45 protein-coding genes (1 of these 45 only partly in view) are annotated in these 57671 nt (G+C 50.1%); 18 read left to right on the top strand and 27 right to left on the bottom strand.

Annotated elements, in window-relative coordinates; all coding sequences use genetic code 11:
* On the bottom strand, window positions 1-1280 hold the 5' portion of the coding sequence (locus DFR47_RS18270; protein ID WP_374788420.1) for an ABC transporter substrate-binding protein. The gene continues 250 nt to the left of window position 1, outside the view; 1280 of the gene's 1530 nt are visible here — the first part of the coding sequence; its start codon is at window positions 1278-1280; its stop codon lies beyond the left edge, outside the window.
* 217 nt (window positions 1281-1497) lie between these two features.
* Between DFR47_RS18270 and DFR47_RS18265 the strand changes: the two genes are divergently transcribed.
* Both DFR47_RS18265 and DFR47_RS18260 read left to right on the top strand, forming a co-directional pair.
* The gene (locus tag DFR47_RS18265) at window positions 1498-2580 is read left to right on the top strand and encodes a D-TA family PLP-dependent enzyme (protein WP_113945937.1); all 1083 of its coding nucleotides are present in this window, start codon (window positions 1498-1500) and stop codon (window positions 2578-2580) included.
* An 8-nt stretch (window positions 2581-2588) separates the two neighbouring features.
* Entirely contained in the window at window positions 2589-3482 is an 894-nt protein-coding gene (locus DFR47_RS18260) for a sugar kinase (protein WP_113945936.1), read from the top strand.
* 53 nt (window positions 3483-3535) lie between these two features.
* On the opposite strand, the gene DFR47_RS18255 is transcribed toward DFR47_RS18260, so the two are convergent.
* Window positions 3536-4315: an acetoin reductase gene (locus tag DFR47_RS18255; RefSeq protein ID WP_113945935.1), complete on the bottom strand. Its 780-nt coding sequence runs from the start codon at window positions 4313-4315 to the stop codon at window positions 3536-3538.
* Between the two features lie 191 nt (window positions 4316-4506).
* Window positions 4507-4875, bottom strand: a complete 369-nt coding sequence (locus DFR47_RS18250) for a DUF488 domain-containing protein (RefSeq protein WP_113945934.1) — start codon at window positions 4873-4875, stop codon at window positions 4507-4509.
* A gap of 188 nt (window positions 4876-5063) precedes the next feature.
* Between DFR47_RS18250 and DFR47_RS18245 the strand changes: the two genes are divergently transcribed.
* From DFR47_RS18245 to DFR47_RS18235, 3 genes are all read left to right on the top strand, one after another.
* Window positions 5064-6101, top strand: coding sequence for an ABC transporter ATP-binding protein (locus DFR47_RS18245; protein ID WP_342633981.1), 1038 nt, complete (start codon window positions 5064-5066; stop codon window positions 6099-6101).
* A gap of 209 nt (window positions 6102-6310) precedes the next feature.
* Window positions 6311-7333, top strand: a complete 1023-nt coding sequence (locus tag DFR47_RS18240) for a Fe(3+) ABC transporter substrate-binding protein (protein WP_113945933.1) — start codon at window positions 6311-6313, stop codon at window positions 7331-7333.
* A gap of 265 nt (window positions 7334-7598) precedes the next feature.
* Window positions 7599-9251, top strand: coding sequence for an ABC transporter permease (locus tag DFR47_RS18235; protein WP_245416641.1), 1653 nt, complete (start codon window positions 7599-7601; stop codon window positions 9249-9251).
* On the opposite strand, the gene DFR47_RS18230 is transcribed toward DFR47_RS18235, so the two are convergent.
* Window positions 9248-10135 carry a LysR substrate-binding domain-containing protein gene (locus tag DFR47_RS18230; protein ID WP_113945931.1) on the bottom strand — a complete coding sequence of 296 codons (888 nt, stop codon included), beginning with the start codon at window positions 10133-10135 and terminating at the stop codon, window positions 9248-9250. The genes DFR47_RS18235 and DFR47_RS18230 overlap by 4 nt on opposite strands.
* Window positions 10136-10259: 124 nt before the next feature.
* Between DFR47_RS18230 and DFR47_RS18225 the strand changes: the two genes are divergently transcribed.
* Genes DFR47_RS18225 through DFR47_RS18215 form a run of 3 tightly spaced genes read left to right on the top strand, consistent with a single transcriptional unit; the run spans window position 10260 to window position 12536 of the window.
* Window positions 10260-10883, top strand: coding sequence for a glutathione S-transferase family protein (locus DFR47_RS18225; RefSeq protein ID WP_113945930.1), 624 nt, complete (start codon window positions 10260-10262; stop codon window positions 10881-10883).
* A 55-nt stretch (window positions 10884-10938) separates the two neighbouring features.
* Window positions 10939-11979, top strand: coding sequence for an LLM class oxidoreductase (locus DFR47_RS18220; protein ID WP_113945929.1), 1041 nt, complete (start codon window positions 10939-10941; stop codon window positions 11977-11979).
* A gap of 44 nt (window positions 11980-12023) precedes the next feature.
* On the top strand, window positions 12024-12536 hold the full coding sequence (locus tag DFR47_RS18215) for a methylated-DNA--[protein]-cysteine S-methyltransferase (protein WP_162930311.1): 513 nt from the start codon (window positions 12024-12026) through the stop codon (window positions 12534-12536).
* A 9-nt stretch (window positions 12537-12545) separates the two neighbouring features.
* Here DFR47_RS18215 and DFR47_RS18210 read toward each other — a convergent pair whose 3' ends face one another.
* The 5 genes from DFR47_RS18210 to DFR47_RS18190 all read right to left on the bottom strand — a co-directional run bounded on the left by DFR47_RS18210 (window position 12546) and on the right by DFR47_RS18190 (window position 22603).
* Window positions 12546-13082, bottom strand: coding sequence for an invasion associated locus B family protein (locus tag DFR47_RS18210; RefSeq protein ID WP_170137548.1), 537 nt, complete (start codon window positions 13080-13082; stop codon window positions 12546-12548).
* Window positions 13083-13112: 30 nt separating this feature from the next.
* On the bottom strand, window positions 13113-18467 hold the full coding sequence (locus tag DFR47_RS18205) for an autotransporter outer membrane beta-barrel domain-containing protein (protein WP_113945927.1): 5355 nt from the start codon (window positions 18465-18467) through the stop codon (window positions 13113-13115).
* 198 nt (window positions 18468-18665) lie between these two features.
* Entirely contained in the window at window positions 18666-19310 is a 645-nt protein-coding gene (locus DFR47_RS18200) for a response regulator transcription factor (RefSeq protein WP_113945926.1), read from the bottom strand.
* A gap of 7 nt (window positions 19311-19317) precedes the next feature.
* Window positions 19318-20691 carry a sensor histidine kinase gene (locus DFR47_RS18195; protein ID WP_113945925.1) on the bottom strand — a complete coding sequence of 458 codons (1374 nt, stop codon included), beginning with the start codon at window positions 20689-20691 and terminating at the stop codon, window positions 19318-19320.
* A gap of 313 nt (window positions 20692-21004) precedes the next feature.
* Window positions 21005-22603, bottom strand: a complete 1599-nt coding sequence (locus DFR47_RS18190) for an ABC transporter substrate-binding protein (protein ID WP_113945924.1) — start codon at window positions 22601-22603, stop codon at window positions 21005-21007.
* A gap of 245 nt (window positions 22604-22848) precedes the next feature.
* Between DFR47_RS18190 and DFR47_RS18185 the strand changes: the two genes are divergently transcribed.
* From DFR47_RS18185 to DFR47_RS18175, 3 genes are all read left to right on the top strand, one after another.
* On the top strand, window positions 22849-24516 hold the full coding sequence (locus DFR47_RS18185; protein WP_113945923.1) for a phosphoethanolamine transferase: 1668 nt from the start codon (window positions 22849-22851) through the stop codon (window positions 24514-24516).
* A gap of 77 nt (window positions 24517-24593) precedes the next feature.
* A complete protein-coding gene (locus DFR47_RS18180; RefSeq protein ID WP_113945922.1) occupies window positions 24594-25256 on the top strand; it encodes a response regulator in 663 nt (220 codons plus the stop codon).
* Window positions 25253-26590 (top strand): sensor histidine kinase, encoded by a 1338-nt coding sequence (locus tag DFR47_RS18175; protein ID WP_113945921.1) that lies wholly within the window; start codon window positions 25253-25255, stop codon window positions 26588-26590. Before DFR47_RS18180 ends, DFR47_RS18175 begins: the two co-directional genes overlap by 4 nt.
* Before the next feature lie 8 nt (window positions 26591-26598).
* Here DFR47_RS18175 and DFR47_RS18170 read toward each other — a convergent pair whose 3' ends face one another.
* A complete protein-coding gene (locus DFR47_RS18170) occupies window positions 26599-27477 on the bottom strand; it encodes a methylenetetrahydrofolate reductase (RefSeq protein WP_113945920.1) in 879 nt (292 codons plus the stop codon).
* 300 nt (window positions 27478-27777) lie between these two features.
* On the opposite strand from DFR47_RS18170, the gene DFR47_RS18165 reads away from it, so the two are divergent.
* A complete protein-coding gene (locus DFR47_RS18165) occupies window positions 27778-30000 on the top strand; it encodes an OmpA family protein (RefSeq protein ID WP_113945919.1) in 2223 nt (740 codons plus the stop codon).
* A 155-nt stretch (window positions 30001-30155) separates the two neighbouring features.
* On the opposite strand, the gene DFR47_RS18160 is transcribed toward DFR47_RS18165, so the two are convergent.
* Entirely contained in the window at window positions 30156-30614 is a 459-nt protein-coding gene (locus DFR47_RS18160; protein ID WP_113945918.1) for an Lrp/AsnC family transcriptional regulator, read from the bottom strand.
* Between the two features lie 138 nt (window positions 30615-30752).
* Here DFR47_RS18160 and DFR47_RS18155 point away from each other — a divergent pair, with 138 nt between their 5' ends.
* From DFR47_RS18155 to DFR47_RS18145, 3 genes are all read left to right on the top strand, one after another.
* Window positions 30753-31493: an AzlC family ABC transporter permease gene (locus tag DFR47_RS18155; protein WP_113945959.1), complete on the top strand. Its 741-nt coding sequence runs from the start codon at window positions 30753-30755 to the stop codon at window positions 31491-31493.
* Complete coding sequence (locus tag DFR47_RS18150) at window positions 31490-31789, top strand: AzlD family protein (protein ID WP_113945917.1); 300 nt, start codon at window positions 31490-31492, stop codon at window positions 31787-31789. Before DFR47_RS18155 ends, DFR47_RS18150 begins: the two co-directional genes overlap by 4 nt.
* Window positions 31790-32045: 256 nt before the next feature.
* Entirely contained in the window at window positions 32046-32348 is a 303-nt protein-coding gene (locus DFR47_RS18145; protein WP_113945916.1) for a hypothetical protein, read from the top strand.
* A gap of 69 nt (window positions 32349-32417) precedes the next feature.
* Here DFR47_RS18145 and DFR47_RS18140 read toward each other — a convergent pair whose 3' ends face one another.
* From DFR47_RS18140 to DFR47_RS18095, 10 genes are all read right to left on the bottom strand, one after another.
* Window positions 32418-32969: a hypothetical protein gene (locus DFR47_RS18140; RefSeq protein WP_113945915.1), complete on the bottom strand. Its 552-nt coding sequence runs from the start codon at window positions 32967-32969 to the stop codon at window positions 32418-32420.
* 57 nt (window positions 32970-33026) lie between these two features.
* Window positions 33027-33830 (bottom strand): ABC transporter ATP-binding protein, encoded by an 804-nt coding sequence (locus tag DFR47_RS18135; RefSeq protein WP_210207340.1) that lies wholly within the window; start codon window positions 33828-33830, stop codon window positions 33027-33029.
* 1 nt (window position 33831) lies between these two features.
* Window positions 33832-34845, bottom strand: coding sequence for a FecCD family ABC transporter permease (locus DFR47_RS18130; protein ID WP_113945913.1), 1014 nt, complete (start codon window positions 34843-34845; stop codon window positions 33832-33834).
* Window positions 34845-35801, bottom strand: a complete 957-nt coding sequence (locus tag DFR47_RS18125; protein ID WP_210207339.1) for a FecCD family ABC transporter permease — start codon at window positions 35799-35801, stop codon at window positions 34845-34847. The genes DFR47_RS18130 and DFR47_RS18125 overlap by 1 nt, the downstream gene beginning before the upstream one ends.
* Before the next feature lie 32 nt (window positions 35802-35833).
* Window positions 35834-36811: an ABC transporter substrate-binding protein gene (locus DFR47_RS18120; RefSeq protein ID WP_113945911.1), complete on the bottom strand. Its 978-nt coding sequence runs from the start codon at window positions 36809-36811 to the stop codon at window positions 35834-35836.
* On the bottom strand, window positions 36805-39015 hold the full coding sequence (locus DFR47_RS18115) for a TonB-dependent receptor plug domain-containing protein (protein ID WP_113945910.1): 2211 nt from the start codon (window positions 39013-39015) through the stop codon (window positions 36805-36807). Before DFR47_RS18115 ends, DFR47_RS18120 begins: the two co-directional genes overlap by 7 nt.
* A 157-nt stretch (window positions 39016-39172) precedes the next feature.
* Window positions 39173-40132, bottom strand: a complete 960-nt coding sequence (locus DFR47_RS18110) for a Rossmann-fold NAD(P)-binding domain-containing protein (RefSeq protein ID WP_113945909.1) — start codon at window positions 40130-40132, stop codon at window positions 39173-39175.
* Window positions 40133-40239: 107 nt separating this feature from the next.
* Window positions 40240-41232 (bottom strand): succinylglutamate desuccinylase/aspartoacylase family protein, encoded by a 993-nt coding sequence (locus DFR47_RS18105; protein WP_113945908.1) that lies wholly within the window; start codon window positions 41230-41232, stop codon window positions 40240-40242.
* An 18-nt stretch (window positions 41233-41250) separates the two neighbouring features.
* Entirely contained in the window at window positions 41251-42222 is a 972-nt protein-coding gene (locus DFR47_RS18100; protein WP_113945958.1) for a pyridoxal-phosphate dependent enzyme, read from the bottom strand.
* 39 nt (window positions 42223-42261) lie between these two features.
* Window positions 42262-43113, bottom strand: coding sequence for a transporter substrate-binding domain-containing protein (locus DFR47_RS18095; protein WP_113945957.1), 852 nt, complete (start codon window positions 43111-43113; stop codon window positions 42262-42264).
* A 195-nt stretch (window positions 43114-43308) separates the two neighbouring features.
* Between DFR47_RS18095 and DFR47_RS18090 the strand changes: the two genes are divergently transcribed.
* From DFR47_RS18090 to DFR47_RS18080, 3 genes are all read left to right on the top strand, one after another.
* Window positions 43309-44172 carry a LysR family transcriptional regulator gene (locus tag DFR47_RS18090; RefSeq protein WP_113945907.1) on the top strand — a complete coding sequence of 288 codons (864 nt, stop codon included), beginning with the start codon at window positions 43309-43311 and terminating at the stop codon, window positions 44170-44172.
* 30 nt (window positions 44173-44202) lie between these two features.
* Window positions 44203-44874 (top strand): pyridoxine/pyridoxamine 5'-phosphate oxidase, encoded by a 672-nt coding sequence (locus DFR47_RS18085; protein WP_245416640.1) that lies wholly within the window; start codon window positions 44203-44205, stop codon window positions 44872-44874.
* Between the two features lie 209 nt (window positions 44875-45083).
* Complete coding sequence (locus tag DFR47_RS18080) at window positions 45084-48215, top strand: Mur ligase family protein (RefSeq protein ID WP_245416639.1); 3132 nt, start codon at window positions 45084-45086, stop codon at window positions 48213-48215.
* Between the two features lie 27 nt (window positions 48216-48242).
* Here DFR47_RS18080 and DFR47_RS18075 read toward each other — a convergent pair whose 3' ends face one another.
* From DFR47_RS18075 to DFR47_RS22015, 6 genes are all read right to left on the bottom strand, one after another.
* The gene (locus tag DFR47_RS18075; RefSeq protein ID WP_170137546.1) at window positions 48243-49289 is read right to left on the bottom strand and encodes an alpha/beta hydrolase family protein; all 1047 of its coding nucleotides are present in this window, start codon (window positions 49287-49289) and stop codon (window positions 48243-48245) included.
* A gap of 32 nt (window positions 49290-49321) precedes the next feature.
* On the bottom strand, window positions 49322-50521 hold the full coding sequence (locus DFR47_RS18070) for a beta-barrel domain-containing protein (RefSeq protein ID WP_245416638.1): 1200 nt from the start codon (window positions 50519-50521) through the stop codon (window positions 49322-49324).
* Window positions 50522-50592: 71 nt separating this feature from the next.
* Window positions 50593-52848 carry a type I secretion system permease/ATPase gene (locus DFR47_RS18065; RefSeq protein WP_113945904.1) on the bottom strand — a complete coding sequence of 752 codons (2256 nt, stop codon included), beginning with the start codon at window positions 52846-52848 and terminating at the stop codon, window positions 50593-50595.
* Entirely contained in the window at window positions 52845-54191 is a 1347-nt protein-coding gene (locus DFR47_RS18060) for a TolC family outer membrane protein (RefSeq protein ID WP_245416637.1), read from the bottom strand. The genes DFR47_RS18065 and DFR47_RS18060 overlap by 4 nt, the downstream gene beginning before the upstream one ends.
* 131 nt (window positions 54192-54322) lie before the next feature.
* A complete protein-coding gene (locus DFR47_RS21850; protein WP_170137540.1) occupies window positions 54323-56224 on the bottom strand; it encodes a BapA/Bap/LapF family large adhesin in 1902 nt (633 codons plus the stop codon).
* Between the two features lie 44 nt (window positions 56225-56268).
* A partial coding sequence (locus DFR47_RS22015) for a hypothetical protein (RefSeq protein WP_210207338.1) occupies window positions 56269-57671 on the bottom strand: 1403 nt, incomplete at its 5' end.

The following is a 57671-nucleotide window of genomic DNA, read 5'->3' as shown; positions in this document are numbered from 1 at the left end:
TCAATCAGAGCCGGTTCAGGCAGGAACGGGCTATGCGTGATGTAAATATCCCAGAGTGCCGGATCAGCGCGGCGCTGGGTGAGCGTTGCCCAGTCCACCACCTGCATATCAACATTGAAACCGGCCAGTTTCAGATATTCAGCGGCAACCTGCGCCATTTTATAATGGAATTCATATTGGCGGCTGGTGAGAATACGCAGCGGCTCGCCATTATAATTGGCGGTTTTCAGCAGCGCCTTTGCCGCTTCTGCATCGCCAACATTATAGCTGCCTTCTGAACCGGCATCGGTATTCCAGATAAACTGTGCCGGATAGAGCGATGGTTCAACACTGAAGAAATCCTTGCTGCCATAGGCGGCAGTCAGCATGTCCTCATTATTCAACGCTACCTGCACAGCTTTACGCAGATTACGGTTTGCAGCAATACCTGTGGAGGTATTCATAATGAAAACCGGCCAGCCGAACGGCTTGAGCATAACCGCATCCGAAGACGCCGAACCGGACACACGGTCAAAAGCTTCAACCGGCAGCGCATCCACATAACCATACTGGCCGGAAACGGCAGCTTCTACGCGGGTATTGGCATCCGGCACCGGCACAAAACGGATTTCATCGAGATTTTGCTGGCGGCCACCCGCATAACCGCTCGGCTCGCCTTCCTGCGATTTATAGCCATCATAACGAACCAGCTGAATATACTGATCAGGCTTGCGCTCTTTAAACTGATAAGGGCCGGTGCCGACAAATTCGGTCATCGGCTCAGCCTGTTTTTCAGCGGGCAAAACAATCGCCGCGGAATTATTGAAGGCCAGCAGCGATGTCAGCGGTGCATAAGGCTGCTTCAGCGTGATTTTGATGCTGTAATCGTCAACCGGCTCAATGGCTTCAATCAAAGTTGCAGCCTGTTTGCCGCGCGAGGCTAAATTTGTCCAGCGCTTGAGCGATGCCACAACATCTTCCGATGTCATGCCTGTACCATCGTGGAATTTAACACCCTCACGCAGCTTAATCAGATAGGTTTTACCATCGGCAGAGATTTCCGGAAGGCTGGCAGCCAGAAGCGGCGCCGGTTTCCAGTCTTTATCGAAAGTATAAAGTGTCTCAAACATATGCTGACTGACAATACCGACGAGATCCGCCGTTGAGACCATCGGGTCCAGTGTCGGCGGCTCACCAATCGTCGCCACATCCAGCACCCCGCCTTTTTGTTGCGCGAAAGCGGACGGCATCAATGCGATTGTCGCAGCACTTAAAAACAGCGCCAGTTTCATTGCCTGCATTTCATGAACCCCCAATTGTTATGTCCGCACCTGCGATGCGGCTCCTCCTCGGCGTGATTTTTCATTTTGTCCAAAATAATGGACATTAGTCTATTTTACCGGATTGACGTATCTCAATATAGTCTGCATAACTTGTCAAGAGGGTGACCAGTCTGACCGGCACGTTTTTTGACGCCTGTAAGACAAATAAACACGGTCGTGGAGAATGTGAGGAAAAATGGAACCAAAATTAGCAGACCAATTGAACACACCGGCAATTGTCGTTGATCTGGATATTGCGGAAAGAAATATCCGTAATTTTCAGTCCTATGCGGACAAAAATGGTTTTAGAGTACGCCCTCATATCAAGACGCATAAATTACCGGCACTGGCGCATGCCCAGCTTGCAGCCGGTGCAGGCGGCATCACCTGCCAAAAAATCTCTGAGGCCGAAGCCATGCTTGACGGCTTGCAGAAAGAATATGACTGCTCTCCTGACCTGCTGATCACCTATAATATTCTAGGCAATGAAAAACTTGACCGGTTGAGAGCATTAGCGCACCGCACAAAACTGAGTGTGGTTGCAGATAATCTGACTGTTATTAATGGTCTGTCCGAAACTTTCGCCCATGAGGCACAGCCGTTAACGGTGCTGGTAGAATGCAATACCGGCGCAGACCGCTGCGGCGTTGCATCGCCTGAAGCAGCAGCACAACTTGCTCAAGCCATTCATAATGCTGAAGGACTGCAATTCGGTGGCCTGATGACCTATCCGCCTGCCAATGCCCATGCCGCGGTTGAAAACTTCATGGAACAGGCAAAGCAAAAAATCGAAGCATCCGGCATTGCTGTGCCGCTCGTCACCTCCGGCGGCACACCATCAATGATGAGCGCGGCTGATGCACCTGTTGTCACAGAATATCGCCCCGGCACTTATATTTACAACGACCGCTCGCTCGTTGAACGTGGCGCTTGCACCTATGATGATTGTGCATTTTTCGTATTGGCAACCGTTGTGTCCGTGCCGCCTGACAACCGCGCGATCATTGATGCAGGCAGTAAAACTCTGACTTCCGATTTGCTTGGTCTTTCTGGCTATGGCCATGTCCTCGGCCGCGATGATATCCGCATTGATCAATTGTCTGAAGAGCACGGCCGTCTGGTCAGCGACCAGCCGATCAACCTCAAGGTCGGTGACAAAGTACGGATCATCCCGAACCATGTCTGCGTCGTTACCAATATGTTTGACAGCGTCTATATCCAGCGCAATGGCAAGGTCACGGAAAGCTGGCCAATTGCTGCCCGTGGCAAGCTGGTCTGAGGTCGGTGATGAGCGGACAGTTTCTCGCCATTGGTGAGGCGATGGTTGAGCTGGCACCTGATGGCAATGGTGCCTTACGACAGGGTTTTGCCGGTGACACCTTAAATGCCGCTTATTATGCCCGTTCTGCGCTGCCCGCCGCATGGCAGGTCAGCTATTTCACTCTGCTAGGGCAAGATGCAATGTCTGATGCCATGCTGGCATTCATGGCACAAAAACAAATCGGAACAGACTATATAGGCCGCCATGCTTCCCGCATGCCCGGCCTTTATATGGTGCATCTCAAAGATGGTGAGCGTAGTTTTTCCTATTGGCGTTCAGAGTCCGCAGCTCGATTACTGGCAGAGGATAAAACAACGCTCAAAAAGGCAATAGAAGCTTCTGATATTATTGTTTTCTCCGGCATCACACTGGCAATCCTCGAAGATGATGGTGCCGATAATCTGCTCTCCGTGCTGCAAGAAATGCGCGGCGCGGATAAACTGATTGCGTTTGATCCCAATATCCGTCCCCGCCTCTGGCCGGATCAGGATCATATGCGCTCGCAACTGATCCGTGGTGCCAAAGCCAGCAATCTGGTGTTGCCAAGTTTTGATGATGAAAGCAGCCACTTCGGTGATCTGACCATCGCAGATACAATTGACCGCTATCGCAGCTACGGCCTCAACCGGATTATCGTCAAAAACGGTGCAGATGACATTGAGGGATATTTTGATGGCCAGCCATTGACCATCAAAGCCACAACAGCACCGCAGATTATCGATACGACCGGTGCAGGTGACAGTTTTAACGGTTCATTCTTAGGCCATTTCGCCCGCACAAAGGATGCCGTTGCATCGGCACAATATGCCTCGCAGGTCGCAGCAAAAACCATTCAGCATTATGGTGCGCTGGTAGACTAAGACAAAAAAGCCCGCCGGAATTTCCGGCGGGCTTTCTTATAAAACCGCAGCAATCAGCGATAGACAATACCACCATCCGTCAGAACAGCCTGACCGGTAATGTAATCCGAATCCGGTCCGGCAAAGAACGATACCAGCGCCGCCACATCATCCGGTGTCTGCGCACGGCCAAGGGCAATGCCCTCAACAAATTTCTTATAGGTTTCACCCTTCGCCGCGCCAGTCAGCTCCGAGAACCGCTCGTCAATTTCCACCCACATATCCGTACCGACAATACCCGGACAATAAGCGTTTACGGTAATGCCTGCGCTCGCATATTCCTTCGCAGCTGCCTGAGTCAGCGCACGTACCGCGAATTTGGTTGCAGAATAAACACCGAGCATCGCAAAACCATCATGACCGGCAATTGACGAGGCATTGATGATCTTGCCCTTTTGTCCGCGCTGTTTAAATTGCGCAGCCGCCGCCTGAATACCCCAAAGCACGCCGTCCACATTGATCCGGAAAATCCGGTCAACTTCTTCCGGCATAACTTCGGCCAGCGGCTTTACCTGCGCGATACCCGCATTGTTAACGATCACGTCAAAACCACCGAGTTCTTTCTCAGTATAATCAACGGCTGCATAAATATCCTCGCGCTTGCTGACATCAGCAGCAAAAGTGGTCACTCTGCGCCCCAGAGCCGCAATCTCTTTAGCAACCTCTTCAAGCTTATCTTCTTTCAGATCCACCAGCGTCAGATCGAAACCGTCCTTCGCCAAACGCAAAGCAATACCGCGGCCAATACCCTGTGCAGCACCGGTAACTAACGCAACCTTATTGGTAACAGACATAACCATATCCTTTTCGTTTGAAACACAAAACCTCCGGTGAAACATGCCCGCCATACACGACTTTAATATGGCATTTCATTTCTGTCTTTCTACCGGACATAATAATGAAAGCTAAAGCATCACCCTATTAATGCATTGATTAAAATCAATTTTATTTATATTTAATTCAACTAAAATAAATCTATATGTATCTATGCGCCCTGCCGCTCTTCGATATAGCTTTTCAGAAGCTGTGCATGATTATGCGCCATATCTCTGGCCGAATAGAGCAAAGTTACCGGATGCTCCGCGCAATGGCGCTGCAACACCTGCACGGCTTCCCCATTACCTTGCAATTCATCATGATAGCGCTGCTGAAAGGTCTTCCAGACGTCTTCATTCACGGTCTGATGATGAAACCATTGCCGCAGTTCTGTGGTCGGTGCGATGTCTTTCAGCCACAGATCAAGTGCCGCTTCCTGCTTACTCACCCCGCGCGGCCAGATGCGGTCTACCAGAATACGAAAACCATCATCCGGTGACGGTACCTCATAAATTCTTTTGACTGAAATTTTAAACATTGTCCCGCCTCGCTTCTCACATGCCGCTCACTGGCAGCAACGATTATTCTTGATACAGGATGATCAGGCTCATGTTTTTATAGTACAACTCAGGAAGCAGTGTTATAGCAATAGCACAACCGGAACGGACATAGCAGACAGTGCATCTAAAAATAGCATCTGAACAGACTGAAAACCGAAAAATTGCCTTGCAGGTATCGAATGTCAGCAGGCATTTCGACGGTACTGCCGCATTGCAGGACATTTCGCTCTCTGTTACAGCAGGTGAAATCATTTGCCTTGTCGGGCATTCCGGCTGCGGTAAAACCACTTTGCTTAAAATGATCTCCGGCATTGATACACCGGATAGCGGTTCGGTTTTCATCAACGGACAGCCGATTGTTAACGGCACCCATTTTATCGAACCCGAACAGCGCCACGTCGGCGTGGTGTTTCAAAACTATGCGCTGTTCCCGCATCTGACCGTTAAACAAAATGTCTTATTCGGCCTGCGTAAAACGCCACGTGCCACAGCCTCCGCACGTGCCGATGAGTTGCTGGAGCTGGTAGGGCTGTCTCATATGGCTGCACGTTATCCGCATATGCTGTCGGGTGGCGAGCAACAACGCGTGGCACTGGCACGCGCCCTTGCACCAACGCCGGACATCCTGCTGATGGATGAACCTTTTTCCAATCTGGATCAGGGATTACGCCAGAAAGTGCGTAGTGAAACAATCGCATTGCTGCGCAAATTAGGCACGACGGTTATTATCGTCACCCATGATGCGGAAGAGGCTTTATCTGCCGGTGACCGCATCGTGCTGATGCGCTCAGGGCGTATTATTCAGCAGGGCACAGCGCATGAAATTTATGACCAGCCCAATGGCCGTTATACGGCGGATTTCTTCTGTAATTTCAATGCGCTCTCCGGCACGATCCGTGGCGGCCGGATTGAAACCGCTCTTGGTAGTTTTGAACTCACAGACCAGCAGAATGCAGATGGTGCCGTGCATATGTATTTACGTCCGAGCCATATTTATCCGGTGAGCGATGATGGTGATCTGCACAATACCATCAAGGGTACTGTCACAGAGCGCCATTTCTTAGGGGAAACCGAAGAGCTGGTGGTTCATACAGATGACCAGTCGGCTCCTTTACGTGTACGTACTGCTTTACGGCTGCCTGCAGATACCGGCACCATCCGTCTGCGCCTTGATACTGATAAAGCCTTTTTCTTTCGCGACTGATCCTACGATAGAGCATTTAAGGTGAAATACTCGAAATGCTTTAGCTTTTTATGTCTATGCATGCCTTTGCTCCCAAACCGGTATCCACTTTTGGAAGTCCTACCATAGTCTGATCACAAAGACTTGACCGCACACAGATTTTTCGCCAATAGTTGACCTTGTTAATCATGTTTTCTGCCCCTGCAACTTTCAATCAGGAAAGATCGACGATGACCAGAACCCGTACCATTCAAGCTGGCCTGGCCTTAGCCTTCGGAACCATGCTTGCCGGCGCCGCCAGTGCTGCGGAAGTGAATATCTACACCACCCGCGAACCGGGTTTGATCCAGCCTCTGCTTGATGCCTTTAAGGCTTCCAGCGGCATTACGGTAAACACTGTATTCCTGAAAGATGGTCTGGCTGAACGCGTTGCGACAGAGGGTGAAAACTCTCCGGCCGATATTCTGATGACCGTTGATGCGGGTAATCTGATTGATCTGACAGAAAAAGGCCTGACCCAGCCTGTCTCTTCCAAAGTTCTGGAAGATGCCATTCCGGCACAGCTGCGTGATGCGAAGGGCGAATGGTTTGCTCTTTCAATGCGTGCGCGCGTTGTTTATGCAGCCAAAGATCTCGATGTTTCCGCACTGAATTATGAAGATTTGTCCGATCCGAAATGGAAAGGCAAAATCTGTATCCGTGCCGGTCAGCATCCGTATAACACAGCACTGATCGCTGATTATATTGCCCATTACGGCGCTGAAAAAGCCGAAGAATGGCTCAAAGGCGTAAAAGACAATCTGGCACGTAAAGCTGCCGGTGGTGACCGTGACGGCGCCAAAGACATTGCAGGCGGCATTTGCGATATCGCTGTAGCCAATTCCTACTATGTCGGCCTGATGCGTTCCGGTAAAGGCGGTGAAGAACAGGTCAAATGGGGCGAAAGCATCAAAGTAATCCTCCCGACCTTCAAAGAAGGCGGAACACAGGTCAATATCAGCGGCGCTTCGCTGGCCAAACACGCCAAGAATAAAGATGCTGCTGTGAAGCTGCTCGAATATCTGGTGTCCGACGAAGCTCAGAAGATTTATGCGGAAGCCAATTTCGAATATCCGGTAAAGCCGGGTGCACCGCTTGATCCGATCGTCAAATCCTTTGGTGAGCTGACCATCGACAAAACACCGCTCACAGAAATCGTAAGCCATCGCAAACAGGCCAGTGAACTGGTCGATAAAGTCGGCTTCGACAACTAATAAACAAGCGCCGCTTTTCATTCAGGATGAAGAGCGGCGTTTTCTATATCAGAGCGTCCTGCACCCCGTAGGATGCATAAAGACTGCTCTGGCACTTAAAAATTTCAATCGCCACTCGGGCCCACCCAAAACCCTGTAAGTCATATGCGCAAGGTTTTGGTATAAAGCAGATATTCCATCGATTCGATGCGCTGCTTAATAAAAACGACTGGGCGGTCTTCGTTTCATTCTGTCAGTACCGCTCCGGATAATGGCGAGCCTTACCATGCCAGTACATACTAAAGGCCGGTTGTTCCGTGCCGGATCTTTATGGCTCTGCCTTTCAGCTATCAGTGCAATTCTGGTTTTGCTGCCCGTTCTGGCACTCGCTTTACAAGCCGCACAAGGTTCTGAAGGCCTCTGGTCGCATTTGCTGGCAACCACTCTGCCCGTTGCCTTTGTGGATACAATGATCCTGCTGACCGGCGTCGGCATCATTGTTGCACTCGTAGGCACATCCGCTGCATGGCTGGTAACCGCCTATGATTTTCGCGGACGCAGATTGTTGGAGTGGGCACTTTTACTGCCGCTCGCCGTTCCGACCTATATTATCGCCTATGCCTATCTGGATATTCTGCACCCGATCGGCCCTGTGCAAAGCGCTTTACGGGATTTACTGGGCTATACAAGTCCGCGTGAGTTCCGTCTGCCAGATATCCGCTCAATGACCGGCTGTATTCTGCTGCTCGGTTTTGTGCTTTATCCCTATGTTTACATCCCCACACGGGCGATGTTTCTGACGCAATCCTCGTCATTGATCGACGCCGCACGCACTTTGGGTGTTAGCCGTAATGCAATTTTCTGGCGTGTGGCACTGCCGATGGCACGCCCCGCCATTGCAGTAGGTATCAGCCTCGCATTGATGGAAACGCTGAATGATATCGGTGCGGCAGAGTTTCTCGGCATCCGCACACTGACCGTTTCCATTTATACAACATGGGTTACGCGCTCCGATCTGCCGGGCGCAGCACAGATTGCATTAGCCTTATTGCTGATTGTCGTGTGTCTGGTCTCGCTGGAGCGCTGGGCACGGCGCAAACAGCGTTTTTCATCCAGCGCCAAGCGCAGCCAGCAATTCACACCATATAAAGTCGGCGCTGCACGTGGTGGTATTCTGTTTTTGCTCGGGCTCACACCAATTTTGCTTGGCTTCGTTTTCCCTGCCATTTATCTGGCAACCGAGGCATGGAAACGCGTACGTTTTGCCGGTATCTCACCACGCCTTTACGATGAAATCATCAATACGGTGATGCTGGCTTCAATCGCGACCATCGTCACGCTCACCATCGGCCTGATCGTTGCCTATGCTATCCGGTTGCGTCCGGGCAATGCCTCACAATGGTTCTTCCGCTTCTCCACCATGGGCTATGCAGCTCCGGGAACGGTGATCGCCATCGGCGTGCTCATTGTGACCGGCGCAGCAGATCGCTTTATCAGCCAGATCGCCATGTCATGGTTTAATGTATCGGTCAGCCTGTTCCTGCTTGGCTCCGGCACTGCGTTAATCTATGCCTATCTGGTACGCTTCTTAGCCATCTCGGCCGGTAGTATTGATGCAGGTTTCAACCGTATTCCTGTGACCTATGATCAGGCATCCCGAACATTAGGTGAAACAGCAACCGGAACCTTCCGTCACATTCACCTGCCCTTGTCCAAAACGGCGCTCAGCGCTGCGGCTCTGCTGGTCTTTGTCGATTGCGTCAAAGAACTGCCCGCCACGCTATTGCTGCGCTCGCTCAATATTGAAACGCTCGCAACTCACCTTTATGGTGAGGCCGCACGCGGCACTTATGAAGAAGCCTCTCTCGCTGCACTGGCAATTGTGGCAATCGGCATTTTACCGGTGATTGTGCTATCCCGCGTCGGGCGTAAGCTCTAGTTCACACTTGCTTCCTGATGCAGCCATTCAATAAACAATTTGAGTGCAGGTTTTTGCGCATTCTCCGGCAGGGTCAGAATATAATAGGCAAATTGTGTCGGCCATGGCCGGTCAATCGCCAAGGTCAGACGTCCGGCAGCGATCTCTGGTTTCGCATAAATATCCCGTATCAGCGCAATGCCTTGTCCGGCTTCTGCCGCTTTCAGCAACAGAAAATCCTCGTCAAAAGCCGTGCCGCGCTCCGCTTCCGGCGTGGCTTCAACACCGCATGCTGTCAGCCATAACCGCCAGTCGGCACGGTCAGAATCCTGCAACAACGGATAGGCAAGGCAGTCAGACGGTTGTTCAATAACAGGCCCTGACGCCAACAGAGCAGCGCTTATCACCGGCACCAGTGCCGGTGCCATCAATGGCTGCACCTCATAATCCGGATAATTACCAAGACCGTGCCGCAGAGCAATATCAACCCGCCCGCCATGCAAATTGGTCAGGCCGGATGAGGCCTCAACCCGCACTTCAATCTCCGGATTTTGCGCCATGAACCGCCCCAGCCTCGGCACAAGCCATGAGGCTGCAAAGGACGGCAATGTACTGACAGTCAAAGTCTGGCGCTGACTGCTCGCTTCCAGAGTGGTCAAGCTTGCCTCGATTTGCGCGAAAGCTCGCAACAAAGCCGGATATACATTGGCTCCCTCTTCGGTCAGCTCCACCCCGTAACGGGTACGCCGGAACAAATTCACACCCGTCCGCTCTTCCAGCAAGCGGATTTGCTGACTGACAGCACCAGAGGTAACCCCCATCACTTCCGCAGCACTCTTAATGCTGCCGGTACGTCCTGTTTCGGTAAAAGCCCGCAAAGCCAGAAGCGGCAATACTTTTCCCATAATTTAGATTTCCTAAATTCAAACTCAGAATGAATGATTTCTGAAAGCAATAATAACAAGATATTTATGGAATTAATCACGCATCATCAATTTAGAATTTCTTCTTCAATATCACAAGGCAAAAATGATAGATCTTTACACAGACTCTTCACCAAATGGCTTCAAAGCAACCATTGCGCTTGAAGAGACCGTTTTAGACTACACCCTGCATCATGTTCAGATTGAGCAGAGTGATCACCAGCAACCGGCATTCCTGAAACTCAATCCGCATGGCCGTATTCCGGTCATAACCGATAGTGAAACCGGCGTAACATTATTCGAATCCGCAGCAATCCTGCTCTATATCGCAGAAAAATCCGGCCAGCTTTTGCCCCAATCGCTGCAAGAGCGCTGGCAGGCACTGCAATGGCTACAATTCCATGCATCCAGCATGGGACCGGTTTTTGGCCAGCGCGTGCATTTTGAAATCTTTGCCGAAAAGAGACTGCCGGAAGCGATTGCCCGTTACCAAAAGTTGACAGACGATATTTATCACGTACTCGATCAGCGCTTGCGTGAGGCAGATTATTTTGCCGGACCAGATTATTCCATTGCCGATATCGCGGCATTCGGCTGGACACATATCACGCAGATCTGCGGCTTCAATTTCGATCAATACGCGCATCTGACAGCGTGGCACCAGCGGATTGCCAGCCGTCCGGCCGTGCAGCGCGGCATCGCATTGCCAGCACCTGCAACCGGCCCGTGAACGCTCTCTCTCCCTGCTCTGTCCTCCCGATCATTCCCGTATTGAAAGACATATCATGACCAGCAATCAAACTGTTTCAAACGTCACGCTTGGCGCATCTTCAGATGCATTTGCCCATCATCCGGGGTATCGTCGGATGTTTGCAGAAAATCGGCTGACAATCGGCATTTTCCTGCCGCTGCGTTTTTATCAGGGGGACATGCGTGTTCTCGAAGGGCAAACCGCCCTTGTTAAAGACATTGATGAACGCGGATTTTCCTCCGTCTGGGTGCGGGATGTTCCCCTATATGACCCTTCCTTTGGCGATGCAGGGCAAGTCTTTGATCCATTTACTTATCTTGCTTATCTCGCAGCCCACACCAGTCGCACTTCACTGGCTACCGGTAGTGCGATTTTCTCACTGCGTCATCCGATTGATCTGGCAAAAGCTGCCACAACAATTGATCAGCTATCGGGAGGCCGTCTTGTGCTCGGCATAGCATCCGGCGACAGACCGGTGGAGTTTCCCGCTTATGGTCTGGAACTGAGCAACAGAGGTGAACGCTTTGCGGAATCTGTGCATTATTTCCGCCAACTGCTGGCCGAGAAAACACCTGCTATCCGCTCTCCTTTAGGAGAAATAACACAGGCTGAATTTTTACCAAAAGCACCTTTCGGACGCATTCCTTTATTGGTCACCGGTTCCAGCCGCCAAACGCCGGAATGGGTTGCACAGCATGCCGATGGCTGGCTGACTTATCCGCAAGCAACGCATCATTCGGAAGGCCCTAAACGCCTTGCACAGAATATAAAGCGCTGGCGTGATGCTTTACCCGATGGTGGCTTTCGCCCGCATGTCACCAATGAATGGATTGAACTGACAGAAGACCCGAATTTTCCGCGCACACCGCTCAATGGCGGCTTTACGCTCAAGACCGGACGCAAAGGGCTGATTGATCTGCTCGGAGAATGGCAACAGGCTGGCGTCAATCACGCAGCACTCGGCATGCAATTTGCGACCCGTCCGCCGGCAGAGATTATACAGGAACTGGCGGAAGAAGTTTTGCCACTGTTCCCCTCTCTGGAAGGCCCTGCACCTTCTGCCATAAAATGGTAAAATACAAATGATATAGGAACTTAACAGATAGAGACAGGCATAGCATGACAGACCGGTACTACTCAGGAAATATCGAAACCCCGATCGGTACTATGATCGCAATCGTCAACGATCACGGCGCTGTCATGCGGCTTGATTTTGATAATGATCGTCGGGTGCATCCGCCACAAACACAAATACCTGTTACGCGACACGACGATCAGGCCGTGAAGCATGTTGCCGAACAGTTGCATCAATATTTTGCCCGCGAAAGGCGTGTTTTTGATCTGCCACTGGCACCAATTGGCACCCCGTTTCTGAAAGCCGCATGGCTGGAACTGGCCAAAGTGCCCTATGGCACGATTACAACCTATGGCGAACTGGCAAAACGCACAGATCATAAAAGCTCCGCACGCGCCTATGGCCGTGTAAACGCCATCAATCCGATTTCCATCATTGTGCCATGCCATCGGGTGATCGGAGCCAATGGCAAACTCACCGGCTATAGCGGCGGCCTCGATAAAAAAGAAGCTCTGCTGCAACTCGAAGGTTGCAGCTTTCAGGCACGTTTGTTCTGATCAGGTTGTTTATTTCACCGCAGCAAAGGCATCGCCAAAACCGTTGAGGGGCAATAACAGGCGAATGTCATTTTGTGCCGTATCCTTAAAGGCGATCACAAGATTGTTGCCTTTAATAAGCGCCTTCAGCAGATCCTGATCAAGTTTATTACCAATGAAACAGCCATTATTATTGCAGGTTTGCAAAGGATAGCTGAACAGCTTTCCTTCATCGACCTTTACATTAACCCCCGCTGCAAGCGACACTTCCAGCGGAACACGCAGCAGCATTACCGGCGCAGCTTTAGGCTCAGGTATTCGGATAGAAAAATCGGTCAGGCGCTGACCGTTATTATTCAAAACAGCACTGGCCTCAATCACACATTCCAGCGCAGCCTTACGATCTTTAGCACTGCAACGGGTCTGCCATCCACTGGTCGCAAGAGACAGCGTCTGCTGATTAGCCGATGGCGCAGCATTTTCTGTTTGCTTTGTCTCTTGCGCCATTACTGGCGCGAATGCTCCCGCCAGCAAGAGTGCTAAACCTGTCAACGCTGCTTTCTTCATGATTGTATGCATAATAATCTGTCTGTCCTGCTACCAACGCAATCGGAAACCACCAGAACCCGACACATCATGCGCCGAACCGGAGAAATTACCGGTGACCTTGCCGTAGAGGGATAGTCCCGTTTCAATCTGCACATTGAAGCCAGCTTCAAGTTGAGCAGAATTCCGTGCCTGCGCTGCACCATGCACCACAAATTCATAACCGGGTGCAGCAGTAAAGCCTGCCTCGACTGAGCGTTTATTGGAGAATTCATGCACCCATGCCGCCCGTATATATGGTGCAAAGTAGGCATTTTTACCCAGTTCAAGCTGTGTATCTAGCTGCGCGCCCAGCGACAAAGGTACAGAATTGATCGTTCTGTCCTTGTAATAAAGTGCCAGATCGCCGCTTGTTGCATCCGCCCGTTCTGTTGAGCCATTCATGCGGAACGAAGACAATTGCAAAGCCGCAAATGGTGTAACCTGTACGCCGCCCAGATCCGTGCGGTAACCGGTCTCAAGGCGGGCATTAATACCATAGCCAGAGAAATCGTTTTGCAGCCGGTCACTGAAAGCGGCTGTCGAACCGGTTGCCGCAATCTGCGCCACGCGATTGGTGCTGGCATCAAACCAATCTACACCGACAAGACCATCTACATAGAAATTATTCTGCTTATAAGCACCATAAAGCGCAGTGCGTCCGGTTCTTATATCCCCCTGCGTCAGACGATCAGACACTTTGAAATCAGTTTGACCAATGCCGACAGCGAGACCAAGCAACAGGTTCTGATTAAGCTCATAATCAAAACCGGCAGCCATACCTTTACTATGGCTGCTCAGATCACTCGAGCCGACCACATAAGGATCACCGTCAATACTGACATCACTGCCAAAACCGGAATACCAACCACGCCAGCGGCTTTCCTCACAGCTATTGCTATTCACAATACAATCACGCTCTTGCCCGACAGTTGCTCCGACTTGGCGATAAGGATTGCTCCAGCGGTTACTCTGTTGTGAAACGGCACCTATGAAAGCATTGGTTTCCGAGAAATAGGCCTGCTGAACACCGGCTGTTCCTTCACCGTCAATAAGATCGTAAGTTCTTTGCAGGCTGGCAATATCCGGCTGGGCAAAAATCGCCTCAGCCAAAGGACGGAATGCAGACGAGGTCTGATCAGTCTGAATAGCATTAATCGTAGTGCCAACAGATATGCCGTTTTCGGTTAGTCCGCGTGCGGCATAATCAATATTCGCCCCCAAAATTGTTTCCTTATCTGTATACTCCAGCGTGTAAGTGGCAACAGCAGTATTTGGCGCAACCAAAAGCATACCATCATCATTCACCCCGCCTTCGGCACGAAGCGCGACATAATCATTACGCCCGCTTTTCGCATAGCCGCTATTGGCAACACTCAGTGCCATAGACCCGCCGAGATTTGCAGAACCACTCACATTTAACCGGTCAGCACTACCCGAGGCAGAAGACGATTGCGGAGCAGCAGCCATTCGCGCCATCACCGGATCATTCGCAGGCGTGCCACCCGCAAAATCCAATCCGACCAGATAACGGCCATTCGCAGTCTGGTTGAGGTTGCCATCAATCTGTGTTGTCTGGGTCATTGTGCTGCCACCAGGCGTCAGAATACCATCATTGATAAAATCTGAACCCGCCCGACCACCAAGACCGATCAATGAGCCGGAGACCAGCCATGCATCTTGTGCGTTGGTGAAAGTGTTACGACCGCTGCCGAGGTCAATATTACCAACCATAAGCCCCGTATTTGTCACCGCGGTATTACCGGTTGTGCCCACAACCGCCATGCCGTCAATCCAACCGGCTTCAAATAACTGGCCATCCGTTCCCGGAATATAACCAACTGTATTACCTATGCCTGTAATTATACCGTGATTGGCAAGGCTGTTTTCAGCACCATCAATCAGGGTCACACCGGCAGAGTGACCAACCAGCAGACTTTCGGCCTGCACAACAATGTCAATATTGCCATTTGTGGCACCGGTACTCTGAGCAAAAATTGCCGAGGAACCAGCACCGGTGGCAATCAAATTACCTGTCTGATTAATCGATATATTACCCGCTGCACCATTGTCCGCAAACATCGTAAAATCAGCTGTATCGAACGTCAGCATATCCGCAGAAAGCATGTTCATAAGCGGCGCTGCATCCGGTGCATCATTGCGCATCACAACAGAGCGGGCAACCAATGCGCCGGAACCTTCACCTGTTACGGTGACACTGCCTGTATTGGATATACTGATCGTACCGCTGCTGTCCTCACCCAAGGACTGGGCAGAAATCCCCGCAGACTTGGCTCCTGTGGTAAAAATCTCACCCGTATTGACAACCGATACAGCTGCAGCTGCACCATCTTGTGACAACACAGCAATCGCATCGGAGCGAGTACCCAGCGTCAGGATATCTCCGCTGTTATTGATACGAACTGCTCCTGCATCACCATTGCGCCCGTCTGTACCGGCAAGTGTTTCATCCAAATCACCGGAAGCTGCTACACCACCTTTGCCACCCAGAGATTGTGCTAAAATAGCTGCAGAAAAATCTCCTGTAGTGATCAAACCGGCATGATTTTCAATTGTAACATCGGCTGCATTGCCACCGGCACCACCAGAGCCACCTAAAGCGAGACCGCCATCACCACCATGTCCACCTAAGGATTCCGCGAAGATAGCAGCAGAACCGGCGCCACTGGTCGTGATCGCACCATGATTTACAATATTGATCTGACCGGCATTACCACCAGTACCACCTTGCCCACCCGCAGAGATCGCAAGGTCTGCATCTGCACCAAGATCAAGCGTGAGCGCGCTGCCACCGTATGCGCCTTGGCCACCAATCGATTGTGCAAAAATACCGGCCGAGCCGTTACCCAGCGTTGTCAATGCACCGGCATTATGAACAACCACGTCACTTGCATCGCCGCCAGCGCCACCGTTTCCGGCAATTGCACCGGAAGCAGTAAGAATGGTTGCAACGTTCAGTCCGCCTGCCCAGCCACCTTTCCCGCCTTGGCCTCCGGCAGAGATAGCCGCAACAGCACTTGCATACTCGCCTTTTGTGCCGATCACAGCTGTATTATCAATCGTTACTGTGCTGCCATTGCCCCCGTTGCCCCCTTCACGTGCAACGGCAGCAACACCTGAAACGCTTGCACTTGCCGCTCCGGCGAGTGCTAATCCCCCGGCACCACCTTCGCCACCGACAGAACTTGCCAATACCCCAATGGAACCATTGCCATGCGTTGCGATTGTACCGCCGCTGTTGACCGTAACAGTTGCACCATCACCACCTTTACCACCAATCGTGCCCAATGTTGCGGTTCCGGCAACCGGACCTGCCGCAACACTAACAACCAGTTCACCCTTCCCACCTGCACCACCAACAGATTGTGCAATAATCGCTGCAGAACTGTCACCATAAGTGGTGATGGAACTATCGGCACCAGTGGTCACATCAACTGCACCGGCATTGCCGCCTTCGTCACCTGTGCCACCGGCCGATCCGGAAAGAAAAGGTGCGGCAGTTATACTGGCCCCGCTATTTCCGCCAGCGCCGCCGACAGATTGCGCCACAATCGCAGCAGAGCCGGTTACATTGGCAGAAGATGTGTCCTTTGCAGCAAGACCAGTTTCGATTGTGCCATTATTGGTCACAGAAACCGCACCGGCTGCGCCACCTTTGCCACCATGACCGCCATTGGATGCAACACTGACTTGCAGACCGCCAGCACCACCCTGTCCGCCATTCGACCGGGCAAAAATACCCAGTGATGAAGATTGTGTTGTCGAAATCGTGCCGTCATTCACGACTGTTACACGGTCTGATTTACCGCCTGCGCCACCACCTTCAGCACTGGTGTGAATGCCGATTGATGCACCTCCGCGACCACCTGAGCCACCATCCGAGGTAGCAACAACTGCACTCGATACGACACCTTCCGTAATCAGCGAGCCGCTATTGGTAACCGAAACAGCTCCGGCATTGCCCCCGACACCGCCCGAACCGCTGGCCGCATCAGCACCGCCAACCGAGCGTCCGCCTTTTCCGCCATTACCACCGGCAGAAGAGACAACCACAGCAGCAGAATTATCGCCAAGCGTTTTAACTATGCTATTATTCGTAACATCGACTTCGGCACCGTTGCCGCCCTGTCCGCCGTCGCCGGATGTCGCATCCAAGACGGACGCGGCCCAACCGCCATGACCACCATTGCCACCGGTTGATTCAGCATAGATGGCGTGCCCGTTATCAATGGTAATGGATCCCTCATTACCGATATTGACAGCTCCGCCATTACCTCCGTGACCACCGCCAGCAGTGGTTGTATTAACAAGGCCTCCGGGCGTCACATTATTGCCGTTACCGCCCTTACCGCCAACCGACTTACCAACCAAACCGTTGGACTGTGCGCCATGAGTTTCAATGATTTTATTATTGGTAATTGTCACTGTTGCAGCATGACCGCCATTCCCTGCTACGCCATTCGCAGCACTTCTAAAAGTGGATTTTGCCTCAGCCGCATCAGCACCATTGCCACCTAAGGACAATCCATGGATTGCATCCGAACCAACACCGTTCGTCGCAATATTACCTGTATTGCTGATCGTAAGCGTTCCGCCTTTACCACCATGACCGCTCGGGGCAGCGTTTGCTTTGGCCAAATCACCGTCAGCATCACCAGCTTTGCCACCATGACCACCAACAGCTTGTGCAATAATGCCAAAGAACTGATCACCGGTAACAGCTATCCGTCCGCTATTGGTAACTAAAACCTGCCCGGCATGACCACCATTGCCACCAGCGCCCGATTTAATGTTGTCGATTAATGCGCTGCCATCACCACCCTTACCGCCTTGTCCGCCAGTCGAAAATGCAACAATGCCACTTCCATTTTGAACGGTTAAGTCGCCGATACTACCTACACCTACATTACCGCCATTACCGCCATCACCACCTGCAGCAGCATTGCCTTTCATACCACGACCGGCAGACCCGCCATTTCCACCGGCTCCACCGATACTGCCAGCAAGGAATATATTTGATCCGGTTGCTGAATGCCCGCTGCCGCTGCTTACTGTAAAGGAGTCGCCATCCTTCCCGCGGCCACCGGCTGTTGCATCTTTAATAACAGTTGCATCTTTACCAGTATTACTTTTTGGGGGAACCGGCTTATGCGTAACAACGCCACCTTTTTTCTCCAAGTCACTTAAAACCGGAGATGGTACGGGATTAATATTCTGGGGAAAGGACTGGGCAAAAACCGGCTCAGGCGTCGCAATAAAGCACAATGCGCCCATGCTCACACCGGTCATCAGGATGCGTTTAACTTTCGAAAGAACCACAGAATGATTTTTTTGAACCAATGACATCGCGCACCCCAAAGATCAGACAATAAAAAACAGGCCACGCGAACACCGGTTCGGCAGCCTGCAAAATTTATTTGATCATCTGGTTGAAACAATTCCCCTGATTTAGGGGGTATTAATATTATACAATAGTTATTTCACGCATATCGCAAATATAAGAACACAATACAATACTAATATGATCAATGCAGAGTACTCTGTTTAGGGGTCAATAATTTTATTTTTAACTGCCTCTTTCACAGCTTCGGCTCTTGAATGTACATTTAATTTTTTGAAAATACTCTTGATATAATCATTGACCGTATGGTCTGAGATTTGCAACGCTACAGCAATATCTGCACTCTTTTTACCATCAACGAGATGCACCAGCACATCGATTTCCCGCGGAGACAGTTTCTTCGCATTCACGCCCGGTGCTGCATTCTGCTTTCTGTTTTCAATTCTCTGTACTAATCGTAATTTGGCATCGACCTGCGTGAGGAAAACCCCCATATCCACCGGCTTCACCAGATAATCATCAACACCGGCCCGATAGGCTGTAAGAATACGGTCACGATCTGCAAGCGCTGACAGAAAAAGAAAGGGTATCGCGCTCAATTCAGCAGTGCCTGAGCGCACCTGCCCAAGTAATTCTAATCCGTCCATTTCCGGCATCAGAATATCCGAAATAATCAAATCCGGAATTTGCTTTTTCAATAAAGCTAATGCTGCAGCACCATCGCTTGCTTCAACGACATCATGTCCAGAACGCTTCAATTCCCGAACCAATTCTTCGCGAATATACTTTTCATCTTCGACACACATAACCAGTGCGCGGCCGTTCGTCCCTCTGAAACGATCAGTCATCTCTGTGTTATCCTCCCGTTACCGGCAGTCTCAATTCAAACTCTGTATGGCCTTCACCTAAAGCGGCTAAATCCAGCTCACCGCCGTGCATTTCTGCAATTTGCCGTGAAAAACTCAGTCCAAGACCACTGCCGGACAAATGCGCGACATTACTTGCACGATAAAACCGGCTGAAAATCTTATCCGCTTCACTTGCCGGAATTCCTGCACCAAAATCCTTAATACGACACGAGAAAACATCTTCCTCACAACGAACCACAACGATAACAGGTTGATCCGGAGGGGAGTATTTTTCAGCATTCGCAAGGAGATTGATGATGATCTGCTCCAGCAGTGTTTTATCACCATGATAGGGAAATGCCTGAACTTGCTGATCAAAGTCAACAGTACGCTCCGCATAAATTTCCTGATGATAGGCAATGGTCTGGCTGATCATCTCCACCAGATCAAAGTCTGACTTGTTCAGCTTGACCCCTTCATGATCAACAATCTCACCGCTGATTGTGCTTTCAACTATGCGGGACAGTCGGCTCACGGATTCACGAATTCTGCCTGCCGCTTCAAGCACATTAGGCTCATCAATATCTTGTGGATGCCGTATAAAACGCTGGGCAATCAGATCAATAATCGCCACCGGCGTTTTAAACTGGTGTGATACAGTCGTCAGAAATCCCTTATAAATCTCATTGGCTTTTTTCTCATTTTTTAGCGCCACGCTCAAAGCGTTAGTGCGCTGTTCAACGATTGCTTCAAGCTCTTCCTGATAGCGGAGCAACTCCTGATTAGCGCGATTAGCCGAATTAATATTAACGATGAGCAACCATGACAGCAATCCGCCCACCGTTGTCAAACCGAGGACTGCCGCTGTAATCAGATAAATAATCTGCAATTGCCGGTCGCGGTTCGCACCACCGGCATCTCTTTCATAAATCATTGAAAGATTGGCAATCCTGCCGAAATCACTAAATACCGGCTGAATTTCACGGTAAAGTGACAAAATATCTGACAGTGCAAAATTATCGCCCGTTCCATAGCGCTGCTCAACACGCCCGACAGTCTCAATAATGTTTTTCAGTTGTGTATCAGCACCGATCTTTTGAAAATATTCAAGCTGCGGCCCTTCGCTCAACAGCTTGATACGGCTTTGCAAAATTTCCAGTCGCAGCAGCACCATGTCCTTATCAGCATTATCCAGCAGCAATGCATCACTGAAACGACGGGTTTCCCGATCTGCCTGATTGACCGCCCAAAGCATATTCTCGCCGACATAGCTTGCCAGACTGCGCTCCACACGCAGCAACTGATAAAAGGCATAGCCCAGCATCAGGCCAAATCCCAGCATCACAATAATCGCCAAAGTGTAAGCGCGTTTGATGTTCATTGAACCTGCATATCTGTCATTGGATACGATAAATATCAAAGAAATGTACTATTCCGGTGATCATCATCACAAGGTCGGCGCAAACGGATAATCTGCATGTCTTGCATGATACATTGTGCAGCTGTGTGCAACTCAATCTGTATTAGATGTAAATTTTTTGATAAAACAGGTGTTAAAGAGGCGCTGTTAATAACGCCTCTTTAAGTGCAGACCAGAGCGCCGTGAGCCATATCTGGCTCACAAAGGTCGCCCTACACTTTAAAACCAGTGCATAATTTCACCTTAAACTGATCCAAGTTTAAGGAATTATGCCCTAAGACTTTTCGATCACCGCATAAGAGTGGCTGTCCGGCAAACTGCCGATACGCATACCGGAGATATCCTTACGCAGAACCGCTGTTGCAATTGGCTGCAGCATAACCACAAACGGGCTGTTCTGCATAAATTCCCGCTGCAGCTCTTCATAAAGCTTAACACGGGTTGCCGGGTCTTTTTCATCGCGGGCAGCCAATGACTTCTTCGCAAAATCAGTATTCTGATAATGTGATCGCCATGCGAATGATTTGGTCGTCGCATTATCGGAATTGTCAGGGTTATTGCAGAAGACATCCGCATTTGTGTTCGGATCAAAATAATCGGAAGCCCATGATGTCAGTGCAATTTCATGCTCACGCGCACGCATCTTTGTCAGAACCTGACGGTTTTCTGCGGCTTTCAACTCGACCTTAATACCAATTTGAGCGAGATTTGCCTGAATGGCCTGTGCAATGTCCGGCCAGGGCTGATTGGAATAATGATCCATCGAAACCGTAAACCCGTTAGGCAATCCCGCTTCAGCCAGCAACGTTTTGGCCTTTTCTATGTCCTGACTATAAGGCTTGTCATCAATAGCACCGGCAAAACCCTGCGGAATGATTGATTGATGCACTCTGTTCGTCAGAGGCACGATATTCTTTTGAATACCGTCATAATCAATCGCCCATTTCATCGCCTCCCAGACTTTCGGGTTTTGCAGATTTTCAATTCTTTGATTCAACGACATCAGATTGATACTGGCGGAGGGTTTGCGTACGAGAACGAAAGCCTCATCATTATCGATTGCACTCAGCTGCTCCGTGGTAAAATTACGTGCAATATCCACATCACCTTTGCGTAGCATCAGTAATTGTGACGCCGGATCGGCAATGTGACGTAATATAATACGCTTTACATTACCTTTATACGCGCCATGCGGATTAACAGTGAGCGTCACACTCTCACTCGGCTTCCACGATGCCAGAACCCATTCACCGGAGCCCGCACTGTTTTTCTGCAACCATGCATTCCCCATGTCATCGCCGGTTGCATTCTCCAGTACAACCTTCTTCTCCACAATCGACGCAGAAGAAGCCGAAATACAGTAGAGCAAAAAGGCCAGCGAGGTCGGACTGTCCAGACTGATTGTTACCGTTTCATCATCTAGTGCCTGAACACTGGATTCCACATTGTCTGGTTTCAGCCCGAACTGGCCGATAATGAAAGCAGGTCCCTTATTAAGTTTAATCAGACGCTGAATCGAAAATGCCACATCTTCAGCGGTGATTTTATTGCCGCTTGAAAATTTCGCTTCTGGATTGATTTTGAAGGTGAAGTTTTTTCCTTCCGCATCACCTTCCCAGGACGTGGCTACAGCCCCGTCGATTTTTTCAGGATTCTCATAATTCGGACGCACAAGCCGCTGATAAAGATTGTTGCATAGCTCACTGCCCACAGATTCAAAACTCTCATGAGGGTCAAGGCTGCTAATATTATCGAGTGTCTGAGCAACAACTAAAATATCCTGACGACCCGCTGCAAAAGCAGGCAACATATTCGCATAGGATAAGAATGGTATAGTAGCAGCACCCGCCAGAAAATGACGTCTTGAGATCATAATTATAACTCCTCCACATTACTTTGATCATCGACATTCCCCCGACAATCAATTCGATGGTAAAATAGAACAGATAATACAACAACTTATATTCTGAGTATATTCCAATCAAAACAATAGCATGCTTCGTATGCAGGCTTTTCCTGCGCACCTTTTTCCTGATCCATCACGTCCGTTCAGGTTGGTGTCAGCAAAACCGTTCACTCGTGCAGTCCAAAGAAAAAGCATTTCAAGGACGATGAGTCATGACATTGAAAATTCCGGCAGATTTACGCCGCCCGCATATTGAGAGTGTCACCTTAAGCATTATCGTTGCCGGTTATCTTACCGCAGTGAATAATGCGACTTTCTGGCAGCGTTCGCAGGAATTATTACCGACTGGCGCCCTGCTGGCGCTCGTCGCAGGGCTTTTCTGTCTGTTAGCAGCACTTTGCATCACCATTTCGGTAAAATATGCAACCAAGCCACTGTTCATCCTGCTAATTATGATTTCAGCGACCGCATCATGGTTTGTCGATAAATTCGGCACCATTATTGACGTAGAAATGTTGCAAAGCGCTATCGACACCACCAATGCCGAAGCCGGACATCTCATCAGCTTCGGCTTTATCCGTCATGTCTTGCTGTATGGTGTTTTACCTTCTCTGCTGATTATATGGGTAAAGATTGAGCACCGCACATTTTGGAAAAAAGTTAAGCAAAACTCGGCTTATATTTTTCCGGCGCTGATCATCGCGGTTACAATTTTTATGCTCAATGCCAGCACGTTTACATCTTTAGGTCGCGAGCATCGGGAATGGATTGCAACGCTTAATCCGGTGATGCCGATCGGTAATGCTGTGAAACTCGGTATTCGCTCAAGCAAAAACCAGAATATTATCGTTGAGCCTATCGGCACCGATGCGAAAATCGCATCCATTACCTCCGGCACAAGAAAACCAAAGCTCACCATTGTTATTGCCGGCGAAACTGCGCGTGCGGAGAGCTTTTCTCTTGGAGGCTATAAGAAAAATACCAACCCTGAACTTGCTAGCCAGGACATTACCTATTTCTCCGATACCAGCAGTTGCGGGACGATTACTGCCGTATCCCTGCCATGCATGTTCTCTGTCTATACACGTGACGATTACAGCCATGAAAAAGGACTGGCGACGGAAAACCTGCTCGACGTACTCAAACATGCCGGTGTGCGTGTAGAATGGTGGGATAATAATACCGGAGACAAAGGTATTGCCGACCGCGTGACCAGTGAAGCGCTGTCCGGCTCAGACAATCCGAAATATTGTAAAAACGGCGAATGTCTGGACGGCATTTTTCTGGATAAGCTCGACGCATGGATGCCGACGGTCAAACAAGACACGGTTCTGGTTCTGCACCAGCTTGGCAGCCATGGCCCGGCTTATTATCTGCGCTATCCCGAAGAATATCGTCGCTTCACACCGGATTGCCAAAGCGCGGAATTTTCAAAATGCAGCCGTGATGAAATTCTGAACGCCTATAATAATTCGATCGCTTATACGGATCATATTGTTTCATCGGTGATCAATAAGCTCAAAGATCAGCAGGATACGCTCGATACATCATTGATCTATATGTCCGATCACGGTGAATCCGTTGGTGAATTTGGTCTGTATCTTCATGGTGCGCCTTATTTTGTGGCACCGTCACAGCAAACACAGATCCCTTATGTCTTGTGGCTCGGAAAAGATGCCAAAACCACAATCAATCAGGACTGTCTCGCCAAAGAAGCGCCTCAACCGCAGTCGCACGACAAACTGTTTCATACAGTCCTTGGTCTGATGCAGGTTAAAACACAGGTTTATCTGCCGGATTTGGATACGCTTGAATCCTGCCGTTTGAAGACAACAGACCCTGTCGTTGCACAAAAACTTGAACCGCAAACCGCTAAATAAAGACTTGAAACATGCAATAAGGTGATGGATTGTCCGCGGACAATTCATCATCAAGGCTAATTGCCGGAGAATATTGCGTGAGAGTTCTGCTTGTCGAAGACGACGACACACTTGGTCAGGCTGTCCGTGATCATGTTCTGGCCAGCGGCCATGCCCTGGACTGGATGCAGACGGCAGAAGATGCGGCACTGGCTGCCACAAGCGTCAGCTATGGTTTGATCCTGCTCGATCTGCGCCTGCCGGATGGCAGCGGCCTCGATATTCTCGCGAAATTACGTCTCGCCAAGAATCCGGTGCCGGTGATTATCCTCACTGCGCATGATCAGATATCAGATCGGATAGAGGGGCTGAATGCCGGTGCTGATGACTATCTGGTCAAGCCTTTCAATCTGGATGAACTGACCGCACGTATGCTGGCGGTATCGCGCCGTTATGGCGGCAATAGTGCATCCGTGCTGCATGTCGGTGACCTCGAGATCAAAATCACAGAGCGCAATATCCTGTCGCCGCAGGGAGAAATCATTCTGTCAGGCCGTGAATGGGCTGTGCTGGAATGTCTGCTGCACCGCTCCGGCGCGATTGTTTCCAAACCCCAGATTGAAGAAGCACTCTATGCTTTCGGTTCGGAAATTGAGAGCAATACGGTCGAAGTCTATATCAGTCGTTTGCGCAAAAAACTTGGTTCTAACCGTATCAGTACCGTGCGCGGTGTCGGCTATAAAATTGAGGACAAAACATGAAGTCTCCCAGCCTGATCGGACGCCTCATGTTCTCGGTCACCGCTGCGGTGGTGTCTTTCTGGATTGTTGCCGCGGTCGGCGGCATTATGGTGATGAAGGACGAATTTGCCGAAATTTTTGACAGCGCGCTGCAAGAGACAACCGAGCGATTAGCCCCACTTATCGTTGATGATATCCAGCATGGTGACCATTCCGATGAGGTTTTATCGCTGGAAAACAGTGCGCAAGCCTCATCCCGCCAATATCTGACCTATCAGGCGCGTGATGCGAATGGCAAAATACTGGTTCATTCCTCAGACATTATCAAAGGTCCGTTTCCCGCCCCTCTGGCTGAAGGTTTTTGGGAAGATGATGACGCGCGTTATTTTACGGTAGCCGCAGCCGATAATACGATCTTCGTTCAGGTTGCAGATCAGATGAAAAACCGGCGCGAGGCCATCAATGAAGGTGCATTAGCACTTCTGCTACCGATCCTCGTGCTGGTGCCGCTCAGCCTTTATATTATCCGTCTGGTGGCACGGCGTTCGGTCAGCTCTATCGGTGACCTGCGACAGGCGATTTCCGAGAAAGACAGCGGCGATCTCAACCCTATCCAAACCGAAGGTCAGGCTATTGAATTACAGCCGATTGTCCATTCTGTGAATATTCTGATGGGGCGTGTGCAATCCGCTCTTGAAGCGGAGCGTGCTTTCACAGCCAATAGTGCCCATGAATTGCGCACTCCGATTGCCGGTGCGCTGGCGCACACACAATTGCTGATGACCGAAGTAAAAACTGCATCAGGGCAGGCACGGGTTGAGCAGATTGAAGCATCGCTGCAAAAGCTGAAAAGACTGGTTGAGAAGCTGATGCAGCTGGCACGCGCCGAAGCCAATATAGCGCTGGCCGACAAACCGGCTAATCTGTTGAATGTGCTCGATCTTCTGGTCGAGGAATACCAGCGCAACATGCAAAATGATGAGCGGATTATCTATGAGCGCAGCGCTGAGGCACGTCTTGTTAAACCCGTGAATGAAGATGCTTTTGCCATCGTCATACGTAACCTGATTGAAAATGCTCTGCTGCATGGTAAGCAGGATGAGCCTGTACTGATCCGTGTCGGGAAGAACAGTACCATTCATATTATCAATGGGGGTAAGAGCTTGTCGTCTGAAGAGCTTGCCAATGCGCAGAAGCGATTTGGCAGAGGAACAACGTCAGCACCAGGCTCCGGCTTAGGTATGCCGATTGCCATTGAAATTGCGGAACAGATGCATGCGCACTTACAGTTCCTGTCACCGGCTACGGGACGCATTGACGGCTTTGAGGCGATACTTACATTCCGGTCCGCATAAGCCCATAGTCAAGACGAACGCTGTCGTAATTGCTCATTCATCCATGTGACACTCTCCGCCACACCGCCAAACGGGTAGAGGTGGAAATAAACCTGCCCTAAATCCTGCTTTAACAACAGTGCGTTCAAATCTTCCCAATAACGGTCAGCAACAGAGCGACGCATCAGATTAGCCAGAGACAAACCATACCGACGCATAATCGAAGCGGAAGCAACAACGCCAAACTGCTTAGCAAAACGCAGCAGTTTGGCGGCATCTGCCGGCCCCGGAATCCCGACCCGTACCGGTGTATCAATCCCTTCACTGCGTAAACGTTCAATCCAGCGGACAATCGCCTGGGCATCAAAACCAAACTGCGTGGTGATCTCAACAGAACACTCCGCTTGTCTGAGATAATCAAGTTTCCATTTCAGACAGCGCCAAAGCTCCTTTTGATCGATCTTCGGGTGTCCTTCGGGATAACCGGTGATAGCAACATGACGGATACCAAAGCTCTCCACGATCTTGCTATTGAGAAGCGAGAGAGAATCCTGAAACGGCCCCGCTGGCTGTGCCGGATCACCGCCCACAAGGAGAAAGCGTTTTGGCGCTGCCTCTTTAATAAGATTGCTCAACAACTGGTCACGATCTTCCACCGAGAGCAAACGGCGTGATGAAATAATCGGCACCGGCTCGAACCCGCAATCACGGATAGTTTTAGCCGCATGAATGCGCTGAGCGTGATTTTCATTACCCAGAAATGCGATATTAATTGCTGTCCCTTGCGGGATTACCTGCTGTGCAGCAACAATCTCCCCGATGGCCTTACCGGTAATTTCCAAAGTATAAGGGAGGCATGGCAGCTGTATTACGCCCTGCTGCTGATGCACGGAAGTGACATGATCCATACCTGATCCCTTATTGAAAAATTACGCGTTTTTATCAGCAACCTTATATCTGCTTTTATAAGCCTTTTAATTTCAGGCAAGCATTTAAAAACGACACAATTCAACGCAGATTATTGCTCACAATCATCACCATGAAGCGCTGCCATTCAGCAAAGGTTCATGAGAATTAAACTAACGCTTTCTGCGTGCCAGCGAAATTTGCTATAATTTTACAGAGCAAATGACGGTACCAGGCGTTGTTTCATTCAGAACTGATGAAATACAACGCATACAATTTCTGCCTTCCTAAGGAGAGGGATTATGAGTCTTCGTTCCAAACTGCTTGCAACGGTGGTACTTCCGGCGTTTTCAGCATCATTCATGATGCAACCGGCTATGGCAAATGCACAGGAAACACCGGTTATTCTTGCGCAGGACAACAGCGGTCAGTCATCGGATGATGAGCTGCTTCGCCAGCAACAGGCAGAAGAACAAGCCCGACAAGCGGCGGAACAACAGCGGGCTGCTGAAGAGGAAGCACGCCGCCAAGCTGAAGAGCAACAACGTGCTGCTCAGGAAGAGGCACGTCGCGCCGCTGAGGAGCAGCAACGCGCTGCCCAGCAGGAAGCAGAACGACAAGCCGCAGAACAGCAGCGTGCTGCACAGGAAGAGGCACGTCGCGCAGCCGAGGAACAGCAACGCGCTGCTCAACAAGAGGCAGAACGGCAGGCCGCCCAACAACAGAAAGAAGCTGAAGAACAAGCTAAACGCGCAGCGGAACAACGGCGCGCAGAGAAAGCTCAAGCCAAACAGGCTGCAGAGCAACAAAAAGCGGCTGAGGAAGAAGCAGCCCGACAGGCTGAAGAGCAGAAAAAACAGGCAGCTGAACAAGCGCAGCGCGAAGCCGCAGAACAGCAAAAAGCAATTGATGCCGCCGCTGAGAAGCAGGCGAAAGATGCTGCGGAGCAATCTAAGCCTGAAGAAACGCCGGCTCCTCAACCTGAACCAGCCACTCCAGAAGAAGTGCCTGCAGCACCTGCCGAACAGAAACCGGCACCACAGCCGGACGAGCAGCCTGCACCTCAAACGCAACCTGAGCAGCCAGAAACGCAAACACCTGCGCCTGAAGTAAAGCCTCAGGATAATGAAACGGCGCCTGTAAAGCAGCCGGAGCAGGAAGCGCCACAACCAGAGCCGTTGCCTGAACCGGAAGTCAAGCAACCGGTTGATAATCCGGCTCCGGAACCAAAAGCTGAGATTATCGACGAGCGCACAACGGAGCAGAAACAGGACGTTGCCAAAAATCCTGCCAGCACCGATGAAACCATTGTGCTGCCGGTAGAAAATGGTGCCGCTATTCTGGACAGCGACAAAGACGCCGATAATTCCGGTGGCAATCAATCACGTGAAGAACGCCGCAAGCAGCGTGAACAACAGCGTATTGCTGATGAGAATAAAGCCCCGCCACCGGTTACTGATGCCGCTGCGCAGGGTGAAATCCCTGATGCACTGAAAGTTACTTTGCCGGAAAAAATTGAGGCTAATCTCAAGGAAGAAGGCACGCGTATTAAAGAAGCGCCGGTTTTCGTAGTTCCGGATACCACCAATATTATCAATAACAACAACACTGTGATCAATAATACGGTCATCAACAATGTTACGAATGTAACTAATGTGACTAACGTCACGAATGTCAAAGTTATTGAGCAGATTGATAACCGCATCATTCTGGAAACCGGCGATCGCTTCTTCGTCCGTGGTGATGACCGTCCGCGTCTGCGCCGTGATGCTGAACGCACTTATTATGATCAGTTACCGCATGGCCGTACCCGCGAAACCATTGTCCGCCCCGGGGGCTATGAGATCGTGACAATCTATGACCGCTATGGTGATATTGTGCAGCGCTCCCGCATTGACCGCGACGGCAATGAATATCTGATGATCTATGCACCGGATTATGATGATACACCACGCGCAGCGATCTTCGATGTCGGTTATGATCTGCCGCCGATGCGTCTGACCATTCCGGTACGTGACTACATCATTGATGTGGCGACAGATCCTGAGCGTGACTTTTATAACTTCCTCAGTCTGCCACCGGTTGAACCGGTAGAGCGCATCTATTCCATTGATGAAGTGCGCCATTCTGCCCGTCTGCGTGACAAGGTTCGCCGTATTGACCTCGATACGATCCACTTTGCCACCGGCAGTGCAGAAGTCTCGCTCTCTCAGGCTAAAACCCTGCGCAAAGTTGCAGTCGCGATGCAGAAAGTATTAGCGAAAGACCCGGGTGAAACCTTCTTTATCGAAGGGCATACGGATGCCGTCGGCTCAGACAAGTCCAATCTGGTACTGTCCGACCGCCGAGCCGAATCCGTGGCAAGTCTGCTGACAGAAGTTTATGACATCCCTGCAGAAAATCTTGTTACGCAAGGCTATGGCGAACGGTTCCTGAAGATCAAGACACAGACCGCAGAACAGGAAAACCGCCGCGTGACCATCAGACGTGTAACGCCATTGGTTCGTCCTGTCGCCCGACAATAAAAAATAGTCCGGTCAGGTTAAAGCATGTCGCGCTCAAATCTATTCATTTGAGCCACCGCGAACATGCGATAATTAAAAGAATTTAGAGCGAGCGCAGTGGGTATGATTAAACGCAACACGCTCTAAATACCTGACCGGACGCTCCCTCAGCCTGCTTATAAAGGCATGACAGATGTCTGCTTTACGGTTTGGCTCGGAACGTCTGTTTTCAGATTTTGCACGCCTTTAATCCGGCTGAGATATTCTGACTGAAAACGACGATAATCTTCAATAGACTCCGCAACAACGCGGATCATGGCATCGTAGTCACCCAGCATAAAATAACATTCCAGCACTTGCGGTAATTTCAAAATTTCATCCGCAAATTTCTGCAATGTTTCTTCATCCTGCTTATCCAGCCGGATACGGGCGAAAAATGTCAGACTTTTATTGATTTTAGCCGGATTCAAAACCGCCACATAGCGGTCAATTACGCCTGCCTCCTCAAGCAGTTTTACCCGCCGCAAACAAGGCGAAGGCGAAAGCCCGACTTCCCGCGCCAAATCATTATTCGCAATGCGTCCGTCTTGCTGAAGCACCCGAAGAATCTTCTTATCAACCTCATCCAGCTTCATTGGCTTTAAATTCCATATTAATCAAAAATTTTAACAGATGATGCCAAACATCACCGAAACTGTTTAATAATAGCAAGAAAATTGCGATCATAATGGTTTATTTTGCCAATCCTGATCAATTTTTATACCCAGAAAATCATGGACATTTCACAAGTTTATGCGCCGACTGAAAATACAACAGTGCAGCGCTCCGAGTTTTGGCGTGGCGCACAGGCAGGTTTTCCTGTTCTGCTCGGCATTATTCCCTATGCTTTAGTACTGGGCGCACAGGCAGCGCAAAAAGGACTGACGGTTCTTGAGGTGCCGCTTATGACCGGTCTCAATTTTGCCGGCGGCTCTGAATTTGCGGCCATTCAGCTCTGGACGTCACCGCCCCATATTCTGCTGATCGTCGCAATTACTTTTCTGGTCAACAGCCGTCATTTATTGATGGGCGCAGCGCTTGCACCATTCATTCGTCATTTGTCAAAACGCCGGGCATTAGCCGCTTTGTTTTTGATGTGCGATGAAAGCTGGGCTTTAGGTCTGGATGACGCCCGCCGCCGCAAGATGCAAGGTATCTCGAACGGTTTGAGCATGCCGTTTTATCTGGGCGTAGCAATTCCGTTTTACGGAGCCTGGGTCGCATTTACGGCACTTGGCGGTGCCTTTGGCCCGATGATGGGCGATCTGCGGATTTATGGTTTTGACATGGCATTTCCTGCCGTGTTTCTGGTACTGCTTGCCGGTATGTGGAAAGGTTTTGCTGCCGCACGCCCATGGCTGATCAGTCTCGTAGTTGCCGCCACAACTTATCTCACAATACCCGGTGCGTGGTATGTTGCAGCCGGCGCCCTCTCCGGTCTGATCGCAGCCTATCTGCTGGCAGGTGATGAATGATTGACCCGATTGTAGCACTCACCATCGTTCTGATGGCTTCGGTCACCTATCTGACCCGTATTGGCGGCTATGTTTTGTTGCGTAACCGCACCTTGAGCAAACGCGCGACAGCAGTCATGGAGGCCGCACCAGGCTGTGTTCTGATCTCAGTTATCGCGCCTGATTTTGTATCCGACAGACCGGCAGATCTGCTTGCACTGGCGATTACAATTCTGGCAGCCACACGATTTTCGATGCTGCCAACTGTCATTATCGGCATTGTCTCAGCAGGCTTGTGCCGCTATCTGATCGGATAAGCTGAAACGCTTTTAATGCTGTTCTTCAGAACATTTGCCAGTCAAGTTGGGTCTGCTTGGCTGGCATGGTACTGTGGACAAGCTAAAGAATAGAGATACGTGTATACTGAGTATGACTAAACGCAACGACCCTCACTAAATCCATATCAGCCGGAAATGATTTAGGCAAAGCTACAACATGGAAAACGGCGTAACGATTACATGTCCCCTGCAGATATAATCACCACACGATTGGTACGCTGTTAAGGATAACCAGTTGAAATACCGAATATTTTTTATATTGCTGGCGATCTTTATTCTTGTGACAGGCAGTTTGAACTGGTTGCTAAATCCCGCGCCGCCGCTCTATCCGTCCATTGGCGGCGGTGGCTATGATCTGTCCAAACCCGTTTATACGCTGCTTTTGCTGGCTTTCACCGGTCTGTGGACTGTGACCATGTTGATTTTTGGCTCGATAAACAAAAGACCGGCCCTGTCACGGCAATATTTTATACTTGCTGCAATTGGTGCATTCAGTGCGATTGCATCTTTTATCGCTTATCAAAGCAATCTCAACTAGCAGCTCCCCTGTTGATTATGAGCTGCCTGTCCGGAACCTGCTCGTCGTTCTGACCTCTCAGGCTCTGTTTCAAGAATTTTCGCTGTCTTGCTTGATGGATTTGAGAATTCTACTTCTTATCAACCCGCTCACCGGACGGATCAGATACCAGTAAGGTGTAAATTTAAGACGGCTGGCAAGGTCAGGACAAAAAACCCGCGTTTCCGTTTCAAGTCTTGTTATATTTTCCCCTTGAGATGCGGCAGAAAACACCAAAGCGAGTTTAGCAACACCTGCCTTATTGAACTGACGATACGCCTGACCATCGCTGACGGGTACAAGCCCGAAATCAGGACGCCAGAACCGACCGATCAGGCCATAGACCAATGCATCATCCCGCTGTTCCAATAAAGTAAAATTGTGCAATCCGAACGGTAGTACAACCTCCGTCTGTTTGTCGCTTATTCGTGCGCCAATACGCATCGGCAGCTCTCGCAGGCCAATCATTTTACGAAAGAACGGATCAGTTTCAGGCTGGTAGGCCGCAGCAGCGTGAAGCACAACAGACGGTTTCGCCATGATCACACAGGAATGTACTTCTCTGAAACCATAATCCGGCAGATATTGCTCAATTAAGCTCATAATACCAACGCCATTACGTAAAAATCCGTCTATGCAATATCTTATAAGGATGTTCCCTTAAACAGTGCAAGTCGCATAGGGAATACAAACAGGTTTGCCGGTACGCGGATCTTCAAAAAAATCCGCTGCAATACCAAACACATCCCGCATGACCTCTGCACACATAATCTCTCCGGCGCTCCCTTGCCGGATGATTGCTCCCTGCCGGATCGCGATAATATGGTCAGCGAAACGCGCCGCCTGATTAAGATCATGCAGCACCATAATAATTGTTTTACAATGGTCCGCATTGAGCCTGCTCAGAAGCTGCATCACATCCAGCTGATGCGCCATATCCAGATAGGTGGTCGGCTCATCGAGCAGAATAATCTCACTGTCCTGTGCCAGCGCCATCGCAATCCATACCCGCTGTCTTTGCCCGCCGGAAAGCGAACCCAGATCACGCTCCGCCAACTCTGTCAGGCTGGTCAGCTCCAGAGCATGACGAATTTTTTCTTTATCCTCATCGCTGAGCAGACCGAAGCCTTTTTGCCATGGATAGCGCCCGTAAGCGACCAGATCGCTGACACGCAATCCCGCCGGTGCCTCCGACATTTGCGACAAGACCGCCATTTTTCGTGCAATATGCTTTGCCGGAAAGTTCTGAATTTCCTGTCCGTCGAGCATAATCGTGCCACCGGAAGGCCGTAAAATACGCGCAAGGTTTTTCAGGATCGTGCTTTTTCCAGAACCGTTTGCCCCCACTAAAGCGGTGATTTTCCCCTGCAATATCTGCAAATCCAACCCGCTGAACACCTGCTCTTCGCCATAGGAAAAGGTGATATTTTTGGCTTCCAGTCCCATCATATGACCCTTAACCATCTCATCGTGACGTTTTCATAAGCAGATACAGAAAATACGGCGCGCCGATCATTGCACAGAAAATGCCGGCAGGCATTTCCACCGGCGCTAAAACGGTACGCCCCAGATTATCAGCAATCACCACAAGGATCGCACCGCAAAGAGCACATGCAGGTAACAGCAATATATGCCTTGCACCAACCAGACGACGGCACATATGCGGTGCCAGCAGGCCGACAAAGCCGATACCACCTGCGACGGCCACACTCGCACCAGTTAAAGCAACAGCAATCGCGATCATCAGCAAACGCTGCCGCCCGACCTGAAGCCCGAGAGCCGTTGCCGCCTCATCACCAAGAGCCAGAATATCCAGCACTTTCAAACGCAGCATGAGCAGTGGCAGCAGACAAATAAACCACGGCAGCAACAGGATAATCTCTTTGTAGGTTTTGCCCGAAAGACTGCCGGACAGCCAGACAAGTGCCTGATCATAGAGGCTGCGGTCGAGACTCATCGCCAAAACCAGTGTCACCGCACTCAGACCAGCATTGATCGCGATGCCGGTGAGCAAAATGCGTGCTGGGCTGGCAGCCCCCTTTTTACGTGCCAACGCATAAATCAAGCTGGCAGACAAAGCCGCACCGCAAAAAGCCGCCACCGGCCGCCACAGTCCTGCAATCAACAAACCGTTTTGCTGCCCATTCTGTTGCATCCAGAGCAGCAGGATGATCATCAGTCCTGCACCGGCACTTAGTCCCAGCAATCCCGGATCAGCCAGATCATTGCGAAACACCGCCTGTAATATTGCGCCGGAAACAGCAAGCCCGCAGCCGGTCAAAATGGCCAGCAACAATCTCGGCAACCGGATTGAGAAAAGCACCAATTCCTGTTGCGGGGTGCCTTGCTGTGATAGCACAGCATAAAGATCATAAAGCCGCAGCGGATAAGACCCCAATTGCAAACTGATCAAGATAGTCAACAACAACAATCCGGCCAATGCAAACAAGGCTGTAGGGGCGCGCATCATCACTTTCATCAGATACCACGCTCATCACGCCATGCCAGCATCAGAAAAAACGGCACGCCAATCAGTGCAGTCATCAAGCCGACCGGTACTTCATATGGTGGATTGATCATACGGGCAGCGAGATCGGCAAAGATCAGCAGGCAAGCCCCCAAAACGGCTGAAACCGGCACAATCCAGCGATAATCAAGTCCAGTCAAAAACCGGCTGACATGAGGAACCACCAGCCCGACAAATCCAATGCCACCGGCAAGAGCAACACTGCTGCCTGCCAGAATGAGAATAGCCAAAGCTGCAACAATACGGACATGCACAATATTCAGCCCTAGCCCTGTTGCCACGTCCTGCCCCAGACTAAGCAAAGAAACACTGCGTGACAGCAACAAGGCAACAATCAGCCCTCCGCCAATCCACGGTGCAACAAACAGCAATTGCTCTTCCTGAACACCTTGCACGCCGCCCGCAGTGTAGAACAATACATCCTGTCCGATTTTATAATAAACAATGATGAAGCTGGTGAATGCGCCGAAAAATGCCGAGACTGCGGCACCGGCAAGCGCCAGTCTGACCGGTGTCAAGCCACCGCGCTGTGCTGAACCCACTAGGAAAACAACGGTAACGCCTACTGCAGCACCGGCAAAAGACAGCCCGATCAGAACTGTGAAGCCAAGCGTCGGGCTGAGTGCCAAACCGAGCACCAGCATGAGACCGGCACCGGCATTCAGACCCATCAAAGACGGACTGGCCAGAGGATTACGGGTTATTCCCTGCATCAAAGCACCCGCTGCACCCAAGGCAGCACCAACGAGCGCCGCAGCCAAGGCACGAGGAATACGAAACTCACGAAGGATGAGATGATCATTATCCAGACCATCAAAAGCAAAAACAGCCCTTACAATCGTCGAATAAGAAATGTCGGCGGCACCGTAACTGACCGATAGCAACAGTCCTGCCAGCAGCAGAAACATCCCGCTCAAAATTATAGTAAAGCGTCTGACCATCACTCGCGGATACCAAATGCCGAGGCAATATCATCAATAATAATGCCTGAGCTGAGCGGGCCGCTGGACTGGTTCCACGGTTCGGTATTCACTTTATAAACATGACCGGACTGCACAGCCGGAAGACTTTTCCATAACTGGCTTTTTTCTATTGAGCCCAGTCGTCCGGCATCTTCGACCATCAAAAAAATCCGGTCAGCATCCATCTGTCCGATCAGTTCGTTAGAAATGGCTTCATAATTCTTATTCAGCGGAACCAACCGGTGCGGCGTGAGTGCTAATTGCTCATAAAGAACCGGCCCCGAACGACGACCGGCTCCGTAAATCCGGATATCTTTCTGCCGGACACGCAACAACAGCACAGTCTCATCAGAATGCTGTGCCTGAAGTATTTGGCGTAGCTTCGCGACACGCTGCTCATAGACAGCAATGAGTGTCTCAGCCTGCGTTTCACGATCGAGCACGACCGCCAGCGCTTTAAGCCAGTCCCGCCAGTCTTTCTCCGGCTCGCGTAACACAATCGTCGGCGCAATAGCGTTCAGCAGCTCATAATTCTGCCCGTGCACCTCGCCGACAGAGAGAATAAGATCAGGTTGAAGCGCTAATATTGCTTCATAATCCGGGCTGCTTTGATCGCCTACAGACGGTGTTGCGTGCAAAGCATTTTTAAGCTGTGCCGCTGCCCCCTGTGGACGTTCCACCGCACCGACCGGCACTATTCCCAGCGCGATCAGGGCTTCGGTATAACTGTTATGAAGTGTTACAATCCGAACGGGACGCAAGCGCAGTTCGCTTTGCCCCGTCAGATGCTGCACGATCTGTGTTGCCGCATTACGGCTGATGATTTGAACACGATTATCATCTGTGGCTTCTGTTACCGCTCGCTGTTTATCCTGTGCTTGCGCAGTAAAAGGCATTGAAGCCGCGCTCAAAAGCGCGGCCAGCAAACAGAACAGCAGTGACAGTCGTGTTACCATTTATAACTCGCACGCACATAATAGGAGCTATAGGAGGGTTCTTTGGTTTCCGTCAGACCAGTAACAGCGCCGGTATCATCAAAAGTCGTACGTTCACGTTTGTCTTTTGTGCGCAGCACATTCAGGGCACTGAAAGAAACAGAGAAATTTTCTGTAATATCAGTACGCGCACTCAGATCGAGCCGGTTCAATGCCGAGAAATGCGTGCGGACATTGGATAGACCATTGTCTTTATTCAATTCCAGAATGTTCTGCGTATAGGCATAAGTCGTATTAAGATTGATACCCAATGTTGTTTTCAAATCCGGCAGATAGTAATCCATCCCGATATTGGAAACAAAATCCGGTGTCTCGCTGAAGCGGCGTTTTTGACCGGTGCGATCATCGGTCAGGCGGCTTTTCATCGCCGTGCCATTGGCAAAAACTGTCAGATTCTCAAGATTCAGGAAATCCCGCGGTGCGCGTGCTTCAAGCTCAACGCCGTAAAGATGACCATTTCCGACATTTTCCGGTGTACTGACCCAGCGGCCGCCGGATGTTTCCCGTGACAGTGCGTTTTCAATTTTATCTTCGAATTTACGCGCATAGAAATTCGCGGAAACAATACCCTGACGATCCAGAATGTACCAATCCGCACCCGTATCCACACCCCATATTTTTTCCGGCGAGGTATAAGGATTGCCGCGCGTATCCGGCTTGGCCAGAGTACCGTCTTTGCTGGTCAGCGATGGTGTCAGATCACGCAAATCCGGCCTGCGCAGGGTTCTGACCACACCAAGGCGCCAGTCCAGATCTTCGCTCAGGCTATATTTATATTGCAGGGACGGGTTATAATCAGTTGCATTGACATCATAATCATTGCCGTCCGCATCTGTCGTGCCAGTACGGCTATGCTCAATACGCAAGCCCGCAGTCAGTTCATCAGGCCCGAAAACCGAGAACTGATCGCTCAGATAGGCATAATAAATGTCTTCCTTGACATTATAGATACGTCCCAGAGTAGGCTCAACCTTGCCTTTACGGAAGCGCGTTTCTTCTTCATCGCGTTTGCTGAAAGAGACCCCAAAGCCACCTTCAACCGCATGACCGCCAAACTGGCTGTTCCAGACGAAGCCAGGGGCAACACGCTGAAGCGAAATGTCGGCTTCCCTGCGATCGGCCTCAGTCTTTGCCGGTGTTTTCGAGAGGTCATATTTCATGCCTTCGCGCGTTGTATCTTCGCTGCCTTTTTGCAGGTCAATAAACAAGCGCGAGCGGGTGTCTTCACTGAAATCATGCGCCCATTCCAGATAACCGGCATAGGTCTCGCGGGTGCGTTTACGCAGTTCATCATTCTGCTCTTTGAGCGTGATCTGATCCTTGTCGAATTTATAAGATGTCTGATCACGCTTCTCATGTGAACGCGAATAAGTCGGCGTGAAGGTGAGTGTATCCTTCTCCGTCAGATCAAATTCAAAACGGCCGGTCAAAAGCGTATCATCAAAACTACGCTCCTGCTGCTCGGTAGAGCCACCGTCAGGCTTTGTGCCGCCTTTACCGAAACTATACTCTGAAGAACTTTCATTAACCCGACGGCGCTGATAGTCGCCACCAAGGAAGTAACGGAAACCGCCTTCAGACCCCGATGCCCAGCCGGTAATATCGCCTGTCGGCCCATTATCGGTCAGATAGCCACCGCCAAGCGACAAACCGGCACCGTTTCTTTCAAACTGGCGCTTGGTGATGATATTTACGGTGCCTGCCGCGCCCAGTGATGCCATATTGGAGAGCGGGCTGCGGATAATCTCAATGCGCTCAATCATCGCCGACGGCAGACGATCCACTTCAAAATTACGACTTGAATCACCGTCAATCAGCGGACGGCCATCAATCAGAACCTGCGTATATTCACGACCGATACCGCGCAACTTGATTTCACGCGAGCGGTTCACACCGGGGAATGTCACGCCAGGCAGACGGCGAATGGCATCACCCGCACTCAGGTCATTAAACTGATTGAGCTGCTCGCCTTCAATAACGGTCATCGCATTCGGCGCTTGTGCGCGGGCATCGAGGGCGTTGACAGCAGAGCCGCGCACCAAATCTTTAATCACAATCTCTTTGAGTTGCAGAACTTCATTCGCTTGCTGTGCAACAGCAGAACTCATCCAGAAACAACCAACAATTGCTGCTGTTGATAAAAGTAACGCCCGCGAGTTTTTCATGACAATTCCACTCAAATTTATATTTGAGTTCTTTTGTCATATTATCGTCACATTCGTCAAGGTGTGTAAGAAATAACGCACAGAGCAATATTCAAGTAACAATCTGCCTCAACACATTGCGGACATGCTGAGGCAAATATACTGCGCCAAATTTCAACTAATCATGTGCATTCAGAACAGCGGTAGCAATTGCAATATCCTGAACTGCTAATCCTGTCAGCGTGGCGATGGTAATATCCGTACTATTTTTCCGGCCGCTATGCTTTCCGGCAACAACTTCTCCCAGTTCAACAACTTGATCAGCAGACAGCTCTGTATCATTGAATGCATGATGCAATTCGCCACGATGCCGCGCCTGCTCACGACTGTCGGTGACCACAATATCTGCTTTAAGAATAAGCGCTGCTTCCAGCTCCTGCTTTTCCGGCGTATCCGCACCGATAGCCGTAATATGCGTACCTGCCTGTATCATGTCCGCAGTTAGAATGGCTTCACGGCTTGCAGTCGTCGTCACGATTAAGCGTGCTTGTTGTGCCACTGCGGCTGGTGTATCCGCAATTGTGACCTGATAGCCTTTAGCCTTCATACGCTGTGCATAAAGCTGCGCCTGCTCACTACGTCGCCCCCAAACAATTAGATTTTTACAAGGACGGGCTTTCTGCAACAGTTCCACCTGCAATTCCGCCTGCATTCCTGTGCCGATAACGCCGATCACACTGACGGTTTCCGGTGCCATATAATGTGCTGCGACAGCACCGGCCGCTGCAGTGCGTAAATCTGTCAGCCGCCCGCGGTCATTGAGGATTGCACAAAGCTCACCGGTCAGTTTGCTGAAAACCAGCATCAGGCCGTCGCTTGTGTTCAGACCCTTGGCCGGATTTTCAAAAAAACCGGAAGCGATTTTAATCACGTAAGTATCACCTTGCGTGAAATACCCGTATTTAATGTGGGTCTCTCCCGGAGGATTACTAAAGATCAGTTCCCCCGGCAGCGGCACCACCGCCTCTCCCCGCGAGAATGCAGCAAAAGCAGCCCCGATCAGCGGCACAATATCCAGTTTTTGAACACGGTTTTCAATCTCGGTCTGGTTTAAAATAACAGGCGATCCGGCTGACATTCAGTTTCCTTAAAAATAGCAGCCCATGCGATGCGGGAGCACCGTCAAAACTGCCGAAAAAAGAGGGGAAAGCCACGCGTGATAAGCAAAACCGCGCAGCCAGCTTGTTATTGATGATCCACAGCAATAACCACGATTGTATCATCCCGCCGGACAAGCCCCTGTCCGGCCACACAGAATAGCAGACCATCTTTAGGCGCTTTTACCGGAGACGGTGCTTTATCATTGCGATCAGTGTGGTGGATATAGCCGATAATATCACCTGCCTGCAGGTCAGTGCCAAGCGGCACAACCGGCTCGTATAATCCGGTGTCATCGGCATGGATGTAACCCGCATCAGGCACGGTCACGAGACGTTGCGTAGGTTGCTTTACAACATTCCTGCCATTCACAGTCTGAATTTGGTTCAAATGCTGCAAGGTTGACAGGATACCATCATAGGTCAGTGTCATAGTCTCAACACTGATACAGGCACTGCCGCCAAGTTCGCTTGAGAGCATCAGCTTGCCGCTTTTTTCAACCACATCATCCAGCATAACATCCGCATGGGGTTCACGGATGATGACCGTCAGCGGCGCACCGAAAGCAAGTGCCGCATCAATAAACCTCTGATTTTCCGCCTCATTTCCCTGCGCATGAATAAATGTACAGGGCACAAAATTCAGCGTGCGTCCGCCGGAATGCAGATCAATCACATTATCACAACGAGGCACCAGTTGCGTCGACACAAAATGTGCAAGCCGCTGTGTCACCGAGCCTTTGGCGTCCCCCGGAAATTCACGATTGAGATTTCTGTCATCAATCGGAGACAGACGCTGACCACTCATAACCGCCGGCAAATTGAGAGACGGAATAATCACAATCGTGCCCCTGATCTCTTCCGGCTTTAAATGATGTGCCAGTTTTGACAGAGCTACCTGCCCTTCATATTCATCACCGTGATTGCCGCCCAGCAGCAATGTTACCGGACCGGCACCGTTTTTCAGCAGATAAACCGGAATGCGGATACTCTGCCACGCACTGGTATTCACAGAGCTTGGCAAATGAATATAAGCACTCTGCCTGCCGTCTTTTGTCCAATCTATTTCAAGGCTGGCCATGGCTGTTTCCTTATCGGGTCAGGCATTTTCTGCAGAATTAATAACGTTCAGAACCGTGGAGAACTCGAAGTTCCCGCCACAGAGCAAAACCACATTCACCTGACCTTTGCAGTGTTCCGCAACTTTCAGATATCCTGCAAGAGCGAGCCCTGCCGCCCCCTCAACAAGGTGATGCTCTTTAATGGCAAGCTGTGCGAGAGCACTGGCAATTTCGTCTTCCGAGCATGTCACCACTTCATCAACGACTTCAATGGCGAGCGGCAGTGTAATACTGTCATCATCCATACCGCCTGCCACGCCGTCAGCGAGGGTTGGCAGATGTTCGGTTTCAACAACCTTGCCTTCCTGCATCGAAACAGCCAGCGCACAGGATGCTTCAGCCGCAACGCCATAAATCTTGGTTTGCGGGCTAAAGCTTTTCAAAACAGAACCGATGCCGCTGATCAGGCCGCCACCGCCCATAGCGATAAACACATTATCAATGCGCGGCGCCTGCTCCAGCAGTTCAAGCCCTATTGTTCCCTGTCCGGCAATAATTTGCTCATCATTATAAGGCGATACATAGGTCAGACCGCGTTTAACCGCCGCTTCCTGTGCATGGACTTCCGCCTGCCCTGAATCCTCGCCGGACAGCACAACTTCAATCCCATAGGAGCGGATTTTTGCTAATTTTGCTTTTGATACACCAACACCGAGATAGACGGTCATCGGACGGTTCAGCAATGCTGCGGCCTGTGCAGACGCAATACCGTGATTGCCCGACGAGGCAGTGATAACGCCCTTATCTTCCGGCAAAGCCGTGATCTTGCTCATTGCCCCCCTGAATTTGAAAGAGCCGGTTTTTTGTAAGTGCTCTGCCTTAAAATACAGATCTGAACCGGTTTCCGCACCGATTTCACGCGAGGCAATCAGAGGCGTGGTTTCGATATAATCACCGATACGCTTTCTTGCCTGAACCGACCGTGCCGCGCTTTTCAGATATTCCGTCATTTTCGTTTCCATTTCCCAGAGTAAATTTCATTCCGCCCGTCACAACGGGGAGATATCCGTGCCGTACCATTTCTCAGAAAGCTGCTTCACAGTCCCGTCCTTGATCGCAGCGGTAATCGCCGTATCAAAAAGCTGTTTTAAAGCATCATCTCCCTTACGCATGGCAGCGCCCACGCCCTCCCCGAAAACTCCGCCCATTAGGACAGGGCCTGCAATTTTGTAGCCTGAAAAACCAGGCTTTTTCAATTCAGCTTCCAAGGCCGTCAGATCAGCAATTGTTGCATCAATACGGCCGGATTGCAGATCAAGATTGAGCTGTTCAACCGTCTTGTAATAAGTGATCGTCACATCATTCTTGAGATAGGCTTCAAGAAAAGCACCATTGGTTGATGCCAGCTGAACGCCAACAGTTTTATTTTTTAGCTCTTCTGCCAGCAGACGAACCGGCGCTTCTGATGCTTTTTCATCCGACAAATTATAGCGCTGTGTATCTTCTGCGAGCCGCCCGACAGCAGCTTCCGGCAGCATCGTCGCGTGATAGGTAGCAACATAAGGCACCGAGAAATCCAGCACCTTTTTGCGCTCATCCGTAATGCTCATGGCTGCCATGATCACATCGTATTTGCCAGCGTTCAGCGCAGGAATAATACCATCCCAATCCTGCGCCACGATTTCGCACGTACGGTTCATACGTTTGCAAAGATCTTCGGCCAGATCAATTTCAAAGCCGGCAAGTTTTCCCGATGGTTCGGTGAAATTCCACGGTTTAAATGCGCCTTCAGTCGCAATTTTTAAAACCGCATTGTCCTCCGCAAAAGACGCACTGGTGCAAGCTGTCAGCACGGATGCTGAAAGTGCAAAAAACAATAATTTTTTACGAATGAGCTGCATAAGACTGTTCCCGTTTTTATTGAACTGATCATGCATAAGCGTCTGAAAATGCAGTGTTGAAAAACCTGATCAGTTTCCCGCACGCCATTTTCAAATCCGGCTATGTATAATCATTTTTTATATGAGAACTACGTTTACAAAAGAAACAGAACCTGAATACTGTGTTTATTCCTATAAGGATATAAGGAAAATTGAATGATTGATCTCGATCCAAAATTGTTGCGCGCCTTTGTGACGGTGGTTGAAGTCGGGACAATCAATGGTGCTGCTCGCAGTCTCAACCGCACACAAGCGGCTGTCAGCATGCAGATTCAACGGCTGGAAGAATTACTGGATATCAAACTGTTTGAACGCTCTGCACGCGGCCTCAAAATGACTGCGGCGGGCATGGTTCTGTTGTCACAGGCACAGGAGATTTTGCGTATCAGTGATGATGTGCTTGGCAGACTGTCGAGCCTGTCCGGTTCTGGCCGTGTACGGCTTGGAGTACTGGAAGATTTTGCCTCTTCCGGCCTGATTGAGATTTTAAAAAAATTCCGCGATCAGTACAAAGATGTGCAGATTGATATTGTGGTTGAAAACAACCGCACATTAGGCGCGCGCTTTGAAGAAAAGAACATCGACCTTGCCATTTGTGATGTCAGTGTTCTTGACCGCAAGCCGGTGATCGAATGGACAGAACAGCTTTACTGGACGGTGCGGGATGATATTTGTATTGCACCGGACGGCACTTTGCCGATCATCATGTTTGATGAGTTATGCCCATGGCGGGAACGGGCAGTAGATGCACTCAATAACATAAACTGGACGATGGTTTGTGAGGCCGGTGCGCTCGCAGCAGTCAGCACCGCAATCCGTGTCGGCGTTGGTGTCGGACTGATGACCTATCATACAATTCCGCCGGATTGCCGTGTGCTGCGCCAGTTGTCCCAGCTTGCACCGTCATTTCCGGTTACATTGGGTCTGTTTTCGCAAAGCGATCCGCAACGTCCTGTGCGCACGATAACGCAGATGATTGCCGAACACATCAACAGCAGCGCAACCAAAACGCTCATATAGATAATAATCAAAGTACATCAAGCGGAAGCCATGACCAGTTCAACCCAGTCCATGAAACAAAAACTCCGGCAGCTTCCCTCTCTGAAAGCACCTTTGCCCGATGTGGATTTCACAATTTTTCCGGCTACACCACACGAGGCTTTTGCGAACTGGTTTGACGATGCGATTGCATCCGGTATTCGGGAGCCGCATGCCATGACTTTATCGAGTATTGATAAAGACGGGCAACCTGACGCACGCGTTCTTATTTTGAAAAATGTAGACGACCGTGGCTGGCACTTTGCGATCAAAGCCGGCAGTCCGAAAGCTGAACAGATCAAAGCACTGCCCGCAGTTGCTCTCACTTTTTATTGGCCGGCTTTAGGCAGACAAGTCCGGCTGCGTGGTGTGGCGAAACTGCTGAGTCCGGAAGAATGTGCCGAAGATTTTATGGATCGTCCGATTGGTTCCCGTGTCAGCGCCATTGCAAGCAAACAAAGTGAGATTTTGACAAGTGATCAGGAACTCAACCAACAACGACTAGAAGCGGAAGCCTTCCTGACTGAAAATCCGCAATATATCTCAAAAGTCTGGCAGGTTTATACCGTTGATCCTGACAGCGTCGAATTTTGGCAAGGCGCATCAGACCGTAATCATAAACGCCTGCGCTATGATGCAAATGCTGGCCCATCATCCTGGAAAATAATTCGTCTATGGCCGTAACAATGTCCACTCATTCAGCAGCAGATGAGCGCTGCAATAGCCGGTTTATGTAAAATTCCGGCTGAATTATTTGCGTTACGGCCGCATTAAAACGCGATTAAATGTTTATTCCTAAATTATATAATTGTACAATAACTTTTATTTAAATTACCTTATGCACGTACGAATCCGTCACTTACTCTGAATTACAAATAAGAGGGGATCGTGGATTGAGGCCTGAAATTACAACATTACTTGCTTCTCGTTTGCGGACACGTATTGAAAAGCAAATTAAACCTGTTGGTGAAGCAGGTAGTCAATATATATTGTTCTTTACTTTTAGCGACAAAAAAAGTCACGCACAGACAATTATCACCAAACATGCTGATTTTGCTCAAGGCTGGCAAAACGCTATTACCGAAATGCGCAGCCGTATCAGCTCACTCGGCCTGAAAATACGTTGGCTAAGAGTCGACTGGGTCAGCGAGGTCGAAAAAACAACGTGGCAGCAACTTCGCGACGGTTTTGAAAAAATAAAACGGAATTATTTTCGTAAAGGCATTTCACTGGATGCAAGTTTTAATCAGGCTTTTCTCGAAACAGAACTAAACGCCAATGCCATGCTCTATGGTGGTGCACATATTGCTAATGCGATTATTAATGAGAAAAATTTCCTGCATTTTGCACGCAAACGCTTTGACCTTGAGACAATAGATTTCAGTCCGGACAAAGAAATATTCACCTTCACAACCGGAGCCATGTTTACAACTCTGGAAGAGCCGGACTCATATATTTTACATGGTACGGGCAGAAATGCAGGCAGACGCGCTATTGATAAATTGGATGCCGTTACAGTCAATGAACTGATTGAAAACGCAAGTCTGTATCTGACCAAACAAGTGAAAATGAACGGTCGTTTTCACTATGGCTGGCATCCGTGTTTTGACCGCCCTATTCCGTCTTATAATGCGCTTCGTCATGCGAGTTCGCTCTATGCCATGATCGAAGCCTGGGAAGTGACACGCGATCACAAACTGAAAGAAGCAATTGATCTCAGCCTGAACTGCCTGACAGCACAGCTAATCAGGCAAATACAGTTGCCCGATGGCCAAACTGCATCTTATCTTGTTGAAGCCAATAAAGAGATTAAACTGGGAGGTAATGCTGTCTGCCTGCTGGCTTTAACCAAATACAGTCAGCTGACCGGTACGCAGGATTATCTGACACTGCTTGAACAACTGGCACTTGGCATCACTGCCATGCAGGATCCGGAAACAGGTAAATTCAATCATGTTTTCCGCTTTCCGTCACTGGAGCTGAAAGAAGAGTTCCGTATCATCTATTATGATGGGGAAGCAGCATTCGGTCTTATGCGTCTCTATGCTTTAACACAGGATGAACGCTGGCTGTCCTGCGTTGAAAAGGCCTTTGAATATTTTATCAAAGCCGAACATTGGAAAGCGCATGACCACTGGCTCAGCTATTGTGTAAATGAACTGACGATATACCGGCCGAAAGAGAAATATTTCCGTTTCGGTATTCAAAACGTCGCTGATTATCTGGATTTTGTTCACCACAGGATCACCACTTTCCCGACCCTGCTTGAACTGATGATGGCTGCACGCGAGATGCTGAGCCGGATCAGCACAATGCCTAAAATGCAGCATCTGCTTGACCAGATTGATTTGCTTAAATTTTATCTCGCTTTGGAACACCGTGCACATTATCTGCTCAACGGCTATTTCTGGCCGGAACTGGCCATGTTCTATGAACAACCGCAAAAAATCCTGGGTTCCTTTTTCATCCGTCATCACTCTTTCCGTGTGCGGATTGATGATGTTGAGCATTATCTGTCAGGCTTCATCGCCTATCTGCGTTATCTGAAAATACAACGCCAGTTCTTTGAATTTGTCAGCAATCGTGCGCAGATTCCTCCGCCCGAAACAACAATCAATGAACAAACAATACCCACAGAACAATTCAACTGGACGTCAGCAAAACTGCTTCAAGCGACCGGCGGTGAATGGGTACAGCAACCGCCCCGCAACTGGGGTGCGACAGGTCTGTGCATTTTTGCACCCGCCATGCAAAATCAAAATATTGTCGTTGCCAAGTCGCATTTGACTGAAAAGGGTGTTTTACCGGTTATTATCAAAAAGATGTCCCCCCCTCCTGCCGCTATTATCAGCAGCAATCCGGAGACGTTGGGTATTTCAGACATTCCGGTTCTGAAAGTATCGGATATTGATAAAACTATTCTGGATATGGGGAGCTATGCACGACACCAGATAAAGGGCCATGTCTGTGCCGTCACGGGCAGCGCCGGTAAAACGACAACAACCGCTATGCTTGCCCATGTGCTTGAAGCTTATGGCACAACTGAACGCAGTGTCCATAATGCGAACCGGCCATATGGTGTTGCATGGAACCTGGCCTCATTTGACTGGAACAGCGAACACATTGTGCTGGAACTTGCCGTCGGCATGATGGGACGCAGTGCCCGTATGGCTTCACCCAAATTGGCAATTTTTACCAATATTCTGCCGGTTCATCTCAGTGATACTACAACACTGCATGATATTGCGGTTACCAAAAGTGCGATTTTTTCAGGTATGAAGCCGGGCGATACGGCAATCCTGAACAAGAATATGCAGGAATGGCCGACTGTACTGAGTGCAGCTCAAGCCCGCCGGCTCAATATTATTGAATATGGCTGCACGTCTGATTGTGAATTTCAGCTGATAGATTATCGGCCGCAGACCCGTCAGGTAACAGCAAGTTTGCGGGGGATCAAAATCCGCTATGAGCTGGGAGCCGAAGGCGAACATATGGCTTTAAACAGCATTGCCATACTGGCTGCAGTCACCGCTTTGAACTATCCGCTTAATGATGCACTGCAAAAATTATCCGTATTCAACGCACTTTCAGGACGCGGTGAACAAAGCCAGCTTACAATTGATGGCAAACCAATAACCCTGATTGATGATGCCTATAATGCCAATACCGGCTCGATGAAAGCTGCACTGGAAAATCTGGCCACCCATACAACAGCACCGCGGCGCATTGCTGTTCTCGGTCAGATGGCTGAACTCGGCCTCAATGCCGAACAATATCACACAGATCTGGCAGAGTTTATTGCCGGTCTTCCCGTCGACAAAGTCTTCGTTACCGGAGAGCATTATAAAAATTTCTGGCAATGCCTGCCCGATGCAATCAAAGGCGCCTATGCACCATCGATGGAAGAGTTGAAAACAGCATTACGGGAACAAATCGAAGAGCAGGATACAATCTTGTTCAAAGGCTCGAACAGCACAAAAATCCATGAACTGGTAACATGGATTAAAAATATCGCTGCGCAATAAGGACGGAATTACCCTGCTCTGTTTCTGTCAGAGCGGGGCATCTGTTTTAACCCGCGCTGTTCGCGGATCAGCAAGAGTTTTGACAATATCAGCTGGCGTATCATTTCTCATATACATAACAGCACCGAGGCGTGCCTGCCGGTACAGCAGATGATGCTGTTTTCCCTCACCCGTTGTAACAATATGAAAGGGCTTCAGTCCGGTTTCCCGCAAAGCGCGGACATAATCCAGTTGCGTGGCAAAAGGAACAGACCGGTCTTTCACATCCGACAGGATAAAAATATCCGGTGGCGGGTTGCGATCAACTTTTGCAACCTCCGTGACCGGATCATAATAACCTGAAGGATCCGGTAAAAGAGAGCCGGTCACACGGGGAATATTGGCTTTATAAGTCAGCGTTTTAGCAACAGATAATAGTCCTGATGCAATGAAGACCGCTTTAATATCCGTTCGGCGGTTGAGCAGTGAAGCGATGATGTGTCCGCCACCGGACTGGCCGACCAGAACAAATTTTGTAATCGAATAACGCTGTTTCAGTTGGTTGAGCGCATCATCCATCAAGTCGATCTCCAGCGGATAACGACGCATATTATGATCGCCGGAGGAACCGTAAATACCAGGTCTGGCCACAAGTATTGCAGGTGTCTGCGCCTGAATTGACCATTCAGTCATATCATATTGCAGGCTGTAAGGCGTGATACCCTGATAGCTCGGAGCAATAAAGCGTTCATCGCGTATGTTACGCAAAATGACATCACCGTTAAAATAGATAAGCGCAACCGGATTATTATCCTGCTTTAATCCATAGGGATAATAGCGGATACAATCACCACTATTTCCGTCTGGCGGTTCTTTTATCCAGAAACTGTTTGCAATGCCTTCACAATGAGTCTGATCTGTATAGGTGCCGTTCAATGCGCCATAAAGATCAAAACTTTCATGTCCTTGCGGATACATCAATGCCTGCGGATGCGTATGTTCAAAAGGACCGATGCGCGGATCAAGCGCATTGGCCTGCGCAAACGGAAACAGCAAAGCAATGAAGCGGATAATCAGACGCATAACAATGATCATCCCTGCTCTCCTTTGTAAGCGCATCTGAGCTGTTATCTTTCCCGCAGAGCTTCACGCGCCCGATTGAGCGGTTTTATCAGATAGTCAAATACAGTTTTGCTGCCGGTGTGAATATCGACAGTTGCTACCATGCCCGGAACCACCGGAAATTCCTGACCTGCCTTGTTGACCAGCACATCTTCCTTTGCCTGAATAAAGACACGGTAATAGGTAATTTCAGGCTTCAGTTCATCCTGAATTGTATCCGGTGAGATTGAAACCACGCGCCCTTCCAGCCCGCCGTAAATAGAATAATCATAGGCTGTCAGTTTAATATTCGCGCGCTGTTCCGGATGGATATAAGCAATATCTCTCGGGGAAATGCGTGCCTCCACAAGCAACTGATCGCCCACAGGTACAATTTCCATTAACTTTCCATTGGGCGGAACAACGCCACCGATCGTGGATACTTCAATATTTTTGACAATACCGCGCACAGGAGAGCGAAATGTCAGACGGGAAAGTGAATCTGCGCGTCCTTTCACGACAGGAAAAAGCGCCGAGACTTCAGCATTGGCTTTTGCCAGTTCCTCGCGTGCCTGAACAATATATTGCGACCGTATATCAACCTGTTTTAGTTCAAGCTCCACCAGCTGACGCTTAAGGCGTAACACCTCCACATTGCTTGATGCCCCGATTTTCGTCAGAGATTCACTGATCTTTAACTCGCTGCGCACCAGATCGGCCGCTTCTTTCACCCAATGAACAGACTGCTCAAGGCTTTTGCGCCTTGCATTGAAAAGCTCTGTTTCCGTCGCTTTCAAGGCGGGGTAATTCTCAAGTGAATTCGGGAAGACCAGATCAGCCATATTCACTTCGGCCTGCAAGCGTGCAGCACTTGCAAGCGCTGTACGATAACGCGCCTCGCTTTCTTCAACATTGGACTCGTTTTTTGTCGGATCAAGCTGCGCCAATATCTGCCCCGGAACAACCAGATCATCCTGCCGCACAGCAAGCTGAGCAACAATGCCGCCTTCCAGTGATTGAATAATCTGCTCACGCATCGTCGGCACAATTCGCCCGCTGCCGCTTGAAACTTCATCAAGTTCTGCAAAATATGCCCATGTACCTGCCACACACAAACTGATCATAAAATACCATATGACCCGTCTTGAGCGTGTCAGTTTCACATCATCATCTGTGTCGAAACCCGTCGCCATTTTCCATTTTTTATCTGTATCAGAAAACGCCATTCACTCCTCCTGATAACGATGATGACCGGATTTCTATGAACCCGCTTCAGCAAACGCAGATGTACTGTTCTTCACGACGCCTGACTCATCGTCCTCGCGGGAGGCGGCACATTTGCCAATCCTTTGAGGATTTTAAGGGCGGTCTCCTTTTGCTCGTCGAGTGCGATGACGCCTGACTCGACAACAATAATACGGTCAACCAGATCAAGGGCACGCATCCGGTGGGTTGCAATAACCAAAGTTTTCTCACCGGAATATTTGCGCAGATTATCAATGAAATGCCGCTCGGTAGCCTCATCCATGGCGGCTGTCGGCTCATCCAGCAGCAAAACAGAAGGATTGCGGATCAGTAATCTTGCCAGCAATAGAGATTGTTTCTGGCCGCCGGAAAGGCCAAGCCCGCCTTCCAGCACAATATGATCCAGTCCTTTAGGCAATTTGCGGATAAATTCATCTGCACCGACCATTTTCAGCGCCGGTAAAATTTGTGCAGGCTCAGCCTGAGGCGCGCCCATAATGATATTCTCCATCAAAGTACCGTGAAATAAGCGGGCATTTTGTGTCAGAAGCCCGACATCACGGCGAATATCGGCCGGATCAATATGGTTCATTGCCAGATCATCCAGCAAAACCTCTCCCGATTTTGCCTGCATCAGACCAGACATTGCCTGTAGCAAAGTGGATTTTCCCGAGCCATTTTTGCCCAGTACCGCGATTTTTTCACCTGCTTTAATATTGAGGTTACGTAACAATAATGCTGGCGGGGAATTCTCATCGCCGTAGCGGTAAAGTGCCGTTTTAAAAGAATAACTCCCCTTTATATACGGCGTCTGAATACGGTTTTCATTCTCCGGATAATCAATCGGCATTTTCATAATAGTATTCAGACTGACCAGACCAACTTTGGCCTGCTGCAAACGGCTGAGAACTTGCGTAATATGCGCCATCGGCGCCATCATGCGGGAGCCAAGTACAGAACAGGCAACCAGTGCACCCGTTGTCATATCTCCGGCGATCACCATCGGCGCACCGGTAAACACCACCACGGCGAAAACACCGGTTTGCACATTATGGGTCCATACGGTCAGCATATTGGTAACGTGACGAAGCCGGAGTTGCGCCTCTCCTGTGACGCTGTTGTAGTGGTTCCATTGTTGCTGAAAACGCTCTTCAGCCTGAAGGGTTTTAATGTCTTCAATGCCCTGTACAGTCTCAACCAACATGGCATTGCGCAGAGAAGCCTCACGCATGGATGCCGAGGCATATTTGCGTAATTTAGGTTGAGCGAGCAGCCCCGGAATGAGCAAAAAGAACAAGGCACCGAGCGGAATTAATACCAGTACGCCGCCCATAAACCAGTAAATCACCAGAAACAGCAGAAAGAACGGAATATCAGCCAGTGCTGAAACAGTTGTGGAGGTCAATAATTCACGAACCTGTTCCAGATCGCGTATCTGTGAAATAAAGGTTCCGGTAGATGTCGGACGGCTGCTGTTTTGGACGCGTAATGCATGACCGAAAACCCGGTCTGAAACGCGGATATCGGAACGTTTTCCCAAATGATCAATGATTGCCATGCGCGTCCGGCGCATCACAAAATCAATCCCGATCGCTAAAAGCACACCACAAAACAAAACATAAAGTGTGTGATAGTATTGCGAAGGCACCACACGGTCGTAGACCTGCATTGAGAAGATAATACCTGCAAGCCCTAAAGTATTGGCAATCAGCGATGCGAGCAGAATATGACCATAAGGACGTATGTCCCGCAGGACAATTTTACGAAACCAGTTTTTATCGTAAGGACTGTTATAGGCATCAACACGCGCATCCGGTATTGCCCGCGCCGGACGGGCAATAACAACGACCTCCGCATCCTGTAGTAATTGTGATGCCTCAGCGGGGCTTTGCAGACCACCGTCACCTGCAAAACAAATACCGGCTTCACCAGAACTGCTGAGTTTCATCACGACGCCGATCTGGCCGCTTTTCAATTGCACAATCACCGGCAACTGCCAGCTGGATAACTGAATTTCGGCAGGATCCTGATACTTCACCTGCAAATGCATACGACGCGCGAGATAGCTGATCTTATCATATTCATTGGTATGGCTATCCCAAGCCACGGCAAGACGTGCACTTTCTGCCGAAATTGGCAGACGATAATAAGTGGCAACGATACGCATCATTTCCAGCCAGGGCTGAATCTGAAATCCTTGTTGTTCTCCGGCAGTCTGTGCTTCGGCCGGTGCTTCACTATTGGTATCAGTGATAATCTGAACAGTTTCAGATTGCGGAATATCGGATTGCTGGCTTTCATCTCTCATGGTGTTAACACAACTCCCCTGACAGAAATTCCGTTGAGCGCAAAGGAAGACCGCAACATGCCACTGCTATAGAGACAGTCGGCATCGAGGCGGCGAATATCATGCAGTGTATTGACCCTGTTGAACCTTGCCTGATGCAGTTCCTGTTCAGCATTCAGCAAATCAAGCAATGTGCGGGTGCCGAGTTCAATATATTGCTTCTGATAAAGATCGCGGGTTTCCTGCATCATTTTATCCCGTGCAGACAAAGACCCGAGCAGGCGCCCCATACTGCCGGTCTGTACACTCGCCTCCCGCAAGCTATGCTGAACATCAAGCCGCGCTCTGTCCCGCGCAGCTTCTGATGCGCGCAATGCATAACCTGCAGCATTACGGCGTGCTGTTGCTGCACCGCCCTGATAAAGATCGCCGCTGATATACAGACCGACATTAAATTCTGTTTTCCGGCTGGTGGTTGCATCCATATCATAGCCGGCATCTGCTTTCAGAGAGAGTGTCGGAAGTGCCTGCGCCCGCGTTTCCGCCAATTGTGCCAGTGCTTCCTTGCCCTGTGCTTCAGCCTGTATAATGGCCGGCACCTTATTCCAGTCCGGATTTTTAATATTGCAGGCTGCATCAAACCATTTAGGCACAGTGGTATTCACACCGACTTTGCCTTTCGCGCCCGTCAGATAAGCGAGATTGCTTTCCCAGCGCTCCATTTGGGTGGTAATTTCAAGAATAGTGGTTTCAGCGGCCTCTACACGCGCTTCCGCCTGCAGCAGATCCGAACGGGTGCTGGCACCTTCCTGTGAGCGCTGGCTTACAAGTTTGGCCACCGTATTCACACCGTTCAGTTGCTGCCTTGCCACAGCGAGAAGCGCATTATAGCGCTGCACTTCAATATAAGCTGTCGCCGTTTCACGGATGAGGTGATCAACTGCCAGTAATAATTGTGCTTTTCCGACTTCTGTACCAGCTGACGCCACATCGACTGTACTGCGCACTTTTCCGAAGTCATAAATCATCTGCGTGGCGGTGACACTCATATAGGGTCGCCAACCATTACGGTCACGGCTGCTATAACCCGAATTGGCTCCCGCAGAAATGCGCGGAAGATAGCCGGCTTCCGCCTCATCAATACGCGATTGCCGCATATTCAGATTATTCACCGCTTCATCAATAGAAGGATGCCATTGAACAGCTCTTTTGACAGCATTTTCCAGAGTAAACCCTGCAGCCTGCTGTTTTGTTTTTTTAGCAGCATATGCCTCACTGCCAGCGATATAGACCAGAAAACCAATAAATATTCCGATACCAACCAACAGGTTTCTGCCGTATCGCATCAGGCAATTCACATCCATACATTCCCCTCCGTCTCTGAATTCCGGCAAACCGAGTTCAAAGTCCGTTTACGTCAAACATCCTCACTCCTCCTGTGAGGCATCCGTGCCGATGCAAAACACCGGCACGGAAAGTTTCGTCGTCAGAAGAATTACAGAACCGGCACAGAATGATGTGACCAGTTGTCTTGCTCTGAGTCTGTCAAAGGTATCAACGCAGCTGTATCCGGCACTGTTTCCAGTTCTGCCACAGGCGTTGACGGGACAGGTGTCTCTGTTCCGGTATTCTCATCAGCACTAAACAGATCAGAAATATCTGCATCAGCATTTTCATCACTGGTGATGAGATCGGCCAGAGTAACACTCAGATCGCTGTTACCATCTTCAGATCCGGAGAAATGCAGACTGTCAGAGAAGTCAGTCTCTTCATGCTGAAGCAGCATTTCCGGAAGTGAAACCACGTCCTCGTGATGGGCCGGACTATCCGGGCTGTCATGAGGCTGATGATTATCAGCAGTATCTGAGTGCGAAGACGGATCTTCGGGATTATCAGGCAGCGCCGTTTCCGTCATTGCCATTCGGGCCATGGCAGTCCCGTCATGTACATCCAGTGTAACCACCAGATCAGCCGTGGCCTCATGGCCGTTTGGCAGAACCAGCTTGTAATGGAATGTATCTGTCAGGTCTGTTGTCGAATGAGCAATGTTGGTGTTCGGCTGATAATGATAACTTCCGTCAGCTTTGACTGTCAGAGTGCCGTAAAGACCGGCAATCACAGTTCCTGCTTTCGTCGCATCCACAAAACTGTTGCCGGACTGAACCTGCAGTTTGGTGTATGTGGACACTGAAGTTCCGTCATTACTCAGAATATTTCCGTCAACACCCGTTACTGTTTTGACTTCAAATTCAGTCAGATGTGTAACGGTCTTACTAACAGAGATATTACTGGAATAACCGGTACCGAGCGTATTCACGCTTGAAGCTTCAATACGATACGTACCGGCGCCAAGACCATCAATGTGCAACTGAATACCTGACCCAATCAAAGGAAGTCCGGCAAGAGCAGTTCCGGAGATTTCTTTAACCAAAGTCGTTCCATTATAAACTTTTATAGTGAAACTAGGTAAGACACTGATAGGTAACCCTGTCGTACCAACACTTACAATCACGTCAGCTTTATCACCTGCCGCAATAGTAAAGTTAGCTTGCCCGTTGCCATTTCCCGGAACTATTACAGCGCCGAATGGTGTATTAAAATTACCCAGAACAGCGTTCGGAATAGCTTCAACCACGTTTTTGAACTGTACACCTGCTTCTGCAGTGTCATCATTCGCAACAAGATCGATAGTCGCCGGACCATCCGGTGTTGTCCACTCCAGATCAATACTGTCACTGCCAATTCTCACATCGAGGTTAGCAGTGCTTTCCTTACCTGAAACAGTGTCCCGAATAGTGTATTCGAAGTGATCTACCTTGCCGATATTTCCGGGTTGATTGAATGGCGTATATGTATAATCGCCATTCTGATGGATGACCAATGTACCGTATTGGCCGGTAATCGTCTTTCCTACTTCCGGTATGTCGACATTGTTCACCTTTGCAACGATTGTTGTTTCAGTGACCGTATCCGGCGTACCGTCTGTGATGACATTTCCATCAGCACTTTCTGCTTCGGAACCGGCAGGATTAGTGTGATCATAATCCGTCACGGAACCATGCAAACTACCGAGCAAGCCAACCCCGACGCCACTGTAAAGAACAAAGGCGCGATATTCACCCGGTGGCAAATTATCGACATTAACACCATATTTTCCGTTCGATAGCAGCTCGAGCGACAAAATACTGGCTTCACCGCCTGCACCGGCCACCGCCTTCCAGTTACCATTCGCGTCTTTGACCTGAAGAAGGATCTTATAATCCCCCAGCAGACTTACAGAGAGAGCGGCACCATAATCCAGCGTCACAGATGCTGTATGTCCTGCATCGACATTGAAACTGACCTTCGGCGTATTAATCACCTGAAGATTTAGTCCCTCTGTCAGAGCAACCAGCAAGAAGTAGGATGCCGCAGGCGGGGTATGTGTTGTTTCAGTCGGCGTTAGATTGACTTTCGCCTCGATGACATCATCCGTTGCTTCAATATCCGCATCCGCATCCGCGTCGGCATCAGCATCCGCGTCAGCATCTGCATCCGCATCCGCATCCGCGTCAGCATCAGCGTCGGCGTCTGCGTCAGCATCGGCATCTGCATCAGCGTCGGCATCAGCATCGGCGTCGGCATCTGCATCTGCATCCGCATCAGCGTCTGCGTCAGCATCCGCGTCGGCGTCAGCATCCGCATCTGCATCTGCGTCGGCATCAGCATCTGCATCAGCATCCGCATCTGCGTCAGCATCGGCATCTGCGTCGGCATCAGCATCAGCGTCGGCGTCAGCATCCGCATCTGCATCGGCATCTGCGTCGGCATCAGCATCGGCATCTGCGTCCGCATCAGCGTCGGCATCGGCATCCGCATCAGCGTCAGCATCGGCGTCAGCATCGGCATCCGCATCAGCGTCAGCATCAGCATCAGCATCGGCGTCGGCGTCAGCATCAGCATCAGCGTCAGCATCGGCATCGGCATCCGCATCAGCATCGGCATCGGCGTCGGCATCCGCATCTGCGTCGGCATCAGCATCGGCATCTGCGTCCGCATCGGCATCCGCATCAGCGTCAGCATCGGCATCGGCGTCGGCGTCGGCATCGGCATCCGCATCAGCATCCGCATCCGCGTCGGCGTCAGCATCAGCGTCGGCATCTGCGTCCGCATCAGCGTCAGCATCGGCGTCAGCATCGGCATCGGCGTCGGCATCCGCATCTGCATCTGCATCTGCGTCGGCATCAGCATCAGCATCCGCATCTGCATCTGCGTCGGCATCAGCATCAGCATCGGCATCTGCGTCGGCATCGGCATCCGCATCAGCGTCAGCATCGGCGTCGGCGTCGGCGTCGGCATCAGCATCCGCATCTGCATCTGCGTCGGCATCAGCATCAGCATCAGCATCCGCATCTGCGTCAGCATCTGCATCTGCATCTGCATCTGCGTCGGCATCAGCATCTGCATCAGCATCCGCATCTGCGTCGGCATCAGCATCAGCATCGGCATCTGCGTCGGCATCGGCATCCGCATCAGCGTCAGCATCGGCGTCGGCGTCTGCATCTGCGTCGGCATCAGCATCAGCATCCGCATCTGCGTCGGCGTCAGCATCTGCATCAGCATCCGCATCTGCGTCAGCATCGGCATCTGCGTCGGCATCAGCATCAGCGTCGGCGTCAGCATCCGCATCTGCATCGGCATCTGCGTCGGCATCAGCATCGGCATCTGCGTCCGCATCAGCGTCGGCATCGGCATCAGCGTCAGCATCGGCGTCAGCATCGGCATCCGCATCAGCGTCAGCATCAGCATCAGCATCGGCGTCGGCGTCAGCATCAGCATCAGCGTCAGCATCGGCATCGGCATCG

The sequence above is a fragment of the Pseudochrobactrum asaccharolyticum genome (genome assembly GCF_003314995.1).
Classification (GTDB): Bacteria; Pseudomonadota; Alphaproteobacteria; order Rhizobiales; family Rhizobiaceae; genus Pseudochrobactrum; species Pseudochrobactrum asaccharolyticum.
This window is presented reverse-complemented; position numbering and strand designations above follow the sequence as displayed.

What these genes read in the sequence shown, in the direction of transcription:
- DFR47_RS18125 (WP_210207339.1), bottom strand. Translation starts at nt 35,801, where the DNA reads ATGTTTCTGCTGCTGGCAGGACTGTTGCTATCGGTCAGTTACGGTGCC.
- DFR47_RS18115 (WP_113945910.1), bottom strand. Translation starts at nt 39,015, where the DNA reads ATGAAAAACTCGCGGGCGTTACTTTTATCAACAGCAGCAATTGTTGGT.
- DFR47_RS18185 (WP_113945923.1), top strand. Translation starts at nt 22,849, where the DNA reads ATGACATTGAAAATTCCGGCAGATTTACGCCGCCCGCATATTGAGAGT.
- DFR47_RS18135 (WP_210207340.1), bottom strand. Translation starts at nt 33,830, where the DNA reads ATGGTTAAGGGTCATATGATGGGACTGGAAGCCAAAAATATCACCTTT.
- DFR47_RS18090 (WP_113945907.1), top strand. Translation starts at nt 43,309, where the DNA reads ATGATTGATCTCGATCCAAAATTGTTGCGCGCCTTTGTGACGGTGGTT.
- DFR47_RS18130 (WP_113945913.1), bottom strand. Translation starts at nt 34,845, where the DNA reads ATGAAAGTGATGATGCGCGCCCCTACAGCCTTGTTTGCATTGGCCGGA.
- DFR47_RS18155 (WP_113945959.1), top strand. Translation starts at nt 30,753, where the DNA reads ATGGACATTTCACAAGTTTATGCGCCGACTGAAAATACAACAGTGCAG.
- DFR47_RS18140 (WP_113945915.1), bottom strand. Translation starts at nt 32,969, where the DNA reads ATGAGCTTAATTGAGCAATATCTGCCGGATTATGGTTTCAGAGAAGTA.
- DFR47_RS18165 (WP_113945919.1), top strand. Translation starts at nt 27,778, where the DNA reads ATGAGTCTTCGTTCCAAACTGCTTGCAACGGTGGTACTTCCGGCGTTT.
- DFR47_RS18205 (WP_113945927.1), bottom strand. Translation starts at nt 18,467, where the DNA reads ATGTCATTGGTTCAAAAAAATCATTCTGTGGTTCTTTCGAAAGTTAAA.
- DFR47_RS18220 (WP_113945929.1), top strand. Translation starts at nt 10,939, where the DNA reads ATGACCAGCAATCAAACTGTTTCAAACGTCACGCTTGGCGCATCTTCA.
- DFR47_RS18075 (WP_170137546.1), bottom strand. Translation starts at nt 49,289, where the DNA reads ATGATCATTGTTATGCGTCTGATTATCCGCTTCATTGCTTTGCTGTTT.
- DFR47_RS18160 (WP_113945918.1), bottom strand. Translation starts at nt 30,614, where the DNA reads ATGAAGCTGGATGAGGTTGATAAGAAGATTCTTCGGGTGCTTCAGCAA.
- DFR47_RS18210 (WP_170137548.1), bottom strand. Translation starts at nt 13,082, where the DNA reads ATGAAGAAAGCAGCGTTGACAGGTTTAGCACTCTTGCTGGCGGGAGCA.
- DFR47_RS18195 (WP_113945925.1), bottom strand. Translation starts at nt 20,691, where the DNA reads ATGAACATCAAACGCGCTTACACTTTGGCGATTATTGTGATGCTGGGA.
- DFR47_RS18190 (WP_113945924.1), bottom strand. Translation starts at nt 22,603, where the DNA reads ATGATCTCAAGACGTCATTTTCTGGCGGGTGCTGCTACTATACCATTC.
- DFR47_RS18070 (WP_245416638.1), bottom strand. Translation starts at nt 50,521, where the DNA reads ATGGCGTTTTCTGATACAGATAAAAAATGGAAAATGGCGACGGGTTTC.
- DFR47_RS18260 (WP_113945936.1), top strand. Translation starts at nt 2,589, where the DNA reads ATGAGCGGACAGTTTCTCGCCATTGGTGAGGCGATGGTTGAGCTGGCA.
- DFR47_RS18215 (WP_162930311.1), top strand. Translation starts at nt 12,024, where the DNA reads ATGACAGACCGGTACTACTCAGGAAATATCGAAACCCCGATCGGTACT.
- DFR47_RS18230 (WP_113945931.1), bottom strand. Translation starts at nt 10,135, where the DNA reads ATGGGAAAAGTATTGCCGCTTCTGGCTTTGCGGGCTTTTACCGAAACA.
- DFR47_RS18065 (WP_113945904.1), bottom strand. Translation starts at nt 52,848, where the DNA reads ATGAGAGATGAAAGCCAGCAATCCGATATTCCGCAATCTGAAACTGTT.
- DFR47_RS18235 (WP_245416641.1), top strand. Translation starts at nt 7,599, where the DNA reads ATGCCAGTACATACTAAAGGCCGGTTGTTCCGTGCCGGATCTTTATGG.
- DFR47_RS18225 (WP_113945930.1), top strand. Translation starts at nt 10,260, where the DNA reads ATGATAGATCTTTACACAGACTCTTCACCAAATGGCTTCAAAGCAACC.
- DFR47_RS18265 (WP_113945937.1), top strand. Translation starts at nt 1,498, where the DNA reads ATGGAACCAAAATTAGCAGACCAATTGAACACACCGGCAATTGTCGTT.
- DFR47_RS18240 (WP_113945933.1), top strand. Translation starts at nt 6,311, where the DNA reads ATGACCAGAACCCGTACCATTCAAGCTGGCCTGGCCTTAGCCTTCGGA.
- DFR47_RS18085 (WP_245416640.1), top strand. Translation starts at nt 44,203, where the DNA reads ATGACCAGTTCAACCCAGTCCATGAAACAAAAACTCCGGCAGCTTCCC.
- DFR47_RS18105 (WP_113945908.1), bottom strand. Translation starts at nt 41,232, where the DNA reads ATGGCCAGCCTTGAAATAGATTGGACAAAAGACGGCAGGCAGAGTGCT.
- DFR47_RS18095 (WP_113945957.1), bottom strand. Translation starts at nt 43,113, where the DNA reads ATGCAGCTCATTCGTAAAAAATTATTGTTTTTTGCACTTTCAGCATCC.
- DFR47_RS18255 (WP_113945935.1), bottom strand. Translation starts at nt 4,315, where the DNA reads ATGTCTGTTACCAATAAGGTTGCGTTAGTTACCGGTGCTGCACAGGGT.
- DFR47_RS18175 (WP_113945921.1), top strand. Translation starts at nt 25,253, where the DNA reads ATGAAGTCTCCCAGCCTGATCGGACGCCTCATGTTCTCGGTCACCGCT.
- DFR47_RS18060 (WP_245416637.1), bottom strand. Translation starts at nt 54,191, where the DNA reads ATGGATGTGAATTGCCTGATGCGATACGGCAGAAACCTGTTGGTTGGT.
- DFR47_RS18100 (WP_113945958.1), bottom strand. Translation starts at nt 42,222, where the DNA reads ATGACGGAATATCTGAAAAGCGCGGCACGGTCGGTTCAGGCAAGAAAG.
- DFR47_RS18110 (WP_113945909.1), bottom strand. Translation starts at nt 40,132, where the DNA reads ATGTCAGCCGGATCGCCTGTTATTTTAAACCAGACCGAGATTGAAAAC.
- DFR47_RS18250 (WP_113945934.1), bottom strand. Translation starts at nt 4,875, where the DNA reads ATGTTTAAAATTTCAGTCAAAAGAATTTATGAGGTACCGTCACCGGAT.
- DFR47_RS18170 (WP_113945920.1), bottom strand. Translation starts at nt 27,477, where the DNA reads ATGGATCATGTCACTTCCGTGCATCAGCAGCAGGGCGTAATACAGCTG.
- DFR47_RS18200 (WP_113945926.1), bottom strand. Translation starts at nt 19,310, where the DNA reads ATGACTGATCGTTTCAGAGGGACGAACGGCCGCGCACTGGTTATGTGT.
- DFR47_RS18120 (WP_113945911.1), bottom strand. Translation starts at nt 36,811, where the DNA reads ATGGTAACACGACTGTCACTGCTGTTCTGTTTGCTGGCCGCGCTTTTG.
- DFR47_RS18150 (WP_113945917.1), top strand. Translation starts at nt 31,490, where the DNA reads ATGATTGACCCGATTGTAGCACTCACCATCGTTCTGATGGCTTCGGTC.